At 62.2% G+C, this 41959-nt stretch carries 33 protein-coding genes and 1 tRNA gene (1 of these 34 running past the window's edge); 11 read left to right on the forward strand and 23 right to left on the reverse strand.

Features of this window, described 5'->3' with window-relative positions:
- Together ACIO0C_RS12585 and ACIO0C_RS12590 are read left to right on the forward strand one after the other, a co-directional pair.
- A protein-coding gene (locus ACIO0C_RS12585; RefSeq protein ID WP_008056593.1) for an alpha/beta fold hydrolase crosses the window boundary here: on the forward strand, positions 1–323 show its 3' portion. It extends 508 nt beyond the left edge of the window; the window shows 323 of its 831 coding nt (coding positions 509–831); its start codon lies beyond the left edge, outside the window; its stop codon occupies positions 321–323.
- A 68-nt stretch (positions 324–391) separates the two neighbouring features.
- Positions 392–2521 (forward strand): FAD-dependent oxidoreductase, encoded by a 2130-nt coding sequence (locus ACIO0C_RS12590; protein WP_401312238.1) that lies wholly within the window; start codon positions 392–394, stop codon positions 2519–2521.
- 199 nt (positions 2522–2720) lie between these two features.
- Here the strand turns inward: ACIO0C_RS12590 and ACIO0C_RS12595 are convergent, their stop codons facing one another.
- From ACIO0C_RS12595 to ACIO0C_RS12640, 10 genes are all read right to left on the reverse strand, one after another.
- Positions 2721–4103 carry a DUF1329 domain-containing protein gene (locus tag ACIO0C_RS12595; RefSeq protein WP_401312241.1) on the reverse strand — a complete coding sequence of 461 codons (1383 nt, stop codon included), beginning with the start codon at positions 4101–4103 and terminating at the stop codon, positions 2721–2723.
- An 88-nt stretch (positions 4104–4191) separates the two neighbouring features.
- The gene (locus ACIO0C_RS12600) at positions 4192–5880 is read right to left on the reverse strand and encodes a class I adenylate-forming enzyme family protein (protein WP_401312244.1); all 1689 of its coding nucleotides are present in this window, start codon (positions 5878–5880) and stop codon (positions 4192–4194) included.
- A 4-nt stretch (positions 5881–5884) separates the two neighbouring features.
- Complete coding sequence (locus ACIO0C_RS12605; protein WP_401312247.1) at positions 5885–7039, reverse strand: acyl-CoA dehydrogenase family protein; 1155 nt, start codon at positions 7037–7039, stop codon at positions 5885–5887.
- A 13-nt stretch (positions 7040–7052) separates the two neighbouring features.
- Positions 7053–8240 carry an acyl-CoA dehydrogenase family protein gene (locus tag ACIO0C_RS12610; protein ID WP_008062508.1) on the reverse strand — a complete coding sequence of 396 codons (1188 nt, stop codon included), beginning with the start codon at positions 8238–8240 and terminating at the stop codon, positions 7053–7055.
- A gap of 53 nt (positions 8241–8293) precedes the next feature.
- Positions 8294–9463: an acyl-CoA dehydrogenase family protein gene (locus tag ACIO0C_RS12615; RefSeq protein WP_272602907.1), complete on the reverse strand. Its 1170-nt coding sequence runs from the start codon at positions 9461–9463 to the stop codon at positions 8294–8296.
- Positions 9464–9473: 10 nt separating this feature from the next.
- Positions 9474–10652, reverse strand: coding sequence for a lipid-transfer protein (locus tag ACIO0C_RS12620; protein ID WP_008062505.1), 1179 nt, complete (start codon positions 10650–10652; stop codon positions 9474–9476).
- A gap of 19 nt (positions 10653–10671) precedes the next feature.
- Positions 10672–11091, reverse strand: coding sequence for a MaoC family dehydratase (locus ACIO0C_RS12625; protein ID WP_008062504.1), 420 nt, complete (start codon positions 11089–11091; stop codon positions 10672–10674).
- Positions 11063–12196 (reverse strand): acyl-CoA dehydrogenase family protein, encoded by a 1134-nt coding sequence (locus ACIO0C_RS12630; protein ID WP_401312251.1) that lies wholly within the window; start codon positions 12194–12196, stop codon positions 11063–11065. Before ACIO0C_RS12630 ends, ACIO0C_RS12625 begins: the two co-directional genes overlap by 29 nt.
- Before the next feature lie 8 nt (positions 12197–12204).
- Positions 12205–13182 carry a bifunctional MaoC family dehydratase N-terminal/OB-fold nucleic acid binding domain-containing protein gene (locus ACIO0C_RS12635; RefSeq protein ID WP_401312254.1) on the reverse strand — a complete coding sequence of 326 codons (978 nt, stop codon included), beginning with the start codon at positions 13180–13182 and terminating at the stop codon, positions 12205–12207.
- 57 nt (positions 13183–13239) lie between these two features.
- Positions 13240–14025, reverse strand: coding sequence for an SDR family oxidoreductase (locus ACIO0C_RS12640; RefSeq protein WP_008062500.1), 786 nt, complete (start codon positions 14023–14025; stop codon positions 13240–13242).
- Positions 14026–14174: 149 nt separating this feature from the next.
- Between ACIO0C_RS12640 and ACIO0C_RS12645 the strand changes: the two genes are divergently transcribed.
- Complete coding sequence (locus tag ACIO0C_RS12645; protein ID WP_008062499.1) at positions 14175–14960, forward strand: enoyl-CoA hydratase; 786 nt, start codon at positions 14175–14177, stop codon at positions 14958–14960.
- On the opposite strand, the gene ACIO0C_RS12650 is transcribed toward ACIO0C_RS12645, so the two are convergent.
- The 7 genes from ACIO0C_RS12650 to ACIO0C_RS12680 form a co-directional block, all read right to left on the reverse strand.
- Positions 14957–16588, reverse strand: a complete 1632-nt coding sequence (locus ACIO0C_RS12650) for a FadD3 family acyl-CoA ligase (RefSeq protein WP_401312257.1) — start codon at positions 16586–16588, stop codon at positions 14957–14959. The two genes, ACIO0C_RS12645 and ACIO0C_RS12650, sit on opposite strands and share 4 nt — an antisense overlap.
- 22 nt (positions 16589–16610) lie before the next feature.
- A complete protein-coding gene (locus ACIO0C_RS12655) occupies positions 16611–17639 on the reverse strand; it encodes a 2Fe-2S iron-sulfur cluster-binding protein (protein ID WP_401312260.1) in 1029 nt (342 codons plus the stop codon).
- Positions 17636–19330, reverse strand: coding sequence for an FAD-binding protein (locus ACIO0C_RS12660; RefSeq protein ID WP_401312262.1), 1695 nt, complete (start codon positions 19328–19330; stop codon positions 17636–17638). The genes ACIO0C_RS12655 and ACIO0C_RS12660 overlap by 4 nt, the downstream gene beginning before the upstream one ends.
- Positions 19331–19339: 9 nt before the next feature.
- Entirely contained in the window at positions 19340–21049 is a 1710-nt protein-coding gene (locus ACIO0C_RS12665) for an FAD-dependent oxidoreductase (RefSeq protein ID WP_401312264.1), read from the reverse strand.
- Between the two features lie 108 nt (positions 21050–21157).
- On the reverse strand, positions 21158–22345 hold the full coding sequence (locus ACIO0C_RS12670) for an acyl-CoA dehydrogenase family protein (protein WP_008062489.1): 1188 nt from the start codon (positions 22343–22345) through the stop codon (positions 21158–21160).
- A gap of 130 nt (positions 22346–22475) precedes the next feature.
- Entirely contained in the window at positions 22476–24071 is a 1596-nt protein-coding gene (locus ACIO0C_RS12675) for an amidase (RefSeq protein ID WP_401312267.1), read from the reverse strand.
- A 66-nt stretch (positions 24072–24137) separates the two neighbouring features.
- Complete coding sequence (locus ACIO0C_RS12680; protein WP_401312270.1) at positions 24138–25574, reverse strand: coniferyl aldehyde dehydrogenase; 1437 nt, start codon at positions 25572–25574, stop codon at positions 24138–24140.
- Positions 25575–25791: 217 nt separating this feature from the next.
- Between ACIO0C_RS12680 and ACIO0C_RS12685 the strand changes: the two genes are divergently transcribed.
- The 8 genes from ACIO0C_RS12685 (at position 25792) to ACIO0C_RS12720 (ending at position 34321) form a co-directional block, all read left to right on the forward strand.
- On the forward strand, positions 25792–26772 hold the full coding sequence (locus ACIO0C_RS12685) for a flavin reductase (protein WP_008062486.1): 981 nt from the start codon (positions 25792–25794) through the stop codon (positions 26770–26772).
- 61 nt (positions 26773–26833) lie between these two features.
- On the forward strand, positions 26834–27607 hold the full coding sequence (locus tag ACIO0C_RS12690) for a glucose 1-dehydrogenase (protein WP_008062485.1): 774 nt from the start codon (positions 26834–26836) through the stop codon (positions 27605–27607).
- 68 nt (positions 27608–27675) lie between these two features.
- Positions 27676–28467: a fumarylacetoacetate hydrolase family protein gene (locus ACIO0C_RS12695; protein ID WP_401312274.1), complete on the forward strand. Its 792-nt coding sequence runs from the start codon at positions 27676–27678 to the stop codon at positions 28465–28467.
- Positions 28468–28504: 37 nt separating this feature from the next.
- Entirely contained in the window at positions 28505–29437 is a 933-nt protein-coding gene (locus ACIO0C_RS12700) for an acetaldehyde dehydrogenase (acetylating) (protein ID WP_401312276.1), read from the forward strand.
- 10 nt (positions 29438–29447) lie between these two features.
- A complete protein-coding gene (dmpG, locus tag ACIO0C_RS12705) occupies positions 29448–30479 on the forward strand; it encodes a 4-hydroxy-2-oxovalerate aldolase (RefSeq protein WP_401312279.1) in 1032 nt (343 codons plus the stop codon).
- Positions 30480–30558: 79 nt separating this feature from the next.
- Positions 30559–31914 carry a spinster family MFS transporter gene (locus ACIO0C_RS12710; protein WP_401312282.1) on the forward strand — a complete coding sequence of 452 codons (1356 nt, stop codon included), beginning with the start codon at positions 30559–30561 and terminating at the stop codon, positions 31912–31914.
- Between the two features lie 217 nt (positions 31915–32131).
- Positions 32132–33262, forward strand: a complete 1131-nt coding sequence (locus ACIO0C_RS12715) for a carbon-nitrogen hydrolase family protein (protein ID WP_401312285.1) — start codon at positions 32132–32134, stop codon at positions 33260–33262.
- Positions 33263–33265: 3 nt separating this feature from the next.
- Entirely contained in the window at positions 33266–34321 is a 1056-nt protein-coding gene (locus ACIO0C_RS12720; RefSeq protein WP_401312288.1) for an AraC family transcriptional regulator, read from the forward strand.
- 348 nt (positions 34322–34669) lie between these two features.
- On the opposite strand, the gene ACIO0C_RS12725 is transcribed toward ACIO0C_RS12720, so the two are convergent.
- The 6 genes from ACIO0C_RS12725 to clpX all read right to left on the reverse strand — a co-directional run.
- Positions 34670–35509, reverse strand: coding sequence for a DUF2242 domain-containing protein (locus tag ACIO0C_RS12725; RefSeq protein ID WP_401312291.1), 840 nt, complete (start codon positions 35507–35509; stop codon positions 34670–34672).
- A gap of 201 nt (positions 35510–35710) precedes the next feature.
- Positions 35711–37582, reverse strand: coding sequence for a SurA N-terminal domain-containing protein (locus tag ACIO0C_RS12730; RefSeq protein ID WP_401312294.1), 1872 nt, complete (start codon positions 37580–37582; stop codon positions 35711–35713).
- Between the two features lie 103 nt (positions 37583–37685).
- Positions 37686–37763 (reverse strand) — tRNA-Leu (locus ACIO0C_RS12735).
- Between the two features lie 53 nt (positions 37764–37816).
- Positions 37817–38089: an HU family DNA-binding protein gene (locus tag ACIO0C_RS12740; RefSeq protein ID WP_002552737.1), complete on the reverse strand. Its 273-nt coding sequence runs from the start codon at positions 38087–38089 to the stop codon at positions 37817–37819.
- Between the two features lie 148 nt (positions 38090–38237).
- The gene (gene lon, locus ACIO0C_RS12745; protein ID WP_401312297.1) at positions 38238–40634 is read right to left on the reverse strand and encodes an endopeptidase La; all 2397 of its coding nucleotides are present in this window, start codon (positions 40632–40634) and stop codon (positions 38238–38240) included.
- 161 nt (positions 40635–40795) lie between these two features.
- Positions 40796–41959: ATP-dependent Clp protease ATP-binding subunit ClpX (gene clpX, locus ACIO0C_RS12750; protein ID WP_401312300.1), on the reverse strand; the 1164-nt coding region annotated here is incomplete at its 5' end.

The following is a 41959-nucleotide window of genomic DNA, read 5'->3' on the forward strand; positions in this document are numbered from 1 at the left end:
TGAGCCTGCAACTGTTCGATGCCTCGCAGCTGCCCGACAGCCTGCTGGCCGAGCGCGTCGCGGTGGCCCGGCACCAGCCGCACTGCCTGTTCTCGACCATGATGGTGCCAAACATGACCGAGCGCCTTGAAGAGCTGCGCGTCCCCATTCTTGGCTTCTGGGGCACCAACGACAATTTCAACCCGGTCGGCGGCGCCATGAAAGTGCTCGACAACGCCCCGGACGCCCGCTTTATTGTGCTCAATCGTTGCGGACATTGGGTTCAGGTGGAGCACCGTGAGCTGTTCAACCGTTCCTGCCTCGAGTTCCTGCGCCAAGCCTGAGCACCCTGCAACAGCGGCAGCCTTGCCGCTGTTGCACGCACTGGCCTCCACTATGGGCTGACATGACAATGACAAAATTTCCCCACTTGCTCGCCCCCGGCAACATTGGTCCCCTCCAACTGCGTAACCGCATCATCATGGCGCCCATGGGCTCCAACTTTGCCGAAGCTGATGGACACTGTGGCGAACGTATCCAGGCCTACTATGAAGCACGTGCCGAGGGTGGTGCCGGGCTGTTGATCATGGGCGTGTGCGCCATCGCCTTTCCCGCCGGCACCGCCGAACCGTACCAGGTCGGGGTTTCCTCCGATGAGTTCATTCCGGGCCTGAGCCGCCTGGCCGAGCGCGTGCACAAGCACGGTGCGAAGATCGCCATGCAACTGCAGCACGCCGGCAAGAACGCCATACGCGACATGGCCGCGGGCCGTCCGCTGTGGGTGCCGTCGATTCCACCGGCCAGCAGTTCGGACATGATGCAAGCCTTGACTCCCGAGGAGCTTGCCTCGTTTGTCAGCGCCGTGCGCGGTCGCAAAGGCGGGATAGAGATGCGGGTGATGGACCAGGACGACATCGCACAGATGGTCGAATGGTTTGCCGCCGCCGCCGAACGGGCGCAACGCGCCGGTTTCGATGGCGTGGAGATCCACGCCGCGCACAACTACATCATCGCCGGCTTTCTGTCGGCGTATTACAACCGCCGTGATGATGCGTATGGGGGTTCGCTGGAAAATCGTGCGCGCTTGCTGCTTGAAGTGCTGGCCGCCGTGCGCGCTCGGGTGGGTGCAGGCTTTGGCGTCTGGCTGCGCCTGGATGCCGAAGAGATGCTCACCCCCGGCGGCATCACCCTCGACGATGCCAAGGCGGTAGCGCGCCTGGCTGAAGTTGCTGGCGCCGATGCGGTCAGCGTCTCAGCCTATGCCGCGACTACCAGTGGCGTGGCGTTTACCGAGGCGCCGCTGGTACAAAAGCCTGGCGCGTTTCTCGAATGGACAGCTGCAATCAAACAGTGTGTGAGCATTCCAGTGATTGCCGTCGGACGTATCGAGCCCGAAACCGGCGAAACGGCCATTGCCGCTGACCAGTGCGATTTCATCGCCATGGGTCGCAAACTGCTGGCCGATTCGCAGCTGCCGAACAAGCTGGTATCCGGTCAGCTGCAGGCTATTCGCCCGTGCATTTATTGCTACGTGTGCGTCAGCCAGATCTTTATCAATGAGCGGGTCAAATGCGCGGTCAATCCACAAACCGGGCATGAAGCCGAGCGAATCATCGGTCCGGTGGCCACCGCGCAGCATGTGGCGGTGATCGGTGGTGGCCCGGCGGGTCTTGAAGCGGCGCGCGTGGCGGCCTTGCGCGGACATCGGGTGACGCTGTTCGAACGCAGTGACCGCTTGGGTGGCACGCTGTTCTTTGCCGCCCTGGCCTACCCCGAGAACGGCCGTCTGCTGGACAACTTGCTGTACCAGGTACAGCAATTGCCCATTGATGTGCATTTGCAGACCTGTGTGGACGCGGCCTTGCTGCGTGACCTGGGCGTCGATCAGGTGATTGTCGCCACCGGCGCTCAACGCGCGGCCCCGGACATCCCCGGGGCCGATCAGAATCACGTGTGGAGTGGCGATGAACTGCGCCGCTTGATGACCGGCGACCGTGCCGAGGACATCGCCAAGCGCAAGCTATCGCTGACGCAGCGCACCTTGATGAAGGCCGGCAACCTGATCGGTGTCACCAACAGCACCGAGGCCATGCAAAAGTTGTCGCGGGTGTGGATGCCCTTGGGCAAGCGCGTGACCATTATCGGTGGTGGGCTGGTGGGGCTGGAACTGGCGGAGTTCCTGATCGCCCGCGGGCGTCAGGTCTGTGTGCTGGAAAGCACCGGCCACCTGGGTCGGGAACTGGCGATCGTGCGCCGCTGGCGTGTGCTGCATGGCATCCGCGTGCATGGCGGTCAGCTGCTGACCGGCGTGACGGTGACCGCCATCGAGGGCAATCGCGTCCGTTATCAAACGGCCGAAGGTGAAGCCGCCGAGGTACGCGGTGACTCGGTGGTGCTGGCCAGCGGTGCAACACCTGACACCACCCTGGGTGATGCGCTGGGCAACGCTGGATTCAAGGTCGTCAATATTGGTGACTGCCAGAACGTGGGTTACATCGAAGGCGCCATCGCAACCGGCAACCGCGCCGGACGAGAAGCCTGAAGCCCGGACTGCAGGAGCGAGCCTGCTCGCGATGGATGTCAACGATAACGCGCACTGTCTGAATGGTCGCGGTGTCTGGATTTTTTTCGCGAGCAGGCTCGCACACAATGGACCTCGAACAGCCCTGCAATGAGGTCGCTCAAGCCAAAAAAACCCAGGTTTTCACCTGGGTTTTTTTACCTTCACATGATCAGTGCCGTTAGCGCCCCATCGCTCGTGCCGCATCCGCGGTGTACATGTCCGGGGTGAACTTGGCTTCGTTGAGAATCGGCCCCTTCTTAGACTCGTTGGTCATGGCGTAGCCGGTGTACTGCCCTGAGTTCAGGTCCATGAAGAACTGCGAACCGGCCTGCCACGCGCTCATGTCAGGGTGGTAGTAGTAGTTGATCATCGCATGCTTCCACAGCGCGCCACGGCTGTCATAGTTGTCCGAAACCACCGAGTTCCAGGTGTCTTCGTCAATAAACAGCACACGCTTGCCGTAGACATGGCGGTAGCCCTCTTTCAACTTGGCCTCAAGCACCCAGACACGGCGCAGCTCATAGCGCATGTAGTCGGGGTTGGGGTGGTTGGGGGTGAGGATGTCGGCGTACTTGACGTCACCGGTGTTCGGCTTGAAAGCGTTGGCCGGTACGTAGATTTCACGCTTGCCGACCAGCGTCCAGTTGAAACGCTCGGGCGAGCCGTTGTAAAGACGGTCTTCGTCGACAGTCATGGTGCCGTTGGTACCGATCATGGGCTGATCGTAACCGTAGCCAGGCAACTGCCGTACACGCCGGGTGGAGGGGCTGTAGCTCCAGGCCTGACGCGGGTTGGTGAGGAAGTTGTAGGGTTCCTGCGAAATACTCACCACACCGTTGTCGCGCGCCGGTTTGAGCGTGGTGTTCCAGCTCATGGCCTGTATCGCGCCTTCAGTCTTGGGCTCGACTGTCGGCGAGTTGGCTTGCGAGAGATTTCGCGCATGGGCACGACCCCAGCCGATGCTGCCGTTAGGCAGGACTGACGCCAGATCACTGACCTTTTCTTCGGTGTAGGCACGCGCCGGCAACTGGTGGTTCCACAGCAGCTCCATGCCGCTTTTCGGGATCGGAAACGGTATCTGGCCGATCCCTTCGATGCCCATGCCGTCGTCGACCAGCTTGGCGTTCAAGGCGTTTTTCATTGCCCGTTCGCAAACATAGTCCGGGTAGCGGAAGTCACGATGACCTGGGTAGATGTTCATCTTGTAGGTGGTTGGGTAGCGCTTGAGCAGGGCCTTCTGACCTTCGGTCAAATGGCTTTCGTACTGGCTCATATTCTGCGCGGTGATCACCAGGATCGGCTTTTCGGAAGCGTAGGGGTCGACCGGCTGGCTGCCGGAAAACTTCACGTGATTCCAGCCTGGTACCTCGCCGAGGTACTTGCCGGTGTAGGGCGGGATGGTGCCTTCGGCGTTGCCGGCTTTCTCGGCACCGACACAGGTCAGCTCCTTGCCGAGTTTGGCAGCCTCTTGCGGCGATACTTGCGCAAGTGCGTTGCCTTGCAGGCCGACATTGGCGGCCACTGCAGCTACGAACATCACGCCTTTTGTTGTTATTTTCATCGATTGGCTCCTTCGCAGACCAGGACTACTGGGGTACTCCATTGTTCCTGATCTGCTGGGGAGAACATCGTCCGGAAAGACTAATCAGTCAGGCACTGACCAATAATTCACGGATCTGTGCCTTGATCAATTTGCCCGACGCATTACGTGGCAGCGGCTCATGAAAACCATGTACCTCGGCTGGTACCTTGTAGGCGGCAAGGCGCTGGCCGATAAAGGCACACACCTGCTCCCGGGTCGGCGCCGGATCAAGTTCGCTGCGCAATACCAGCACCAGGCGCTCACCCAACTCCTCATCGGCCACCGCAAAGGCGGCCGCTTCAACGACCCCGGGCATTTCGCAGATACAGGACTCCACTTCACTGGCGGAAATCTTTTCCCCCGCACGGTTGATCAGGTCCTTCGCACGGTCGGTGATGTAGAGGAAGCCCTCGTCGTCCAGCAGGCCTATGTCACCGGTGTCCAGCCAGCCGTCCTGCAACGTCTGGGCACTGGCTTCGGGCAAGCGCCAGTAGGCGCTCATCAGCGTTGGCGAACGCAGCCAGATCAGGCCGCTTTGCCCTGCTGGCAGCGGCGAATACGGGTCGGGACCGATGCACACATCAACGATCGGCAACGGCCAGCCCACCGAATCGGGTTTGTACACGAACTGATCGCCACCCACCGCCGCTCCGATGCCGTTGCTCTCGGTCAGGCCGTAACCACTGCCGCCAATCGCCTTGGGCTTGCGCTTGCTGATCTGCGCCAGCAGCCGGCTCGGCGCCAGCGCCCCTCCCAGGCCAAGGCCGTAGAGGCTGTCGCTGTCGGTGCTGTCAAAGCGTGGCGAGCCGAGCAATTGCTGCATCATCACCGGTGCACCGTTGAACTGGGTGCAGCGCTCGTCGCGAATCAGGTCAAAGGCCTTGTCGACGTCCCACTTGTACATCAGCAACAAGCGTCGCCCGCTGCGCAGGGCCAGCAGAAACTGCGCGTGCAGGCCGCTGACATGGAACAGCGGCACCGCCATCAGGTTGGTCGGCGCCAGGCCGCTATCGATCACCGCCTGGATGCGCTCGGGCGAACTTACGGCGCAGAACGCTGACTGAAACTCCAGGGCCGTCAGCGCCTGGCAAATGGCGCGGTGGCTTGACAGCACACCCTTGGCCCGACTGGTGGTACCGGAGGTATAGAGAATCAGCGCCGGGTCATCGGGGTCGATGGTGATGGCCGGCAACGCCAACACCGGGGCCTTGATCAACGCCTCAAAACGCTGGCAGTTGGGCGCCAGCGTTTGCCCTTCCTGCACACCGACCACAATGCTGACCAGTCCATCGTTGAGCACGTCGCCCGCCAGCAGTCGCAGGCGCTGCTCGTCACACACCAGCACCTGGGCGCCACTGTCCTGCAGGCCATGGAACAGCTCGTCGCGCAGGCCCCAACTGTTCAGGGGTACACACACCGCGCCGCACCGTTGCACCGCGACAAAGGCCACCAGCCAGGCCGGCTGGTTCCGCATGGCGATAGCCACCCGATCGCCCTGCTTTACCGCAAAACGTTGGGACAGTTGTGCGGCCAGCCGATCGACCTGGTCGAAAAATCCGGCGAACGTCAGCCGCTCCTGCTCCCACACCAGAAACTCACGGTCACCGTGCACGCGACCTGCATCGATGGCATCGAGCAGGTTGGGTGGTGCATGGCGAAAATACCGCAGGTTAACGTTGGGCGAAGTCACCACCTCGTACGGCGATCCCGGGCCGATCAACTGCTGCCAGGCTTTGCGCCACTGTTCCAGCTTCATGTTTTCACTTCTCCAAAGACTCGAAAGCGGCGTAGCGCGCACACTGGAAATCACTGTCGCCCAGACACGCCTGGACCACGCGAATCCGCTTGAGGTAAAGGCCCACATCCAGTTCGTCGGTGACACCGATACCGCCGTGCATCTGCACTGCTTCATTGCTGATCCGGGCAGCGGCTTCGCCCGCTTTCCATTTGCCCAGGCTCACCAGGCGCCCACGTTCAGCCGCGCTCAAGGCGCTGTCGTCGAGCGCAGACAACGCCGCCATCACGGCGCTGCGGGCCAGTTGCAGTTCCACATGCAAGCGCGCTGCACGATGCTGCAAGGCCTGGAACGAGCCGATCAAGGCATCAAACTGCACGCGGGTCTTGAGGTAATCCAGGGTCAGGGCGAACAACTGCTCGGCGGCACCAAGCAACTCCGCAGCCAGGCACGCACGCCCCCGATCCAGCGCTTCATCCAGGGCTGGCCACGCTGCCCCCAAGGTACCGAGCAAGGCTTCGCTGCCCAGTTGCACCGCACTGAAACGCAGCTGCGCGTAATTGCGCGAGTCGATCAACGACAGGGCACTGACCTGCAGCCCCGGCGTGTCTGCCGGCACCAGGAACACGCTGATGCCCTGCTCTTCACCCGCCTGGCCGTCGGTTCGTGCAGCGACCAGGTAGGCATCGACACCCAGGCCATCGATCACGAAGAACTTCTCGCCGTCCAGACGATAGCCACCGAACTCGGCGGTCGCCGTCAGCGCCGTGTGCACAGGCCCATGGCGCGGTTTTTCATCCAGGGCCATGGCCATGCGCCGTTCGCCGCTGATCAACGCCGTCAGCCACTGATCCTGCTGCGCCGCAGAGCCTGCCAGATGAATCAGCGAGCCACCGAGCACCACACTGGACAACAGCGGTGAGGCCGACAGGTTTCTACCCATGGCCTCGAAAATCGGCCCCAGGCCCATGCATCCAAAATTCAGTCCACCCAGCGCCTCGGGAAACGGTATCGCGCTCCAGCCCAGGCCAACTGTCTCCTGCCACAGTTGCGGGTCGTAACCGGGTTCGCAGGCCTCGTCTCGTAGGCGCCGCTGCGCCGCTACCGGGCTGCGCGCCGCCAGGAACTCGCGAGCACTGTCCGCCAACAGGCGTTGCTCTTCGCTATACACCAGACTCATGGTCACACTCCCCTTAAACACTCGGCAGGTTCAAGACCCGCTTGGCGATGACATTCAACTGCACTTCCGACGAACCGCCAGAGATGGTCAGGGCAAAGCTGTTGAGCCAGCCTCGGGTGACGGCCAGTTCCTCGCTGCTGAACGGCTCGCCTTCAAGGCCCAACGCGCGATAGCCGAGGGCATCGAGGAGGATCTCGAACTTGTCGCGCTCCTGCTCGGTATGCACCAACTTCATGATCGCCATGATCGCGCTGGTGTCCAGGCCAGCCCTGGCCTCCTCGCCCATGCGCTGCACGGTGAGGTTGTAGGCATGTTCGTCCATTGCGCAGGCCTGGGCGCGGGCGCGCAGGGCCTGGTCAGCGGGAGACTGGCTGTCTGGCAGGTAACGTTCGATCAACGGCAGCAGATGAAAGTGTGTCGGCAGGCTGAATTCGCCAAACTTGGACATGGCCCTGCGCTCATGCTGCAACAGGCTCTTGCCCAGGTTCCAGCCACCGTTGAGCGGCCCGATCAACTGACTCTGCGGGACCCGCACATTGTCGAAGAACACCTGGCAAAACGCCGACTTGCCGCTGATCAGGTCAATCGGCGAGACGCTGACTCCCGGGCTTTTCATGTCCAGCACGATCAGGCTGATGCCCTGGTGCTTGGGCGCCTTGGGATCGGTGCGCACCAAGGCGTACATCCAGTCGGATTTGTCGCCGTAGGAGGTCCAGATCTTGGTGCCATTAACCACGAAGTCATCGCCATCGGCGATGGCCGAGGTTTTCAAACTGGCCAGGTCGGAACCAGCATTGGGCTCGGAAAAGCCCTGGCACCAGCGCACCTCACCGCGGCACATGGGTGGCAACAGCGCCTGCTTCTGCGCTTCGCTGCCGAACTCCAGCAGCACCGGACCGAGCATCCAGATACCCAGGTTGATTTGCGCCGGTCGACATTTGAGCCGACGCAGTTCGCTTTCCAGTACGGCGTTGTATTCGGCGCTCAGTCCACCACCGCCATACTCGCTGGGCCATTGCGGACAGAACCAGCCTTTGTCGCGCATACGCTCGAACCAGAGGCGGGCGTCTTCATTGGGAAAGGCTACATGACGACCACCCCAGACCATCTCGCCCTCGGGAGTGGCGGTGCGCAGCGACGCTGGGCAATTGGCCTCCAGCCAGTCGCGCGTCGCTTGCCTGAATTGTTCGATTGCGCTCATTCGTTCACCTGAAAGGGACGTTATTGTTATTCGCATCAAGGGTACAGCCTGACTCAGCGCCTGGTACGCGGCATCCCCAGGCCAAACTGGGCGATCAACTCGCGCTGGATTTCATTGGTGCCGCCGCCAAAGGTCAGGTTGACCGACGCCCGCACTTCATATTCCAGCTCGCCGAGCAGATAAGCTGCCGCAGAACCTGCCCGGGTCAGCCCGCTGGCACCGACAATGGCCGACAACTTGCGCAAGATCTCGATCGCCGACTCCGAGCCATAGACCTTGGTCGTGGAGGCCAGCGCGACGTCAACGCGATCGCGCTCAAGGTCGGCGGCGATGCGAAAGTTGATCAGGCGCATGGCTTCAAGCCTTGCATAACACTCGGCCAGGTCACGCCGTACCCAGGCATGATCGGTGGCGCGGTGGCCCTGCTCATCGGCACAACGCGCCCACAAGTAGACCCGGCTGAACAGGCTGACGACTTTGTCGGACCATGCTCCCAGCCCCAGGCGTTCGTGGTTGAGTTGCGCGGTGATGAGTTTCCAGCCGCCGTGCAACTCGCCCACCAGCATGTTCCGCGGCACCCTTACGTTATCGTAATACGTGGCGGCCGTGGGGTTGCCGGAAGTCGGAATCAGGGTGCTGGAAAATCCTTCGGCCCGGGTATCGAGAATCAGGATCGAGATACCCTTGTGCCGCGCCTGCTCAGGGTCGGTACGCGCCGCCAGCCAGATGTAGTCGGCCGAGTCGGCACCCGACGTCCAGAGTTTACTGCCATTGACCACAAAGCCGTCGGCATCTTCGCGGGCAGTGGTCTTGAGTACCGCCAGGTCACTGCCGGCACTGGCTTCGGAGTAACCAATGGCAAAGTTGATTTCGCCGGCGGCAATGCCGGGCAGGAATTTTTCCTTTTGCAGCGCCGAACCATGCGCCATCAGGGCCGGGCCGACCGTGCTGATGGTCACGAAGGGCAATGGCGCACCGGCAATGTTGGCTTCTTCGAAGAAGATCAACTGCTCGGTGGCCGCGTAGCCCTGGCCGCCGTAAGCCTTGGGCCAGCCGACGGCCAGCCAGCCATCACGGCCGATCTGGGCGATGGTACGGCGAAACAGCTCGCCGCCTTCGGTGCCACGCATTTGCTGGCGGAGCTCGGGGGTCATCAGGTTCTGGAAATAGTCCCGGACCTTGAGCCTCAGAGCACGTTGTTCGGGGGTGAGATCGACGAACATGAGACGCTCCTTATACCGCGCCGAGAATCAGGCCGCTGGTAGGCACGCCGGTCCCGGCGGTCACCAGCACGTTTTCCACACTGTCCACCTGGTTGACCGCCGTGCCACGGACCTGTCGCACCGCTTCGGCGATACCGTTCATGCCGTGGATGTAGGCCTCGCCCAACTGCCCGCCATGGGTGTTGATCGGGAATTTTCCGCCACGGGCATGGTGCCCGGCGCGAATGAATTCCTTGGCCTCGCCGCGCTTGGCCAGGCCGAATTCTTCCAGTTGCGGCAACACGAAAGGCGTGAAGTGGTCGTAGATCACCGCCGTCTGCAAGTCTTGCGGGCCCAGGCGCGACTGGCTATACAGCTCCCTGGCGACCACGCCCATCTCCGGCAAGCCGGTGATGTCGTCACGGTAGTAGGAGGTCATCACTTGCTGCCCCGCGGCGATGCCCTGGGCCCCGGCCTTGATGATCACCGGCTTTTGCGGCAGGTCGCGGGCGCGCTCCGCCGAGGTGATGACCATGGCCACCGCGCCATCGGACTCCTGGCAGCAGTCAAGCAAGTGCAACGGCTCGCAGATCCAGCGCGAAGCCTGGTGCTCTTCGAGGGTAATCGGCTTGCCGTAGAAAAACGCCTGGGGGTTGGTGGCGGCGAAATCGCGTACCGCTACTGCGACCCGGCCGAAGTCCTCGGAGGTGGCGCCGTAGGTGTGCATGTAGCGCTGGGCAAACATCCCGACCCAGGCCGCCGGGGTGTGGAAGCCGTGGGGCATGTACCAGCCATAATTGACGTTCTCGAAGGTCGGCGTCGAGGCGAAGCCGTAACTGCCGGTGCCGAAGCGGTACCAGGAGCGTTCGTTCATCGCCCGATAGACCACCACGACCTTGGCCACGCCGGTGGCCACCGCCATCGCCGCATGCATCACCGGCCCGCAGGCGGCGCCACCACCGTGGGGCACCTGGGAGAAGAACTTGACGTCCTTGCAGCCCAGCAGGCGGGCAATTTCATACTCCGGAACCTTGTCTACCGAATAGGAACTGAAGCCCTCGACCTCGGATGGATCGATGCCCGCGTCCTTGAGCGCCGCCAGGGTCGCTTCCATGGCCAGGCGCAGTTCGGTGCGCCCGGAATTCTTGGAAAACTCGGTCGCGCCCAGCCCGACAATGGCGGCGCGCCCGGAAATCGACGAATTCGTCATCTGTGATGTCTCCCGCGAATTAGGGCAGAACCAGCGCGACCGTACCGGTCACGTGATTGCCCATGGAGTTTTTGCCCTTGAGGGTCACTTCCAGGGTGCGTGTAGCAGCATCCTGATGGGTCACTTCGCCGCTGAAGATCATGCTGTCACCGGGGTAGTTCGGCGCGCCCAGCTTGATTTTCAGCGAACGGAACTGCACCTGCGGGCCGCTCCACTGCTCGATGAAGCGTTGCACCAGGCCGTTGGTGGTCAGGATGTTCATGAAGATATGCGACGAACCCAGCGCGCGAGCCGCCTCCAGGTCATGGTGGCCGGGAAAGTAGTCGCGGGTGGCAATCGCACCGCCGGCAATCAGGCCGACCGTGATCGGAATCGTCAGCTCGGGCAGTTGTTCGCCGGTGTGCACGTCTTCAAAGCGCTTGGTGTTCATCGAGGTCATATTTCCATCCCAAGGTGTCGTTATCGCTCAGCCAGTCGCCGAGGCGTTCCAGGATCACCGACGATCCTCCCAATGCACTGCTCAGCGCCCGGCTCCAATACAGGAACCGGTGGATCGGGTACGTCAGGTCGACGCCGATACCGCCGTGCACATGCTGTGCGGTGTGCCCGATGCGGTGCCCGGCCTCGCAGGCCAGGTACGCCGTGGCCAGAGCCTCGGCAGGTGCCGGCAGGCCAGCGTCCAGGCGGTAGCACAGTTGCCACAGCGCACTACGCAGCACCTCAAGGTGCACATGGGTGTCGGCCATACTCATCTGCACGGCCTGGAAGCTGCCGATGCTGCGGTCGAACTGCTCACGCTCGCTGACATAAGCCACGGTGCGGTGCACCTGCTCGGCGCTGACGCCCAGTTGCAGCGCCGCCAGGGCAGCAATCGAGCGCGGTGCCAGCCAGTCCAGCGCGGCCTCGGGCAGCACCTGATGCTTGCCCAGGGTGACGCCGTCGAAGCTCAGGTCGGCCACGGCTTCACCATGGGTCATGACCCCTGCCACGCTGCTGATACCCGCCTGGCCCAGGTCTACCAGCACCAGCCGTGGCTGCCCCATGACCTGGGCCAGCACCAGCGCCGCCACCGATTGTTCGGCCAGGGCCAGCGCCGCGACCCGCCCGTCCAGCCGCCAGCCGTCAGCCTCGGCGCTGGCCTGAAGTTCAATGCCGCGCACGTTGCTCAGGCCATCGAGGCTCAGGGTCAGCAAACCCGTGGCGGTCACGGCCTGTTCAACCCAGGGCGCCAGTGGCGCACCGCCGAATTCGGCCAGGGTGGCCGCCGCCAACTGGTGACGCCACAGCGGCACTTGCGCCAAAGCGCCACCCTGGGCATCGAGGATCTGCATCAGCTCGGTCATGCCCAGCCCGCTGCCACCGGCCGCTTCGGGGATGGCCAAGGCATGCAGGCCGGTTTCCACACAACCGGACCACAGTTCATGCATGTAGGCTTGCCCCGACAGATCCCAGTCACGCAGACGCTCGTCGGTGCAGTAGTCGCTCATCAGGCTGCCCGCCATTTCGGCAATGGCGCGCTGGTCTTCATTGAGTTCAAAATCCATACCGCCCCCTACTCTGCCAACGGCCGGAACATCGGCAACGCCAGATCGTCGTCGAAGGTCTGGAATTCGACCTGCAAACGCTGGCCGATGCTGATGTCTTCACGCTTGACGCCCACCAGGCCGGCGATCAGGCGCACGCCTTCGTCCAGCTCGATCAGGCCGATCGGATTGGGATGATCAAATGGCGCCACTTGCGGGTAGTGCATCACCACAAAGGAATACAGCCGCCCCTTGCCGCTGGCTTGCAGGGTGTCCCAGTCGAACGAGTGACACTCGATACACACCGGTGCCGGCGGATGCCGCAAGGTGGCGCACTGGGTGCAGCGCTGGATCAACAGCTGGCCTTGCTTGCAGCCTTCCCAGAAAAACCGCGTGTCGTCGCTCATGCCGGGGGTCGGCCGCTTGGCCACCACTGGTTCGACGCTCGCCAGGGGCTGCGCCTCGACCTTTTCCACGCTGGCCGGGCGGAACTTGAAGACCCGGAACAACAGCTCGCCGACTATTTCGTCGCCAGCGGCCTGTTGCGAGAAGTAGGTCATGACCAGGGTGACAAAAAAGCCGGTGCCCAGGCCCGTGGTCTTTTCATCGCCGACCGACTCCAGGCGCGTGGTGTAGTAGAGCTTTTCACCCAGGCGCAGGTTGCGTTCGAAGGTCAGCTCGGAGTTCACCGCCACCACTGACGGATAGCCGTAGGCATCCATCAGTCCAAGCACTTCATACGGGTTCTCGGTGGTCGAGCCCGGGGCGTAGTTGTTGATGTGGAAGCCTTCCATGCACCAGATCTGCAGCATGGGTGGTGGCGCGATAATCCCGTCGTTGCAGCTGCTGGCTGCCGTCAAGGGGTCGGTGTAGAGCGGATTTTCAAGGCCGATGACTTCGCACCACTGGCGAATCATCGGTGCGTTCACTTCGTCCCAGGCGTTCACGCGACCGTATTGGCGCCCAACCAGGGCGCGTACTTTGGATAGCAATTCTGGATCAGCCAAGTTCGTCTCCTGCGTGTTCAAAGCGGCGCCCGGTACTGCAACGCCGACGTGGGTCGATCAGTGCGGCGCGACCTGCGCCGCACTGAGATAAGCCGGGCGTTCACCGCCGCCATGTAGCAACAAATTGCATCCACTGGCGTAACCAGCCAGCCTGGACGCGATGTACAGACAGGCATTGCCGATATCCTCCGGCAGGGCCATGCGTCCTGCCGGGATACCGGCACTGACGGCGGCGATACCGGCTTCATCGCCGTAGTGCACGTGTGAAAGTTCGGTACGCACCAGCCCCGGGCTCACTGCCACAACCCGCACCTTGGGCGCCCATTCCGCTGCCAGCGATTGCACCAGCGCCAGTACCCCGGCCTTGGCCGCACCATAGGCCGCGGTGCCCGGCGAGGCGCGCAGCCCGCTGATGCTGCCGATAAAGACGATGCAACCGCCCTCGTCCTGGGTTTGCATCATCAGGTTGGCTTGCTGGGCGACGTTGAGCGGGGCAATCAGGTTGAGGCGGATGATCCCCTCATGAAACCGCGGCGAGGCGCTCGCGGCGTCGGCTGACGGGCTGCCACCGGCGTTGTTGATCAGCACGTCGAGGCGCCCGTAGTCGCTGCGGATAGTGTCGAACAGGCACTGCAGCGAGACCTGGTCTCGCACGTCGGCGGCGATGAAGTCCGCCCGTGCGCCCTCCACGCCTGGCAATTGTTCCGGCGCGTTGCGCCCACACACGATCACCCTGGCACCCGCGGCGAGAAAGCTACGGGCAATGCCCGCACCTATGCCTTTGGTTCCGCCGGTGACCAATACCACCTTGCCGTTGTAATCCAGCCCCGAGTGACCACTCATGGCACGCTCCTCATGCTTGTGTTGAGGATCACTCTAGGGACAAAGTCGCCCGGCCACGTCGTCTGAACGGACGATGAAGCGGCGCGCCGCGCTCGCAACAATCCGCCAAACGGCGCCCGCCCGCTGGTGCCCATGACCTGAGGTTGACCATGTCCGACTCACTGCCCGCGCCGGTACTGCTGGAGTACCCGACCCCCGGTGTCGCCCTGCTGCGGCTTAACCGCCCACACGCCACCAACGCCCTGAGCCTTGAGCTGCAGGCCCTGCTGTCGCAGTACTTCAGCGAACTGGGGGACAATCCCGAGGTGCGCTGCATCCTGTTGACCGGAGGCGACAAGGTGTTCGCCGCCGGTGGCGATATCAACAGCCTGGCCGGGGTCGGCCCGATCGATATCTACCAGCGCCATACCGAGCGGGTCTGGGCGCCCATCCAGCATTGCCCGAAGCCGGTGATAGCGGCCGTGTGCGGCTACGCCTATGGCGGTGGCTGCGAGCTGGCCATGCTCGCCGACATCATCGTGGCCGGGCGCAGTGCGCGCTTCTGCCAACCGGAGATCCGCATCGGCATCATGCCCGGCATTGGTGGCACCCAGCGCCTGGTACGCGCGGTAGGCAAGGCCAAGGCCATGCGCATGGCTCTGACCGGGCAGCCGATTACCGCCGAAGAAGCCTGGGTCAGCGGCCTGGTCAGCGAGGTGGTGGATGACGATCAGGTACAAACCCATGCCCTGAAACTGGCCCAGCTGATTGCTGCCATGCCGCCGCTGGCCGCCGAACAGATCAAGGAAGTCATACTCGCGGGCATGGATGCTCCGCTGGAGACTGGCCTCGCGCTGGAGCGCAAGGCCAATGCCTTGCTGTTCGCCTCTCGGGACCAGAAGGAAGGGATGCAGGCCTTTATCGAGAAAAGGCCTGCGCAGTTCGAAGGCCGCTAAGGGCAGCAGCGGGCCTGGCCCGCCACTGCTGCGCGCAACTCGCTCTTGACCACCTTGTTCGAGGCGTTCACCGGCAGCGCCTCGAAGAACCGCACCTGGCGCGGCACCTTGTAGTTGGCCATGCGCTCCCTCGCCCAGGCGATCAGCGATGGCTCGTCCAGTTCCCGCCCCTGACGCAACACCACGCAGGCGCAGCCCACTTCTCCCATGCGTTCATCCGCCACCCCGATCACCGCCACCTGGGCGACGGCCGAGTGTTCGATCAGCCCCGCCTCGATCTCTGCCGGGTAACAGTTGAAGCCGCCGACGATGAACATGTCCTTGAGCCGGTCGGTGATCTGCAGGTTACCCTCGGCATCCAGGTTGCCGATATCACCGGTGTGCAGCCAGCCGTCGGCATCGATGGCCTGGGCAGTGGCCTCGGGGTCGTTGAAGTAACCCTGCATCACGTGGAAACCGCGCAGGCAGATTTCCCCCGACTCACCCGCTGCCACGGGCTGGTTGTCAGCCGAACGGATGCACACTTCGGTGCCTTCGATCGCCCGCCCGCTGGTCGCGGCGACGATGTCGGCGGCATCATCCGGGTTGCAGATGGTCGCCAGGCCGCCACATTCGGTCAGGCCGTAGGCCGTGGTCACCACCGCGACGCCCAGTTCCTTGCGCATGCGTTCGATCAGTACCGGCGGGATGGTCGATGATCCGGTCACGGCTATGCGCAGGCTCGACAGGTCGGTCTCGGCCAGGTGCGGGTGCGCCAGCATCGACAGGTACAGCGTCGGTGGCCCCGGCAGTACGCTGATGCGCTCGGCGGCGATGCGCTGGAACACCGCTTCGGCGTCGAACACCGCATGGGGCAGGATGGTCGCGCCGGCCAGCAGACAGGTCAGCCAGCCGGCCTTGTAGCCAAAGGCATGGAAAAACGGGTTGATGATCAGGTAACGGTCACCGGGCTGCAGGCCAATCACCCTGACGTATTCGTTGTACGCGCGCAGGGTTTGCCCATGGGCGCTCATCACCCCCTTGGGTTTGCCCGTGGTGCCTGAGGTGAACAGCAAGTCCGACAAGTGCCGCGGACCGACCGCCACTGCACGCTGGCGGGCTTTCACCTCACTGACCGACTCGCCCCTGGCGAGAAAACCGTCCCAGCCAAGGTCGGTGGCCAACCGCGGCTGCGCCGGCCCCATGACCACCAGTTGCTCCAGGCTGGCCGGGCGAAGCGGCGCCAGCATCGCCTGGTAGTCCAGGCCGAGAAACTCGCCCTGCATCAACAACACACGCGCCTGGCTGCGGGTCAGGATGTCGGCGGCCTCCGCACCTTTCATGCGGGTGTTGATCGGTACCAGTACCGCCCCTGCGCAATGCACACCCAGGGCTGCGATCACCCAATCGCGGCAGTTCGGTGCCCAGATCGCCACGCGGTCGCCCGCCTCGATTCCCAGAGCCATCAGGCTGCGGCAGACACCGAGCGCCAATGCCGGTAAATCACGGTAATCGGTGGTTATACCGTCTTGCTCGATGGCCGCCCGGCCGGCGAAGCGTTCGGCACTGGCGAACAGCAAGGCGGGAATCGACAAGGGCAACGGGTTCCAGGCAGTCAAGGTGCCCGGTAATGCGGAAGATGCGGTCATAGTGACAAACTCGGCTATCGGGTTATTCGGGAAAGAGCACCCGCAGGTGCTCGCTGCGGGCCAGGGACTGGCACGCCAGCGTCCAGCCCTGGTCCATTTCCTGTTGATCAAGGGCATCGTTGCGCAGCATCTGCACTTCGCCACTTTCGACGGTACACATGCAGGTGGCACAGGAGCCCACCAGGCAGGAACTCGGCGGTTTCAGGCCCGCCCGGCGCATGGCATCGAGCAGGGTTTCGCCTTCGGCGCAAGGCACCTCGAATTCTTCACCGTCCAGGCGCACCGAAAGCTGGCTGGCCGGCTGGCTGGTATCGACGATGACCGGCGCCGTGACCGCGCCCTCTTCGGGCAGGGAAACGAATCGTTCGACATGGATCTGCGCGGTGGGCATATCCAGGCTCTGCAAGGCGCTGACGGCAGCATCCATGAACGGTCCGGGACCGCAGATAAACGCTTCGGCTCGGGCAAACGGCCGGGCCAGTTCCGCCAGCTGGCTCACCGCCGGAATGCCTTGCACCGAGTCGAGCCAGTGCACCACCTGCAAGCGCTGCGGGTGCGCACTGGCCAGGGCCTTGAGCGAGTCGCGAAAGATCACCGAGGCTTCGTCACGGTTGGCGTAGATCAGCAGGATCCGCCCGGACCCCGTCAGCAGCGCCGAACGCAGGATCGACAGCAACGGGGTCACACCGCTGCCGCCGCCGAACAACAGCAGGTCAGTGTCCAGCTGGCGCGGCACAAAGACCCCGGCCGGCACCAGCACCTGCAGGCTGTCACCCGCCTGCACGGCGTCGCACAGCCAGTTCGAGGCGCGCCCGTCCCGCACCCGCTTGATCGTGACGCGCAACGGCTCATCGAGCAGCGGTGTGCTCGACAGCGAATAGCAGCGTGGTAACCAGCTGCCCTGGTGCGGCACCCGCAGGGTCAGGAATTGCCCGGGGCGATAACGGAAACGTTGCGCCAGTGCCTCTGGCAGCTCGAACTCCAGGGAGCGGCTGTCGGCGGTCTCTTCAATCACGCGCGCCACGCGCACTGTCAGGTAGTCCAGGCTCATATCAATTGCTCGCTGGGTTCGACTTCGACGCGGGTCCTGGCAGTCGTCAGCGACCGCCCGGCACGCCGCCCGGAAAACACACAATCGGCCAGCGACAGGCCGCTGACGTACAGGTGCGAAGGAATGCCAATGGCGGTGCGCCCGGCCGCGTAGAGGCCGGGGATCGGCTGCCCCTGGTCGTCCACCACCGCGCCACTGGCTTCATCGACCTTGAGCCCGCCCAGGGTCAGCGCGCCCAAGGGAAAAACGGGATTGCCGACCGAAATATCGCAGGCGTAGAACGGCCCCTGATCGAGCACCTGGCGGCTGTCGCGGGATTTGCCGAAAGCATCCTCGGCGTCACCCCGTGCGGCGGCGTTGTAGGCAAGCAAGGAGCCACGCAGCACATCGGCACGCATGCCCGTGACCTGGGCCAACTGCTCAATGCTCTGGCCCTTGCGCACACCGCGCAGCATCAGCAACAGTGCCGGCAGACTCTGGAACCACCAGTAACCAGCGAACAGCGCCTGCTTGATCGACTGGCCGCGCAAGCGCGCATCCAGCACCAGCCACGCCTTGCCACCCTGCTCTTCGCACAGGGGTTGGCCCAGCGTCGCCCCGTAGACTTCTTCGTTGACGAAACGCTGGCCAAGGGTATTGACCACAATGCCCTTGGGCCAGCACAGCGGCGGGTTGATGAAGCGCCAGGCCGAGACCCGCTGCAATCGATCGCTCACCGCGCCGGCACTGAGCCCCAGGCGCAGGCCGCTGCCATCGCAGCCGGTCGCCCCGACCTTGAAGTTGCGACGAAACTTCGGCGCATGCTGGCTGATCAGCTCGCGGTTGAAGATGAACCCGCCGGTACTGAGCACCACTCCACGGCGGGCACGCACCAGTTGCGGACGGGCGAAATCACACTCCAGTTGATGCACGCGCTGGCGCAACCTGTCGCAGTAGCGAGGGGCGAAGTTCTGCAGGCGCTCGGCCCGTGCGGCCCATCTGGCATGCAACCGCGCCTGCGCACTGCCGGCGGGCAGGCACCAGAGTTCGGCGCCCAACACCTGCCCCGTACGGTCAATCACCAGGCGCCGGGCCGCCGCCTGGAGCTTGGGACGTATACCGTTGCGCAGGCAGGCAGCCTTGAGGTGCGAATACAGCACCGCGCCGCATTGGCCCTTGCCCACGGTGCGATGGCCGCGGGGAGCTGGTGGCAGCTCATCGCGGTGCGAAGGCACCAGCTCGTTGCCGGAGTAGTAGAGAAAGTGGCCGTCCGAGGGGTACGAAGTCTTGCCGCCCGGCGGCATGCTGTGGGCATAGGGCACGCCATGGCCTTCCAGCCAGGCCAGGTTGGCCACGCTGTCTTGGCAAAAGCGTTGCAAGGTGGCGTCAGTTACCACGCCCTGGGTCTCGTGCCGCAGGTAAGTGAACATCGCCTCGGGCGTGTCGGCAAAGCCTGCGGCCATTTGCTGGCGGGTGCCACCGCCGGCGTAGACGACACCGCCGCTCTTGGCGCTGGCACCACCGCCGGTAAAGCGATCGGCCACCAGCACATCGGCGCCGTTGGCGCGGGCTTCGAGGGCGGCGCAGGCACCGGCCGCCCCCCAGCCGATGACCAGCACGTCACACTGATTATCCCAGTGCACGGCGTCGGCGTCGGCCACCTGCAAGGCCGGCTGGATCGGGGTACAGGTTGAGTTCACAGCGGCAGGCATGGCAGCTCCTCAGCGTTGCGCGGCAATGTGGTTGGCCGCGATGTAGCCAAAGGTCATGGCTGGCCCAAGTGTCCCGCCCGCACCGGGATAGCTGGTGCCCATCACCGACGCCGAACAGTTGCCAATGGCATACAGGCCGGGAATCGCTTCGCCGTCCTGACTGACGACCTGGGCGTGCTCGTTGGTCAACAGCCCGCCCTTCGTGCCGATGTCGCCAGCATCCAGGCGCATGGCGTAATACGGTCCCTTGCTCAGCGGCGCCAGGCACGGGTTGGGCTTCACATTGCTGTCGCCATAGTAACGGTCGAAAATGTTGCCGCCACGGCCGAAGTCGGTATCGACGCCACTGCGGGCGAACTCGTTCATGCGTGTCACGGTCTGTTCCAGCCCGGCACTGTCGACGCCAATCTGCGCCGCCAGCGCCGACAGGCTGTCCGCCTTGAAGTACAGGGAATTGAGCCACTGCTTGCGCAGGCGGCTGTCGGGCATGACCTGGGCCGGCATCAACGGCCCCATGGCGTAGTTGAAGCGAAAGTGCCCATCGAAGATCACCCAGGCCGGTATCGACTGCCCACCGGTGTTCTGGTTGTCGCGGTACATGGCGTCGACAAATTCCAGGTACGGGGCCGCCTCGTTGACGAAACGCCGGCCCAGGCTGTTGACCACCAGGGCCCCCGGGAACGCCCGCTCGGCAAACACGCCCCGTGGCTTGTCTTCGCCCGGCACGGCAATGGTCGGCGCCCACCAGGCCCAGTCCATCAGGGCCGTTGCCGCCCCCAGCGCAACCCCGGCCTCCAGCGCGGCGCCGGTGTTGTTGCCCGGCGGCGTGGCGCTCCAGTCCCGCTGGGTCGGCTGCGGCAGGTAGCGCTCGCGCAGCGCCTGGTTCTGCTCGAAGCCGCCTGAGCCGAAGATCACCCCACGCCGGGCATGCAGCTGCAACGTCTCACCGTCCCGGCAGACCTGCACGCCACTGACGCGGCCATCCTCGGTCAGCAGAGACTGGAAGTCGGTGTTGAGCCACAACGGGATGTTGCGGTCCATCAGGGAACGGCGCAGGGAGGCAACCAGGGAACTGCCCAGAGCGGCGCGACGATCGCGACGGCTCTTGCGACGCCACTTGAAATCCAGCTTGTAGCGCAGCATCAGGCCGAGGATCAGCAGGCGCCAGCCGAACGAGCGGGACATGGCCTTGTGCGCATGCCGGGCGGTCCAGGCAATACGCCCCATCAGCAGGGTCGAAGGTGAAGGTGCGCGCAGGTTCGCCAGTTCGTCACCCAACAGACTGGTGTCGAACAACTCCGGGTCCAGGGTGCGCCCGCCCGCCAGGGAGCCTGGCAGTTGCGGGTAATAATCGGGGTATTTCTGCGCCACGGCGTAGCGCACGTGGCTGGTGTGTTCCAGGGCCTGGATCATCTGAGGCGCGTGTTTGAGGTAGGCGCGCAAGCGCTTTTCATCGCCATGCTCACCCGTGGCCGCTTTGAGGTAGCGCAGCGCCAGTTCAAAGCTGTCTTGACCACCCTTGGCGGCAAAATAGTGGTTGTTGGGAATCCAGATGCCGCCGCCGGAGATCGCCGACGTGCCGCCGAACTTGTCGCTTTTTTCCACAACCAATACCGACAGACCCTGGTCGGCGGCAAACAGCGCCGAGGTCATTGCCCCTGCGCCGGAGCCGACGACGATCACGTCATAGTGAGAAACAGGCTGAGCTTTAGCTGTCATTGTTCTTGTGCCTTGGCTGTATTCGCAAAGATCCCGGCATGCCGGCCAGGGGTTGGCAGGCCCGGGCCTGCGTGCAGGCCCGGGCCTGCGTGCAGGCCCGGGCACGACTCATACGTACGGGTCGGGGTTGGGCAGGCCCATCTGCACGGCACCGAGGCTGCGACTGAAGGCCATGTAGTTGTTGGCGATATGCCCGCGCGCCTGGTGCAGGTCGCGGAACAGGCGTGCCACCGGATTGGTGTTGTACAACCCCGAGGCGGCCATGCAGCGCAGCAGTTCGTTGACCTTCTCGGCGCAGATGTTGGTGACATAAGAGGATTGGTAGCGGTACAGCAAACGGGTTTCCACGTCCGGGTACTCGCCCGCCTCGGCCAGTTGCATCAGGTGCGCGTAGTTGCGCTCAAGCACCAGCCTCAGGCTGTCGACGGTGATCGTGGCCTCCGCCACCGTGGTTTGTGCCACCGGGTCATCGGCGGTTTTCATCCCGTGTTTGCCGATGTGCGCGGCGGCGCTGGCGCGAAACTCGTTGATCGCCCCCTGCAAGGCGCCGATGGCCGATGAGGACACCGCCCGGGTGAACACCTGGGCAAAGGGAATGGCGTAGATCGGGTTGGTGTTGACCAGGCGTCCCGGCGTAGCGTCGATTGTGTTGTTGTTGGTGCGTTGCACCCGGTGTGCCGGCACGAAGGCATCCTCGACCACGATGTCGTGGCTGCCGGTGCCGCGCAGCCCCAGGACGTCCCAGTTATGCTCGATACGGTAGTCGCTGCGCGGGATCAGGAAGGTGCCGTGCTCAGCCGCCTGGTCGCCATCGGCCGGCAGTACGCCACCCAGCAAGCACCATTGACAGTGTTCGCTGCCGCTGGAAAATCCCCAGCGCCCGCTGATGCGGTAGCCGCCTTCAACCACGGTGACCTTGGCCACCGGCATGTAGGTGGAGGAAATCAGCGTCGATTGATCCTGGCCCCAGACGTCGCGCTGGGCTTCGATCGGGTAACGCGCCAGCTGCCAGGGGTGTACGCCCATCACACCGTAGATCCATGCCGTGGACATGCAGCCTTCGGCGAGGATCATCTGGATTTCGAAAAAGGTTCGCGGGTCGACCTCGTAGCCGCCGAATGCCCGGGGCTGCAGCGCTCGCAACAGGCCGGCCTGCTGCAGCTCGTATATCGTTTCGTCAGGTACCCGGAACTCGCGATCAGCTCGCGCGGTGCGGTTCTTGAGTGCCGGCACCAGGCGCCGAGCCTGCTCCAGCAGTTGGATTTCTTCCCGCGTTTTTACTCGCATGCTGTCCATCCGTTCGTTCTCCCAATCTCGTTGCGCGGTTGCGCGAGCCTTGGTTGATGATCGAACGCAGCAAACGATTATTCATCGTCAAAGCGGACTAGAGAACAGTTGCGCGGCGCCATCCCTGGCCGTTACAAGCTTAAATCACTGCGCGCCTGGCGGCCCAGGGACGGTCCTGCTCCAGTTGCGAAGCCAATCGCAGCAGCACGTCTTCGGCGCCCAGGCGAGCGGTGAACATCATGCCCACTGGCAGACCGCTGTCACTCATGCCCAGCGGCAATGAAATGGCCGGTTGCCCGCTGACGTTGGCCAGCACGGTGAAACCGGCGCTGCCCATGGCCTTGCGTGCGTAGCTTTCGTAGGGCTGGTTGAGCGAGAGTTCGCCCAATGCCGGTGTCAGGCTGGCGGTGACCGGTGAGAGGATCACATCAAAACGCTCGAACTGCTGTTCCATGGCCATGCTGATGTCTTCAAACGCATGCCGTGCGCGGACGACGCCCTCACCCGTGGCCTTGCTCGCTCGCTCCAGCACACCAAAGGTGATGATTTCCAGATCCTGCGGCCCCAACGTGCGCCCCAGTGCCTTTTCACGGTCATCGACCATCGCCAGCAAGGAATTGCCGATCGCCACACCATGAGCGCCGAACAACTGCTGGGCCTGAATCGGCAAGCGCAGTTCATCCACCTCGTGACCAAGGCCGAGCAACTGCTTGACCGTCTCCTCCAGGACCTTGGCAATGGCCGGGTCCAACGGCGCACCGGTCAGCGACTCACGCACCAGGCCCACCCGCAGACGACCGGGTTCGCGGCCTATTTCCTCGACATAGGACCGTTGCAACGGCTGGGTCCAATACGGGCTACCCGGCTCATGGCCCTGCCCGGCGTCGAGGAACAAGGCGGTATCGCGCACGCTGCGCGAGACCACGTTGGCGACACTGGCACCGAACGAGCCTTCAAGGCGCGTCGGCCCGCTTGGGGTGCGGTAGCGCGTCGGCTTGAGCCCGACCAGCCCGCAATAGGAGGCTGGAATGCGAATCGAGCCACCGCCGTCGGTGGCATGGGCGACCGGCACGATGCCGGCAGCCACCGCCGCGGCGGAGCCACCGGAAGATCCACCAGCGCTCAACGCCGGGTTCCAGGGATTGCGGGTTTGCCCCCAGGCCAGCGACTCGGTAGTCGTGGTCAGGCCAAATTCCGGGCTGGCGGCCTTGCCGAAAGGTACTGCCCCGGCCAGTTCATAACGGCGGATCAGGGTGCTGGTCAGGCTCGCCGGCGGCGCGTCCTTGAACAGACGGCTGCCGTTGCTGGTGGTCGTACCTTGCAGGTACGTGTTGAGATCCTTGAGCAGGATCGGCACGCCCGCCAGCGAACCCTGGGCCTGGGTGGCGGCCTTGCGCCTGGCCGCCAGCAGTGCATGGGCATAATCGTCATGGCGCATGTTGACCGCATTCACCTTCGGATTGACCAGCTCACAGCGGGCAATCGCCGCGGCCAGCAAGTCCTCGGCGCTGAAGTGGCCGGCCTGCAGGCCCTTGACCATGGCCCAGGCATCCAGGTCCTGATAGTCGCCGGCCGATAAACCGCTCGCCGCACGGACATCGGCAAAACGCCCCAGAAGCCCCACACCCAGTGCTGCAACGCTGGCTTTGAGCACCTGGCGCCGAGGCCAGCCGTCAGCAACATTGGCGCAGAGTGAAACAGCTGTGTCGCCTTGTGGCAATGGATCGTGTTCCATGTGCTGAATTCCGTTTTTAATTGTGTTTTTCATATCGAATGACTCACCTCACGTCAGCATCCCCCGTCAGTCCGGGGTGATCTGCGCCACCATCGCGGCGAGAAAGTGCTCACTGTAGGGCGGTAGCAAACCCCATTCGCGGCGAGGATCGTGTTCCGGGGCCTTGAGTACCGTGCGCAGATGGCTAAACTCGATAAAGCCTTCGCGGCCGTGATAGTGCCCCATGCCCGACGCGCCGACACCGCCAAAGGGCGCGTCATGCAAGGCGGCATGCATCATCACGTCATTGAGGGTGACGCCGCCCGACAAGGTGTGCGTCAGCACATGGTCCTGCTCCCGGGCATCATTGCCAAAGTAGTAAAGGGCCAGCGGTCGCGGGCGGCCGTTTATATGGGCAATGACCTGCTCGACGTCGTCGTAGGGCAACACCACCATCGCCGGACCGAAGATTTCTTCGTGCATGATCAGGCTGTCTTGAGGCGGGTCGATCACCAGTTGCAGCGGACGACGGCGGTTTTGTGGATCGGCCGGCTGTGCGTGAGGCAGGCTCTCGACCCTGGCGCCAGCGTGCCGGGCTTGCTGAACCAGGTTTTCAACTCGGGCCAGGTGCTGGGCATTGACCACCGCCACCACATCCGGGTTGTCACTCACCTCGGGGATCAATTCGCGATAAACGCTGGTAAAGGCGTCGAGGAAGCTTTCCAGTTGCTCGCGTGGCACGTAGACCAGGTCCGGGTTGATGCAGACCTGGCCGCTGTTGGTGGTCTTGGACAAGGCAATACGAAACGCTGTGGTCCCCAGCTCGGCGCTGCGCCCGATAATGACCGGCGACTTCCCGCCCAGCTCCAGGGTCACGGGCACCAGGTTATCGGCTGCATTTCGCATCACCGATTTGGCCACGGCGGTGCTGCCGGTAAACACCAGATGATCGAAAGGCTGCGCCGTGAAGGCCTGGGCCAGATCCGCTCCGCCAGTGACCACTGCCACTTCGAGCGGGTCGAACAGTTCACTGAACAGTTGCGCCACCAGCGCGGCCGTACGCGGCACCACCTCCGAAGGCTTGAGGATCGCCCGGTTACCCGCCGCCAGCGCCGAAGCCAAAGGGCTGAGCAAGGTATACAGCGGCGCGTTCCAGGTGCCCAGAATTCCCACCGTGCCCTTGGGCTGATACATCACCCAGGCTTGGGCACCGAGATGATCGTAGGGACTGAAGACTTGCCGAGGCTCATCCTGCATCCAGCCTTCCAGATGGTCGCGCGCATGTTTGAGCGAACCCAGGGAGCCCAGCACATCATTCATTAACGAGAACCCCTGGGGGCGACCGCCGAAATCACTATCCATGGCCTCTGCCAGCGCCTGGTGGTGCGCCACCAGCATGTCGATCACGCGCTGGATTCGTTCACGCCGTTGCGGCGCACTGACGGCACCCTGGGTGTTGAACGCAGCTTTTTGATCAAGCAACAGGGCCGACAGACCGTCGACGGATGAAATTGCACAACTCATTGGTGCCTCCTCAACTTTACAAGGGCCAGCGCTACACCTCTGCACCCACCATGGCCGTCATTGCACAACGCCCCGAACTGCAAACTAGCCCCAGCCCCCGCCAGCCGCCTCGTCCAAGTGGACGAGTGGGCCAAAAACGTTAGTCCGTTGAGACGATGTGAATCCCCGTTTCGCAAGGAATACTGCCAGCACGCACACTCATTCCATGAGGCCCATCATGGCAACGCCCGCCAGTTTCGACCCTCAAGCGTTTCGCGCCGCGCTCGGCACCTTTACCACAGGGGTGACGATCGTCACCACCCAGGCCGAAGATGGCTCACCGGTTGGTATCACCGCCAACAGCTTCAATTCGGTCTCGCTCAATCCGCCGCTGGTGCTCTGGAGTTTGTCCAAGACCGCCCGCAGTCTGCCGGTCTTCAGCAGCGGCGGCCACTGGAACGTGCACGTCCTGTCGACCGAGCAAGAGTCATTGTCCGGACGCTTTGCCCGCCAGGGCGAAGACAAGTTTTCCGAAATCCAGCTCGACACCGGGATCAGTGGTGCACCCTTGCTGCAGGACTGCACGGCGCGCTTCCAGTGCCGCACGGCGTTCCAGTATGAAGGTGGCGACCATGTGATCTTCGTCGGCGAAGTGCTCGCCTTCGACCACAGCGACCGTGCGCCGCTGGCCTTCCAGAGCGGCCAATACGCCCTGGCGATGCGCAAGCCACGCAGTGAGCTGCGCCTGGCAACCACCCCGCCGCCGCCCGAATGCAGCTACACCGAAGACTTGCTCGGCTACCTGCTCGGCCGCTCGCACTACCAGATGCTGTTTGCGTTGCGACGCCTGCTGAAAAACCAGCAGCTCGATGAGCACGCTTTTTTCATCCTTTCGACCCTGTGCATTCGCGACAACTTGACCCTGGATGAGATCAACACATTCGTCGGCTACACCGGTCATGTGGTCAGTGCTTCGAGCATGCGCTTTCTCGAACGCCAGAACCTGGTGGCCCGAGAGATTGACGGCGAGGAGGTGCGCTATGTGCTGACCGCCGACGGGCGTGAGGCATCGATGCAGGAAGTCGCCTTGGCCAAAGCAGTCGAAGAGGATATTTCCACGCGCCTGGGTGCCGGTGATGCCCAGGCACTCAAGGTGCTGCTCAAGCGCCTGATCGCCACCTCCGACCCAGGCCTGCCGGACCTGTGGGCACCGCGCTGAGTGCGACCTGCGTCGCAACGCTTGAGACAGCAACCGATCCATTGGAACAACAAGGACAGCCATGAGCATTCTGCAACGCTTCAACCTTGCTGGCAGTGTCGCCATTGTCACCGGCAGCGGCCGTGGCATCGGTCGCGCCATTGCCCTGGCCTACGCCGATGCCGGTGCCGATGTGGTCTGCAGCGCCCGCTCGCTGGAAGACATAGAGGCCGTCGCTGAAGAAGTGCGAAGCCGTGGGCGTCGCGCCCTGGCCTTGAGCTGCGATGTCACCGACAGCGAACAGCGCATTGCACTGGTCAGCAACGCCCGCGAACAGATGGGTCGCATTACCCACCTGGTCAATAACGCCGGCGGTGGTGGCCCGAACGACCCGCTGACGATGAGCCCGGAAGATTTCGAGCAGGTGATGAACTTCAACGTCACCGCCGCTTACGCCCTGGCGCAGCAGTGCGTCCCGCTGATGCGCGAAGCCGGGGGCGGCAACATCATCAATATCACCTCGGTCGCGGCCCGCTATGCCCAGCGCCATTTCAGCGCCTATGGCACTGCCAAGGCTGCGCTGACCCACTTGACACGCCTGCTGGCACAAGAGTTCGCGCCGCAGATCAGGGTCAATGCGGTGGCACCGGGACCGATCCTCACCGACGCCCTGGCCGGGGTCATGCCCGACAGCATGCGCAGCACGATGGAAGCCAACACCCCGCTCAAGTGCCTGGGCCAGCCGGAAGATATCGCTGCCGCCGCCCTGTATTTGGCCTGCCCCGCCTCCGCGTGGGTCACCGGCAAAATCATTGATGTCGATGGCGGTGCCGATTCCAGCGTCTGGCCGGGTTGAGGCCTTGTTGCCGGGCGCTGCTGCAAGTCGTCCGGCATTTCATTTACTTGCCACAGAGCGACCTTTCCATGGATGCGCACCTGATTGAATCCTTGGGCGACGAACTGTTCAACGCCCTTCAAGCACGCCAAAGCCTGACGCCGCTGACCCAGCGCTACCCGGCCATCAGCCTCGATGAGGCCTACCGAATTTCCCTGCGCTTCCTGGCCCGGCGTGAAGCCCTGGGTGAGCAGGTGATCGGCAAGAAGATCGGCGTTACCAGCCGCGCCGTGCAAGAAATGCTTGATGTCCATCAACCGGATTTCGGCTTTCTGACCGACCGTATGCAGGTCGCCGATGGCAGCGACATCAGCTTTGCCGCACACCGCCTGGTACAGCCGCGGGCCGAAGGCGAGATCGCCTTTGTACTTGGCGAAGACCTGCAAGGTAGCGACATCAGCGCCGAGGATGTGCTGTCGGCCAGCGAGTGGGTACTGCCGTGCTTCGAAATTGTCGATTCGCGGATCGAGAACTGGCAGATCCGCATTCAGGACACCGTTGCCGACAATGCCTCCTGCGGCGTGTTCGCCCTCGGCCAGCAACGCGTCAATCCCCGTGAACTGGACCTGGCCAAGGTCCAGTTAGAGCTGTTCAAGAACGGCTACCACGTGGGCAGCGGCCTGGGCTCGGCGGTGCAAGGCCACCCCTGCGCGGCCGTGGCCTGGCTGGCCAATACCCTAGGCAAGCTGGGCATCCCCTTTCGCAAGGGTGAAATCATTCTGTCCGGTGCCCTGGCACCGCTGGTACCGGTCGCCCCGGGAGACATCATCAGCCTGTCGCTGAGCGGCCTGGGCGAGATGCACTTGAATTTCGTGCCCTGAATCGTCGCCCACTCTTCTTCTGATCGAGAACAATGCCATGAGCAAAAAGATCAAATGCGCCCTCATCGGGCCAGGCAACATCGGCACCGACCTGTTGTACAAACTCAAGCGCAGCGAAGTACTGGAGCCGGTCTGGATGGTGGGTATCGATGCCACCTCCGAAGGTCTGGCCCGCGCCGCAGCAATGGGTCTGAAGACCACCAGCGAAGGCGTCGACGGTCTGCTGCCGCATGTACTGCAAGACGGTATCCAGATCGCCTTCGATGCGACCTCCGCGTACGTGCATGCCGAGAACAGCCGCAAGCTCAACGCCTTGGGCGTGTTGATGATCGACCTGACCCCGGCAGCCATCGGTCCCTACTGCGTGCCTCCCGTCAACCTCAAGCACAACCTCGGCCTCGGCGCGATGAACGTCAATATGGTCACGTGCGGCGGCCAGGCGACCATTCCACTGGTAGCCGCTGTGTCCCACGTGCAACCGGTGGCCTATGCCGAAATCATTGCCACCGCGGCCTCCAAATCGGTGGGCCCGGGCACACGCAAGAACATCGATGAGTTCACACGCACCACCGCCGCCGCCGTGGAACAGGTCGGCGGCGCGAAAAAAGGCAAGGCGATCATCATCGTCAACCCCGCCGAACCGCCGTTGATCATGCGTGACACCGTGCATTGCCTGACCGAAACCGAGCCCGACCAGGCGGCCATCAGCGCCTCGATCGCGGCCATGATCGAGGAGGTCCAGCGCTATGTGCCCGGCTACAAACTGGTCAACGGTCCGGTGTTCGACGGCAATCGGGTGTCGATCTACATGGAAGTCGAAGGACTGGGTGACTACCTGCCCACCTATGCCGGCAACCTCGACATCATGACCGCCGCTGCGGCGCGCACTGCCGAAATGTTTGCCGAAGAAATGCTCAAGGGCGCACTGACTCTCGGCGCCACCAGCACCCCAAAACCTGCCACCGTCTAAGGAGCGCGCCATGGACCTTCACGGCAAAAAAATTACCGTCCACGACATGTGCCTGCGTGACGGCATGCACCCCAAACGCCACCAGATCACCTTGCAGCAAATGAAAGACATTGCCTGTGGCCTGGACACCGCTGGCGTACCCTTGATTGAAGTCACCCATGGCGATGGCCTGGGCGGAAGCTCGGTGAACTACGGATTTCCGGCGCACAGTGACGAGGAATATTTGTCGGCCGTCATCGGGCTGATGAAAAACGCCAAGGTCTCGGCGCTGTTGTTGCCGGGTATCGGCACGGTCGATCACCTGCACATGGCTTACGAACTGGGTGTCAACACCATTCGCGTCGCCACCCACTGCACCGAAGCTGACGTTTCCGAGCAGCACATTGCCGCGGCCCGCAAGCTGGGCATGGACACCGTCGGTTTTCTGATGATGGCCCATATGAACAGCCCGCAAGGCCTGGTCGACCAGGGCAAGCTGATGGAAAGCTACGGCGCCAATTGCATCTACATTACAGATTCGGCGGGCTACCTGTTGCCCCATGATGTCAGCGCGCGAGTGAGCGCTTTGCACGCCGCGCTCAAGCCCGAAACCGAAATCGGCTTTCATGGCCACCACAACCTTTCGATGGGCGTGTCCAACTCGATCGCGGCGATCGCCGCGGGCGCCACTCGCATCGACGCTGCTTGCGCAGGTCTGGGCGCTGGCGCAGGCAATACACCGATGGAAGTGCTGGTTGCCGTCTGCGACCGCATGGGTATCGAAACCGGGGTCAGTGTCTTCGGCATCCAGGACGTTGCCGAGGATCTGGTGGTACCGATCATGGACTTCCCGATCCGCAGTGACCGCGATGCGCTGACCATGGGTTATGCCGGTGTCTACGGCTCGTTCCTGCTGTTCGCCAAGCGTGCCGAGAAAAAGTACGGCGTCTCCGCGCGGGAAATCCTGGTGGAGATGGGCCGACGGGGCATGGTCGGTGGCCAGGAAGACATGATCGAAGACACCGCCATGACCCTGGCCAGGCAACGTCAAGCCAGCGCCTGAGTAAAGCTTGAGTGCACTACAGGGGCCCAGGTACCGCCTGGTCCCCTGCCCCGGATCATCGCCTGGCCAGGAGTCATCCATGAGCAGTACGCACCCTCAACCCACTGGCTGGCGCAGCCATGGCCTGCTGTTCCTGCTCGCGATGATGTACGCCGACAGCTTTGTCGGGCGGCAGATCATTGCCGTGATGATCGAACCGATCAAACGGGAGTTCGGCGCCAGCGACACCGCCATGGGTCTGGTCTCCGGCCTGGCCTTTGCGGCGGTCTACGTGCTGCTGGGCTTGCCCGCCGGGCGCCTGGCCGACCACCTGCCGCGCACGCGCCTGCTTGCCGTGTCCTGCCTGTTGTGGGCCTTGGCCACCGTGGCCTGCGGCCTGTCCACAAGCTTTGCGATGCTGGTGATCGCGCGCATGGCCGTGGCCGTGTTCGAGTCTCCGAGCACCTCCACCTCCATGTCGATCATCGCCGATGTCTACCCGCCGCACCGGCGCTCGTTTGCCATCAGTTGCTACACTGCAGCACCGACTTTTTCGACGATCATCGCCCTCAGCATCGGCGCCTGGGTGGTCGACAACCATGGTTGGCGTAGCGCCTTCGTTGCCGTCGCGCTGCCGGCCCTGGTGATCAGTGCGGTATTCGCCTTCGTGATGCGCGATCCGGCACGAGGTCGGTTTGACCTCAGCCACACGCACACCGCGCACCCGGTGCAAAGCCTGCTGGGCAGCGCCCGCGAGCTGCTGGCCCAACCGGCCTACCGCTGCCTGGTGCTAGCTTGCGGCATCACCAGCTTCAGCGCCTATGCCTACGCCATGTGGAACGCCAGTTTCCTGGTGCGCTCCCACGACATGCCCCTGCAATACGCCGGCATCCTCGCCGGCCTGGTCGGCGGCACTTGCGCCGGACTCGGCGCGCTGTTCAGCGGCTGGCTGACCGACCGCCTGGCGGTGAAGAACCCGCACTGGCAAATCGGCATCCCGGTCATCGGCCATTTGCTCGGCGGCTGCGCGATGGTCATCTACCTGCTCTGGCCTCGCGACATCCTTCTGTACGCTGGCGCAGTACCGGTGCCCAGTGCCATGCTCTGGTGCGCCCTGACCAGCTTCTTCTCTGTCTGGTGGGTCGGCCCCTCGTTCTCGCTCCTGACCCAGCTGGTGCCGGCGCACCGCCGCGCGACCGGCGTAGCGCTGCAGACCATCATCTCGACCCTGTGTGGCGTCGGCATCGGCCCGCTGGCCACAGGCTTGCTCAGCGATGCCCTGATGCCGATGTTCGCTGGAGAGTCGTTGCGTTACGCCTTGCTGCTGGTCAGTTGCACCCTCGTCATTGCGATCATTCTGCTCTGGCGGACCTATAAGCATTTGACACTGAACCAAACCACTACAACATCGCCGTCATCCCTGGGGCCGGTATCGGCAGGAAGTGATGCCGGGTGACGGGTTCGACATTCTCAAGAAATACGACGCGATCCACTTCGACGCGCTCGGTTGGCCAGACGTTGTACCCGAACACATTTCATTGTGGGACTCGCTGTCGCAAAAGAAAAAAAACAGAAAAAAAACGAAATTGTCCACTAAGGCGTTGATTCCCTTTATCCTCGGTGCAAATCCTAGTGAAAAGCCATGCCCTGCTCATGACCGTTGACTGTTCCCCATGCGCAAACTTCTGTACCTGACTTTCTCCATGGCGCTGGTCGCTGCTCTTGCGACCTACGCAATGTGGGCCGCGGATCGCCCGCCGGGCCTTTACCTCTCGGATCTGCGGATCGATGTCGCCGTCGACCAGGGCACACCTGCTGACCGCGGCAATTTGCTGGGCATCCAGCCCGAGCTGTTTCCCACCGACTACCAAAGCCCGGAACGCTTGCACCGTAAACTCGCCGCCTACTTGCAGACAGCCCGGGATCAGGGCCTGCTGAATGAAAAAACCATCGTCGTATTGCCGGAACATGTTGGCACCTGGCTGATGGTCAGCGGCGAAAAAGACGAGTTGTACCAGGCCACCACGTTCAAGGAGGCCATGAACTGGCTGGCCGTGAGCAATCCTTTGAAGTTCCTCCGCGCGCTGATCGGTGCCGAGGGCGACAGCCGTATCGAGGACGCGCACCTGCGCATGAAAGCCAAAGGCATGGCCAAGGATTACCAGGCGTTGTTCGGCGGGCTGGCCAAGGAATTTCACGTCACCCTGGTGGCAGGCTCCATTGTGCTGCCCGAACCCAGTGTCATCGACGGTACGCTGAAAATCGGTCGTGGCGCTTTGTTCAACAGCAGCGTGGTTTTTGGCCGCGATGGCCTGCCCATCGGCCAGCCCCAGCGCCAGATGCATCCGGTTTTTGAGCAACAGGAAGCGATCAAGGCCAACGGCGAACACTCGCTCAATGTCGTCGACACCCCGGCCGGGCGCCTGGGCGTGCTCATCGGCAGCGACAGCTGGTACCCGGACAACTACCGCAAACTCGACACTCAACAGGCACAGCTGGTCGCCGTCCCGGCGTTCGTTGCCGGCCGCGGTAGCTGGGACCAGCCGTGGCGCGGCTACAGGGACTCATCGACACCCGGCTCCGTCAGCCTCAAGACCGGGGAAGTCAGTGAAGGCCAGGCCTGGCAGCGCCTGAACCTGAGTACTCAGGCACCCGCCAGCCGGGCCATCGCCGGCATGAGCGTATTCCTGCGCGGACAGTTTTGGGATCAGGGCAGCGCCGGGCAGAGTTTTCTCAGCAGCAACGGCCAACATTTCGTCGATGGCAAGGCCCGTGGCGCGCGCTTGTTGAACCTTTGGCTGTAGGCCATGAAACCCACCCCAATGCGCCTGGGAGATCTATCGGTGGGCTTTGTCCACAGTCTGGCCGACGCCGTGCGCAGCCACGGCACAGATCCGCAGCCACTGCTCGAGCAATATGGCCTTGATGCGGCTCGACTGGGTGAAGCCGGTGCCCGTCTCTCGATCCCGCGCTACATGCGCCTGGGCCACGCGGCCATCCAGTTGACCGGCGACCCGGCACTCGGCTTGCGGATGGGCCAGCTCAGCCGCCTGAGCCAGGCCGGCCTTGCCGGCGTCACTGCCGCCCAGGCACCGACGGTGCGTGAGGCGGCGCGATGCCTGATTCGCTTCGAAGCCTTGTATGGCTCCAATTATCGCGGTCAATCGAGCTTCCACGAAGACGCTCAGGGTGCCTGGTTGCGCTTTTACTCCATCAGCCCCTACAACGGCTATAACCGCTTCGTGGTGGATTCGATCATCGGCGGCTGGTTGCAGCAATTGTCCAGCGTCAGCCCTGTCCGCCTGCGCGCCGAACGCATCGATATCGAGTTCGAAGCGCCCGGCTACCGCGCGGCCTACGAGGTGCTGGGCGACTGCCCGATCCAGTTTGGCGCCGAGCACAATCAGTTGCGCCTGAGCCTGGCCAGCCTTGCCCAGCGCAACCCCGAGCATTGCCCCAGCACCTGGCGGCATCTGCTGCAACTGTGTGAACGGGAGCTGGAGCAATTGACCCGCACCCGCAGCCTGCGTGAACGCATCACCCAGCTGCTGGGGCCATTGCTCAATGGTGGCCGGGAACCCGACCTGGAAGAAGTGGCGGCACGCCTGAAACTGCCGGTGTGGACCTTGCGCCGCAAGCTCGCCGAAGAAGGCACGCAATTTCGCGCGATTCTCAACGACACCCGTCGCGACCTGGCCATGACCTACATTCGCGACACCGAACTGGCGTTCGGAGAAATCGCCTATCTGCTGGGCTTTGCTTCAGCCGAAGCCTTTCAACGCGCCTTCAAGCGCTGGACTGCCCAGACACCTGGCGAGTTTCGGCGTAGTCGGAAAGAAACAGCCATAGGCAGCAAGCTTTAAGCTGAAAGTTAAAGCTCGGTAGCGTCTTCGGCGGGCTCCAGCGGGTCCAGTTCAAACGCCTGATACTCGAGCAGCTCTTCTTGATAATCGTCCATTTTCGAATCCCCCACAGCCCATTAAAAAAACGTCTGAATGAATGACCAGCGCCTTGAGCCTAAAGTGCCCGCATGAAAGAAAAATGACGCGGACACGACACTTCGTCGCCTACAGATAAAACGTAGCAGGCAGAAGGGAATTTATCACAGGATTTTTTCGCTGCAGGCCGCAGGACGACGGTCTGTTTGACGGAGATCAAATTTTGTTGCGGTGACGGGGCCGGCGCGATGCCGCCTGGCCCCGTGGCGCCAATCACTGGCCAGTGATGGGCATGGCCTGGATTGGTTCCGAAGGTGGTGTCATGTCGCTCGGGTTGGCCGGTGGCGTGATAGTTTCCGTTGAAGGCGCTGGCTCGACATTTTGAGTTGAAGTAATCGGTGCGGCCTCAGGCGGCGGCGCTACCGGCTCGGAAGCGGCCGGGGCAACTTCAGTGGCCTTGGCGGCCTCTGGCGCCGGCGCAGGCTGTGCCGCGGATTCCGGGGCCAACGGCGCCGCTGCTGGCTTGGGCTCGGGCACACCCAGGTCGGCTTTAGGTTTGTCGGGGATGTGCGCCGCTTGTTTCACTTCCTTGGGCAGGAACAGCTCGACCAGGGCGAAGAAACGCTCGTAGAACTTGGCCGATGTGACGGTTTCGCTGGCGACCTTGACCATCGAGTCGTCGGACGAGCCGATCGGCATCGACACCGAGCCCAGCACGCCGACACCGAGGCTTGCCGAGTTGTTGGTTTTCTTCAGCGCGTATTTGTCCTGCAGGGCGTTGGCGAACACGGTGGCGTGATGCGCCGAGGTGCCGTCTTCGGCACAGACCACACTGAAACTGATTTCCATGTGGGTTTCACCGGTCTGCTGGAAGCTCTTGTGCCCACTGACCAGCTTAGGATCACTGCTGGTGATGATATAGCCCTGGCTCAGCAAGGCTCGACGAGCTGCTTCACAGGAGGCCGAATCGGTCACCGGGTAGTTACGGGAAAACGTTCCGGAATCATCGAAGTTCTCATGCTCGTAGATGGCGGCTTTCTTCGACGAACAACCGGCAGCAGCAGCCAGCACCAAGGCCAGCCCGACAACCCGCATGGGAATTGATTTAAACATTGAACATCCTGAGAGAAACGGTTCGGGGCGTATTGTGCAACAGATCGATGCTTAGCGGCGCACCGATTGTGTCTTAAAACAGTTACAAAACTGTTGACCCGATGGTCGGGAGAAAATTGCCTGCGTTGTGCAATACAGCCGAAAAAAAACCCCGGCCTTGCGGCCGGGGTCTTCGTTTCATGCAAAAAGCTCGTACTCAGATCAGAAACGCTCGATCTCGGCCTGGCTTTCCAGCTGCTTGCGGTAAGCAGCGAAGTCTTGCTGGCCAATGCGCGAAGCGAGGAAGCGACGGTATTGAGCCTTCTCTTCTTCGGTTGGCGTGGCGGCCTCGTTCACGCCGTTCAGACGCACGATCATCAGGCTGCCATCAGGCAAGGTGACACTGCTGAAGGTCGGCTTGTCCTTGGCGGCTGGCTTGGGCATGCGGAACAGCGCCTGCAGCACAGTCGGGTCCAGCCCTTCCTGAGTGCGGGTCGCGGCTTCGGTAACCTTCCAGTTCTGACCGTCGACCGAGCTATCCAGTGGCGTCTTGCCATCGCGCAGGCTGGCAATCAGCTCGTCAGCCTTGGTCTTGGCGGCGGCACTGGCGTGCTCCTTGGCCAATTGCGCACGGATCGGGCCATCGACCTTTTCCAATGGCAGTTGCGTTGGCTTGAGGTGTTCCTTGGCGCGCAACACGATTACGGTCTCAGGGTCGAGCTCGATGGCGGTGCTGTTGGCATTCTCTTCCAGCACTTCCGGGCTGAACGCTGCGGCGATCACGGCACGGTTGGCCGCAATGCCTTCACCACCTTCACGGCCGAACGGCTTGGAGGTGTGAACGGTCAGCTTCAAGTCCTGCGCAGGCTGGACCAGGTCGGACGCTTCGAACGAGGCGTCTTCCAGTTGCTTGGTCGCCTCGACGAAACGCTGCTCGACCTGCTGGGCCTTCAATTCGCGGGTCAGCTTGTCTTTCAGGCTGGCGAACGTCGGCACTTCAGGCGCTTCCACGCCCAGCAGCTTGATCAGGTGGAAACCGAAGTCGGTGCGAACCGGCTCGGATACCTGATCCTTGGCCAGCGAATACAGGGCTTTCTCGAACGCCGGGTCATACACGCCAGGACCTGCGTAGCCCAGGTCGCCGCCGTTGTTCGCCGAACCCGGGTCCTGGGAGAATTCCTTGGCCAGGGCTTCGAACGTCTCGCCCTTGTTCAGGCGGGCCTGGATCTCTTCGATCTTGGCCTTGGCCTGCGCTTCGGTCGTCTTGTCGTTCACTTCGATCAGGATGTGCGAAGCCTGGCGTTGCTCGGACAGGTTCGCCGTCTCTTTCTGATAAGCCGCTTGCAGGTCTTCGTCCTTGACGCTGACTTGATCAAAGAAGGAAGCCTTCTTCAACTCCAGGTAATCGATGACCACCTGATCCGGCGTCATGAATTCCTTGGCGTGCTCGTCGTAATAGGCCTTGACCTCTTCGTCGGTCAGCTTTACGGCTGCCGGGTCGACCTTGATGCTCAAGGACGCGAAATCGCGGGTCTGTTTTTCCAGTCGGGCAAAGGCCAGAACCTGGGCATCGGTGACGAAACCGCTGCCCGCCAAACCGGCGCGCAGCTGACCGATCAGCATCTCCTGAGCCAGCATCTGGCGGAACTGCATACGGCTGTAGCCGAGTTGACGAATCACCTGGTCGAAACGCTCAGGGCTGAACTTGCCATCAACCTGGAATTCAGGCGTTTGCAGGATGACCTGGTCCAGCGCCGCTTCGGAGAAAGCGAATTTGGATTTTTCAGCGCCTTGCAACAGCAGTTTGCGGTCGATCAGGCCTTTGAGGGCCGATTCGCGCAGCATCTTTTCGTCGAGCAAGGAGGCGTCGAAATCCTTGCCCAGCTGTTGCATGAGTTGACGGCGTTGCATATCGACCGCCTGGCTCAGCTCGTTCTGGCTGATTTCTTCATCATTGACCTTCGCCGCCTCATTTTTGTTCGTCGTAGCCTGAAAAATGGCGTCGAAACCGGTCAGAGCCATCAATGCAACGATGACCCCAATAATGGTCTTGGCAATCCAGCCTTGTGAATTGTCCCTGATATTCTGCAGCATGCGTCCCCCATAAACGGTTGAACTTCAAAAATTAGGCAACCGTGGAGCGTGGGTAGAATCCGGATAGAAGAAAGGCGCATCCGAGGATGCGCCTTCTCGTAACTGGCGGAGCGGACCGATGACTCGACTGTGCAAGCCTCGGTGTCTCGGACCGGCGACCCGCCGACTGGACTACCGCTCCGCTGCCAGGTCAGGCATGACCCCGACCCGGATAGGCAAAAACCTGAATGGAACTTAGTTGACCGCTTCTTTCAGTGCTTTACCGGCTTTGAAACCTGGTTTTTTGGCAGCTGCGATTTCCAGCGTCTTACCGGTCTGTGGGTTACGACCGATGCGGGCTGGACGATCAGTTACGGAGAAGGTACCGAAACCAACCAGAACCACGGAGTCGCCGGCCTTGAGAGCGCCAGTGACGGATTCGATTACAGCGTCCAGCGCACGGCCAGCAGCAGCTTTCGGTATATCAGCGGATGCAGCGATAGCATCAATCAGTTCCGACTTGTTCACTCTAAGTCCCCTTATATCTATTTGAGTATGATTCTAAGTTTTTTGGTGAAAGCAAAAACGAGTGCTGAATGGCCTACAGACACTTAAGAGCCGCTTTATAACAAGGGCTCTAAAAAGCTGTCAAGGAAGCCCCCCAGGCAAATACGTACTAATGCGTGCTAATTCTTTCCTTAGAATCCGACTCGCGTTTTTCATCCTTCGCGACTATCTCCGGAGCCACATCCGGCAAGGGCTCCGGGGCGTATTGCAGCGCAATTTGCAGGACCTCGTCAATCCATTTAACTGGTTTAATCTGAAGATCTTGCTTGATATTGTCCGGAATCTCCTTCAAATCGCGAACATTCTCTTCAGGAATGATCACGATCTTGATTCCTCCACGATGTGCGGCGAGCAGTTTTTCTTTCAAGCCACCGATCGCCAATACCTGACCACGCAGGGTAATTTCACCCGTCATGGCAACATCCGCGCGTACGGGAATGCTGGTCAGTGCCGACACCAACGCCGTGCACATGCCTACGCCGGCGCTCGGGCCGTCTTTCGGGGTCGCCCCTTCCGGCATGTGGATGTGCGTGTCGCGCTTCTCGTGGAAGTCCAGGGGGATCCCCAGGCTCTTGGCACGGCTGCGGACAACGGTCAGGGCTGCGGTGATCGATTCGACCATCACGTCACCCAAAGACCCGGTCTTGATCAGCTGGCCCTTGCCCGGAACGACGGCGGCTTCGATGGTCAGCAATTCACCGCCCACCTGAGTCCACGCCAAGCCGGTCACCTGACCGATCTGGTCCTGCTGTTCTGCCAGGCCGTAGCGGAATTTACGCACGCCCAGGAAGTGTTCCAGATCATCCGCAGTGACCTTCACCGAAAAGCGTTTTTCCAGCGCATGCTCTTTGACCGCCTTGCGGCAAACCTTGGCAATCTGGCGCTCCAGGCCCCGTACACCGGCTTCGCGGGTGTAGTAGCGGATAATGTCGCGGATCGCTTCGGCGTCGAATTCCAGCTCGCCTTTCTTCAGGCCGTTGGCCGTGATCTGTTTGGGCGAGAGGTATTTGACGGCGATGTTGATCTTTTCGTCTTCCGTGTAACCGGGCAGGCGAATGACTTCCATCCGGTCCAGCAGCGCTGGCGGGATGTTCATGGAGTTGGACGTGCACAGGAACATCACATCGGACAGGTCGTAATCGACTTCCAGATAGTGATCGTTGAAGTTGTGGTTCTGCTCGGGATCGAGCACTTCCAGCAACGCCGACGCCGGATCGCCACGCATGTCGCTGCCCATCTTGTCGATTTCATCGAGCAGGAACAGCGGGTTGCGCACACCCACCTTTGTCATCTTTTGAATCAATCTTCCTGGCATCGAACCGATGTAAGTACGGCGATGACCACGAATTTCCGCTTCATCGCGCACGCCGCCGAGGGCCATGCGCACGAATTTACGGTTGGTGGCGTGTGCAATGGACTCCGCCAGCGAGGTTTTACCCACCCCTGGAGGGCCGACCAGGCACAACACCGGACCACGGATCTTCTTCACGCGCTTCTGCACGGCGAGGTATTCGAGAATCCGTTCCTTGACCTCTTCGAGGCCGTAGTGATCAGCGTCGAGAATGTCTTCTGCGCGAGCCAGATCAAGGCGCACCTTGCTCTGGGCCTTCCACGGCACCTGGACCAGCCAGTCAATGTAGGAACGAACCACCGTCGCTTCGGCGGACATCGGCGACATTTGCTTGAGCTTGTTCAGTTCGGCGGTCGCCTTGGCGAGCGCGTCTTTGGGCAGGCCGGCGGCATCAATGCGCTTTTTCAGCTCTTCGACTTCGTTATGCCCTTCGTCGCTGTCGCCGAGCTCTTTCTGAATGGCCTTCATCTGCTCATTCAGGTAGTACTCGCGCTGACTGCGCTCCATTTGCTTTTTAACACGACCGCGAATGCGTTTTTCGACCTGCAGCAGGTCGATCTCGGCATCCAGCAAGGCCAGCACGTGCTCGACACGTGCCGACAAATCGATGATTTCGAGGATTTCCTGCTTCTGCTCGATTTTCAGCGCCATGTGCGCGGCCATGGTGTCGACCAGGCGGCCTGGCTCATCGATACTGTTGAGCGACGACAGGACCTCGGCAGGGACTTTCTTGCCCAACTGCACGTATTGTTCGAACTGCGACAGCAGGCTGCGGACAAACACTTCCGACTCGCGCTCAGGCGCATCGACCTCGTCGATCAACGAGACTTCGGCGCGGCAGTGGCCATCCACTTCGCTGAAGCGCTCCACGGCGCCGCGCTGCTCGCCCTCGACCAGAACCTTGACCGTGCCGTCAGGCAGCTTGAGCAGCTGCAGGACGGTCGCAATCGTACCTACGCGATAAAGTGCGTCTTCACCGGGATCGTCGTCAGCAGGGTTTCTCTGGGCCAGCAGAAGGATCTGCTTGTCGCCCGTCATCGCTGCCTCGAGGGCTTCGATGGATTTCTCGCGCCCCACGAACAGCGGGATAACCATGTGCGGATAAACCACGACATCACGCAATGGCAGGAGAGGCAATTCGATGGTTGTCTTCATGATTTCGCCTCTACGGCGGCCATAAGGCCGGAAACAGATGGAAGTAAGCTTGAAACCAAGATGGGGGCTGCCTTAAAAAAAAACAAGCACAAAGACAGCGTTAAAACCCGGAAAAAGCAAAGGGGCCCGAAGGCCCCTTCTTTGTACCGGCAGCGTGACACTTAGGCGTCTGGCGCGGCCTTGGCAGCAGGCTCACTGTTTTCGTAGATATACAGTGGCTTGGACTTGCCTTCTATAACGCTTTCGTCGATCACTACTTTACTCACCTCGGACTGCGAGGGGATTTCGTACATGGTGTCGAGCAGCACACCTTCGAGAATCGAACGCAGGCCACGGGCGCCGGTCTTGCGTTCCAGCGCGCGTTTGGCGACCGATTTCAGTGCGTCGGCCCGGAATTCCAAGTCCACGCCTTCCATCTCGAACAGCTTGGCGTATTGCTTGGTCAGCGCGTTTTTCGGCTCGGTGAGGATCTGCATCAGAGCAGCTTCATCAAGCTCGTCCAGCGTCGCCAGGACCGGCAGACGACCGACGAACTCCGGGATCAGACCGAACTTGACCAGATCGTCAGGCTCGACTTCACGCAGGGACTCACCGACTTTCTTGCCTTCTTCCTTGCTGCGAACTTCCGCGTTGAAACCGATGCCGCCCTTGGTGGAACGGTTCTGAATAACCTTTTCCAGACCGGAGAACGCACCACCGCAGATGAACAGGATGTTACGGGTGTCGACCTGAAGGAATTCCTGCTGCGGATGCTTGCGACCACCTTGGGGCGGAACGGAAGCGACCGTGCCTTCGATCAACTTGAGCAGGGCCTGCTGCACGCCTTCACCGGAAACGTCCCGGGTGATCGACGGGTTGTCAGACTTGCGCGAAATCTTGTCGATTTCGTCGATGTAGACAATGCCCATCTGGGCTTTTTCCACGTCGTAATCGCACTTCTGCAGCAGCTTCTGAATAATGTTCTCGACATCTTCACCCACATAACCCGCCTCGGTGAGGGTGGTTGCGTCGGCGATGGTGAACGGAACGTTCAGCAAGCGAGCCAGGGTTTCGGCAAGCAGGGTCTTACCCGAGCCTGTCGGGCCGATCAGCAGGATGTTGCTCTTGCCGAGTTCGACGTCGTCATTCTTCTTGTCACGTTGGTTCAGGCGCTTGTAGTGGTTGTACACCGCTACGGCCAGAACCTTTTTCGCACGCTCCTGACCAATAACGTATTGATCAAGGATGCCGCTGATTTCTTTAGGCGAAGGCAATTTATGCGCGCTGCTTTCGGCCTGGGCTTCCTGCACCTCCTCACGGATGATGTCATTGCACAGGTCGACGCA

This window comes from Pseudomonas sp. NPDC087336 (assembly GCF_044744285.1).
Classification (GTDB): Bacteria; Pseudomonadota; Gammaproteobacteria; order Pseudomonadales; family Pseudomonadaceae; genus Aquipseudomonas.

What these genes read in the sequence shown, in the direction of transcription:
- ACIO0C_RS12690 (WP_008062485.1), top strand. Translation starts at nt 26,834, where the DNA reads ATGAGCATTCTGCAACGCTTCAACCTTGCTGGCAGTGTCGCCATTGTC.
- ACIO0C_RS12725 (WP_401312291.1), bottom strand. Translation starts at nt 35,509, where the DNA reads ATGTTTAAATCAATTCCCATGCGGGTTGTCGGGCTGGCCTTGGTGCTG.
- ACIO0C_RS12595 (WP_401312241.1), bottom strand. Translation starts at nt 4,103, where the DNA reads ATGAAAATAACAACAAAAGGCGTGATGTTCGTAGCTGCAGTGGCCGCC.
- lon (WP_401312297.1), bottom strand. Translation starts at nt 40,634, where the DNA reads ATGAAGACAACCATCGAATTGCCTCTCCTGCCATTGCGTGATGTCGTG.
- ACIO0C_RS12655 (WP_401312260.1), bottom strand. Translation starts at nt 17,639, where the DNA reads ATGAGCCTGGACTACCTGACAGTGCGCGTGGCGCGCGTGATTGAAGAG.
- ACIO0C_RS12605 (WP_401312247.1), bottom strand. Translation starts at nt 7,039, where the DNA reads ATGAGTCTGGTGTATAGCGAAGAGCAACGCCTGTTGGCGGACAGTGCT.
- ACIO0C_RS12650 (WP_401312257.1), bottom strand. Translation starts at nt 16,588, where the DNA reads ATGACCGCATCTTCCGCATTACCGGGCACCTTGACTGCCTGGAACCCG.
- ACIO0C_RS12640 (WP_008062500.1), bottom strand. Translation starts at nt 14,025, where the DNA reads ATGAGTGGTCACTCGGGGCTGGATTACAACGGCAAGGTGGTATTGGTC.
- ACIO0C_RS12625 (WP_008062504.1), bottom strand. Translation starts at nt 11,091, where the DNA reads ATGACCTCGATGAACACCAAGCGCTTTGAAGACGTGCACACCGGCGAA.
- ACIO0C_RS12610 (WP_008062508.1), bottom strand. Translation starts at nt 8,240, where the DNA reads ATGAGCGCAATCGAACAATTCAGGCAAGCGACGCGCGACTGGCTGGAG.
- ACIO0C_RS12720 (WP_401312288.1), top strand. Translation starts at nt 33,266, where the DNA reads ATGAAACCCACCCCAATGCGCCTGGGAGATCTATCGGTGGGCTTTGTC.
- ACIO0C_RS12700 (WP_401312276.1), top strand. Translation starts at nt 28,505, where the DNA reads ATGAGCAAAAAGATCAAATGCGCCCTCATCGGGCCAGGCAACATCGGC.
- dmpG (WP_401312279.1), top strand. Translation starts at nt 29,448, where the DNA reads ATGGACCTTCACGGCAAAAAAATTACCGTCCACGACATGTGCCTGCGT.
- ACIO0C_RS12660 (WP_401312262.1), bottom strand. Translation starts at nt 19,330, where the DNA reads ATGCCTGCCGCTGTGAACTCAACCTGTACCCCGATCCAGCCGGCCTTG.
- ACIO0C_RS12600 (WP_401312244.1), bottom strand. Translation starts at nt 5,880, where the DNA reads ATGAAGCTGGAACAGTGGCGCAAAGCCTGGCAGCAGTTGATCGGCCCG.
- ACIO0C_RS12645 (WP_008062499.1), top strand. Translation starts at nt 14,175, where the DNA reads ATGTCCGACTCACTGCCCGCGCCGGTACTGCTGGAGTACCCGACCCCC.
- ACIO0C_RS12630 (WP_401312251.1), bottom strand. Translation starts at nt 12,196, where the DNA reads ATGGATTTTGAACTCAATGAAGACCAGCGCGCCATTGCCGAAATGGCG.
- ACIO0C_RS12675 (WP_401312267.1), bottom strand. Translation starts at nt 24,071, where the DNA reads ATGGAACACGATCCATTGCCACAAGGCGACACAGCTGTTTCACTCTGC.
- ACIO0C_RS12670 (WP_008062489.1), bottom strand. Translation starts at nt 22,345, where the DNA reads ATGGACAGCATGCGAGTAAAAACGCGGGAAGAAATCCAACTGCTGGAG.
- ACIO0C_RS12620 (WP_008062505.1), bottom strand. Translation starts at nt 10,652, where the DNA reads ATGACGAATTCGTCGATTTCCGGGCGCGCCGCCATTGTCGGGCTGGGC.
- ACIO0C_RS12665 (WP_401312264.1), bottom strand. Translation starts at nt 21,049, where the DNA reads ATGACAGCTAAAGCTCAGCCTGTTTCTCACTATGACGTGATCGTCGTC.
- ACIO0C_RS12715 (WP_401312285.1), top strand. Translation starts at nt 32,132, where the DNA reads ATGCGCAAACTTCTGTACCTGACTTTCTCCATGGCGCTGGTCGCTGCT.
- ACIO0C_RS12680 (WP_401312270.1), bottom strand. Translation starts at nt 25,574, where the DNA reads ATGAGTTGTGCAATTTCATCCGTCGACGGTCTGTCGGCCCTGTTGCTT.
- ACIO0C_RS12685 (WP_008062486.1), top strand. Translation starts at nt 25,792, where the DNA reads ATGGCAACGCCCGCCAGTTTCGACCCTCAAGCGTTTCGCGCCGCGCTC.
- ACIO0C_RS12710 (WP_401312282.1), top strand. Translation starts at nt 30,559, where the DNA reads ATGAGCAGTACGCACCCTCAACCCACTGGCTGGCGCAGCCATGGCCTG.
- ACIO0C_RS12615 (WP_272602907.1), bottom strand. Translation starts at nt 9,463, where the DNA reads ATGTTCGTCGATCTCACCCCCGAACAACGTGCTCTGAGGCTCAAGGTC.
- ACIO0C_RS12730 (WP_401312294.1), bottom strand. Translation starts at nt 37,582, where the DNA reads ATGCTGCAGAATATCAGGGACAATTCACAAGGCTGGATTGCCAAGACC.
- ACIO0C_RS12590 (WP_401312238.1), top strand. Translation starts at nt 392, where the DNA reads ATGACAAAATTTCCCCACTTGCTCGCCCCCGGCAACATTGGTCCCCTC.
- ACIO0C_RS12695 (WP_401312274.1), top strand. Translation starts at nt 27,676, where the DNA reads ATGGATGCGCACCTGATTGAATCCTTGGGCGACGAACTGTTCAACGCC.